Below are 54,949 nucleotides of genomic sequence, written 5' to 3' on the forward strand. Positions count from 1 at the left end.
CGGGCTGGGGACGAAGACGGTGCAGCTGACGGATGCGCAGAAGCAGGATGGGAACAACGCGTACAACACGTACGTGCATCAGGGGCTGCCGCCGGGTCCGATCGGCTCGCCGGGGGCGAAGGCCGTGGCGGCCGCGGCGCACCCGACGGCGAACGACTACCTGTTCTGGGTCACGGTGAACCTGGACACGGGGGAGACGAAGTTCGCCAAGACCTACGCCGAGCACCAGACGTACGTGGCCCAGTACCAGCAGTGGTGCAACGCCCACGCCGGGAAGTGCCAGTAGCGAGGGCGGCAGGCACCACTGAGTCCGCGCGCTCAGGCCTCCCTCAGCACGTCCGGCAACTCCTCGACATAGACCGTCTGCGGCGGCTCGTAGTAGATGACCAGCACCTTGTCACCCACCTCGAACACGCTGGTTTTGTCGAAGGGGTGGGCATGGAAAGCGCTCGTGCCGCCCTGGAACGGCAGCATGACCTCCCCGACGGTGCCGGGCCCGATCCGTCCTGTCACCCGTCCGATCTTGCCAGTGAGGCTTCGGTCAACGTCCTTGTGCATCGGCTTCGCTAGGCGTCTTTGTTAGGACGGGACGCTTTGCCGTTCTTGAGCGCCCCGGTAATCGACGGCAGGAAATTGCCCACTTGGGCCAGAATTCCGCCGACCATGCTGTTGAGGCCCTCGCCACCATTCAGGACGGTCAATTGATCAACGTGGGCAAAGGGCTCGGCGGCCGCAGAAACGATCGCAGGCATGTTCTCCGCGAGCTGCTGTGAGATCACTGCTTCCTGGTTGGTCCCGAGCGCTTCGGCCCGGGCCTTGATGCCGTCCGCCTCGGCCAGAGACTTTGCCTTGATGGCCGAGGCTGCCGCGTCCCCGCGCGCCCGCGTGGCGGCTGCTTCGGCTTCGCCGGTGATCTTCGTGGCCCCCGCTATGGCAGCCGCTGCAGTCGCATTGGCTTGGGCCTCGACCTCCACCTTGCGGGCATTCGCCTGGGCCTCGAGCTCGGTGCGGCGGGCCCTTGCCTCGGAGGCGCTGATGTCGGCCGCCTTCTGGGCTTCCGCCTCGGTGCGGAGGGCATAGGCCTTGGCATCGGCCGGCTTGCGAATCGAGGTCTGCAGCTTCTGCTCCTCGCGGTCAGCCTCGAGCTTCGCCACCTCGGTTTCCTGGACCACCACCTTCTGACGCGCCGTGGCCTCGGCCAACGGGCCTGCCTGAGCGGCGTTCGCCCTCGCCGTCTCCGCATTGGCCTGGGCCGCGGACTGCCTGATGGCGGAAAGGCTCTGGGCATCGGCAATCTGCGCCGCGGCCTCTGCTTCCTTTTCCGCAGCTTCACGGTTCCTCGTGGCCTCGGCGATCCGAGCTTCCATCATCACCTGGGCGATGTGCGGCTTCGCGAGGTTTTGGATGTACCCCGTGGGATCCTGCAGATCCTTGATCTGAAGGGAATCAACCACGAGGCCGAGCTTTTCCATTTCCGTGCCGCTCGCACTGCGAACCAAGGAGGCGAGTTTGTCCCGCTCGCGGATGATCTCTTCCATCGTCATGCTGCCGATGATCGATCGGAGGTGGCCTTCAAAGACGTTGTAGACCTGACTCTGCATTTTGGGCTGCTGGCCGAGGAACCTACGCGCGGCATTCGCGATGAAGGGAGCAGCGTCGCCGATCTTGTAGATCACGACGCCCTCCACGATCACCTGAATGCCCTGCGAGGTCACGCAATTGACCTGGAGCTCTGTTTCATTCAGCGTCAGGGAGAGCGTCCTGACCGTCTGGAGCCCGGGAACCACCAAGGCGCCCTTCCCCGTGACGATTTTGAAGTCCATGCCGTCCCTGGTGTCTGCGCTTCCCCGGGTCAGGCCAGAAATGATCAGCGCCTCGTTCGGTTCTGCCACCTTCCACATCAATTTGATGAGCAGCCTGATGACGGCGATGGCGACCACTACGCCCAAGATCGTCAGCAGAATCGGAAGGTAGGCCAAGAGGTCGAACATCGACTGTCCTTTCAACGACAAGCGCTCAGGTGCCTCGTGGTGTCAGTCTGCTGTGTGCGTCACTCGATGGGAAGTCCAGCCCAATTGTGCGGAGTCCAGTCCACCGCGTAGCCGCACTCCTCCAGGAAAGGAGGAGCGCTTCGGGCCGCCGGGGCGACCAGAACGTCCACCACAGGCTCGGATCCGTAGTGACGATCTCGACGTCCCAGAAGAGCGGCGGGAAGTTGAGCGTTCGCCTCTTAGCGAAGACCTGCTTGACCTGCTCGCGCGGAATCACCCAGGGGCCCCGCGCGAAGAGACGTGCCGGCCCGCGGGCCTCGAACTCGAGTTGTTCCGGAGTGATCACCAGACGGATCCACGGTGGGCTCGCACTGACCTTGTAGCTGCAGTACGCGCCGCCGATGACTTCCTGTCTCGGCACCTCAGCCCTGACCCGGTCCGGGTCGGTGTTCCCCATGCGCGAGAGTTTAGAGCCCAACGGATACGGCCTCCGTAGACGGATCTCCGAGCCCGCAGAAAGTCGAGTACCGGCAAGTGTGGTGAGTGAGTACGGCGACTTGGGACAGTTTTTTGTGTAAGGACACCGCGAATTTGCTCGACAAGCGGGTGAGGAACATGAATGTGAACGACATCATCTGGGCGGCCAGCGCCAGCACGATGGGACTCCTGAGTCTGGCCGCACTCGTGCCGGGCAAAAGGAAGCTGGAGGGGCCGCCGTCGTCCGTAACTCCGGTGGTTGAGCTGGCCGGCGAGGTGCCGACTCGCGAGACGACGACGGAAGAGCAGCCGGCGAGCCAGCTCGACCAAGGCGAGCGGTTCCGGCTCATCGAGGCGAGGAACGCTGCCGAGGACGCGTACGCCCGGCGGGTCGCCGTCGCCGAACACGAGTTCACGGCGACAAAGAACCGTGCCGAGGTCCACGTCCGGGCTGCGGAGATGTTCCTCGAGCATGAGGAGCGACGGCGGAGCCAGCGGATCGGCACCGCGCGAGAGTATCTGGCCGACGCCCTGCTCGAACACCGCTTGATCCTTGCGGAGGCGGAGAAGGTTGTGGCCGATGCGAAGGCCCACGACAACGACGTCGCCTCGGCCGCTGCCGCGCTCGAGGCCTTCGGGCAGCGACAAGCCGGATGACTTGGTGAACAAGGGTCGAGGCGGGACGCAGATTGCTGCGTCCCGCCTCGGGTGCACCGGTTCAGTCCTGCGCCCGGCCTTCGGGCTACCTGTTGCGATGGGGTGTGCAGGAGGCTGGATGACTCGGCGCGGTCTCGATGAGCTGTGGGCTAGTGAACCAGAGCCGGTTCAGGCAGCTGGACCTTCTCGACCTCGACGGGGGTGAAGCCCGCCTTCAGTTCGGCGTGGAGCTTCTCTGTGTCGAGCGCCCGCTGCCACTTGGCAATGGCAACGCAGGAGACGATGTTGCAGACCGTGCTGGTCAGGGCGCGGGCTTCGCTCATGAACCGGTCGATGCCGACGATCAGGGCCACACCGGCCACCGGAAGCGTGGGCATCACGGTGAGCGTGGCCACCAGGGCGACGAAGCCGCTGCCCGTGACACCCGCGGCCCCCTTGGAGGTCAGGAGCATCATGCCGAGCATGAGGAGGATCTGGTCCCAGCTGAGGTGGATGTCGCACGCCTGGGCGATGAACATCGAGGCGAGCGTGAGGTAGACCGCCGTGCCGGTGAGGTTGAACGAGTAGCCGGTGGGGACGACGAGTCCGACGACACCGCGCTCGCAGCCGATCCGCTCGAGCTTGGAGAGCAGGCGAGGCAGGACGGGTTCGCTCGAGGAGGTGGCGAGGACGATCAGGAATTCGTCCTTGAAGTAGCGCAGGAGCTGCCACAGGCTGAAGCCGGTGATCTTGGCGAGGATGCCCAGGCCGATGACGACGAACGCGATGCAGGCTGCGTAGAAGGCGAGGATCAGCATCCCGAGGTTGCCGATCGAATGGGCCCCGTACTTGCCCACGGTGTAGGCCATGGCACCGAACGCCCCGATGGGCGCGACCTTCATGATGTAGCCGAAGACCACGAACAGCAGCCGGTTGAAGCTGTTGACCACATCCAGCGCGAGCCTCCCGGGTGCGCCGAGCTTGGTGAACGCGAAGCCGCACAGCAGGGCGATCAGGAGTACGGGGAGGACCTCGCCGTTCGAGAACGCGCCGACGAAGGTGCTCGGGACGATGCTCAGCAGGAAGTCCGAAGGATTGCTGCTCGGCAGCTGGCTCGTGTACTTCGAAGCCACTGACGCATTGAGGTGGGCGGGATCGATGTGCATCCCGGCTCCGGGCTGGAAGAGCAGGACGGCGCCGAGGCCCAGCGCGAGGGCCAAGGCGGTCAGCGTGTAGAAGAGGCCGAGGGAGCGGACCAGGGTCGGCCCGACCTTCTTGGTGTCAGTGAGCGAGGTGATGCCGCTGACGATCGTGCAGAAGACGATCGGCGCGATCAGGAACTTCACGAGTTTGACGAAGCCGTCGCCGAGGGGCTGGAGCGAGGAGCCGAGGTCGGGCCAGAAGGCGCCGACCAGAATGCCGAGCCCTACGCCGATGAGGACCTGAACGTACAGGTGTCCCAGGATTGATTTGATCTTCATTGAAAAAACTTCCTTGACGGGCCCCGATCCATGATCGCAGGGGCCGGGCGGTTTGGGCTATGCCGTCTGGGCCACAGGTTGTGCGACGTCGATGTCGGCGACGGCGAGCTGGCGCGCCGCCCGGTGCAGGGCGACTTCGCTGACTTTGCCGGAGGCATCTGTGGTGACTTCGGCGGTGATGACACCGGCGGGGGTGCCGATGCGCAGCAGCCCTGATGCGCTGCTGCCGAGGGGGGCCAAGCGTGCGGCTTCCGCGACGACCGTTCCCGGAAGGGCGGAAGCGAGAGAGACCGCGACGGCGGAGGTGAGTCCAATTGCCGGGTGCGGAGCGAGCATCGAGAGCATCCGCACCCGCACGTCGTGGCTCTCCGCCGTGATCTTCGCGCCGTCGCTGGCGATGTAGTCGCCAGCAGGGGCGACGACGCCGACCTTCGGCACCGCGTTCTGCGGCGGATCCTCAGGCCGCCGGATTCCCATCTGGACGGCGGCGGCAGACCGCGCCCTGATCAGCTGAGGCAGGTGCGTGGTGAGAGGGTCGGTCATCGAGGACAGGTCGATGCCCACCTGATCCGCGGGGAGGAACACCGCCGGCGCGCCGGCGTCGACCATGCTCCCCTTGAGTCCGGCCCCGATCTCGTCAACGGGCCTGCCCGTCGGCAGGACCGAGCCGGTCGTCTGGCCCCAGGGGGCGTGGAACGAGAGGCTCACGGGGACCCCGGGCGCGCTGCTGCCCGGAACCGTGGCGCGTCCCGACGTCGGGACGCGGCCGCCCGGCGTCGAGATCGTTCCGCTCAGAACGGCCCCCGTGTTCACATTGCGCATGCGGACCCGCGTTGTCCCGGCGCTCGGGGCGACGATGCCCGACTGAACCGCGTACAGGGCAATCGCCGTGGCGCAGTTGCCGCAGTTGGAGCCCAGCTCGACGGTCGGGTCGCCGATCCCGACCTGCGCGAAGAGGTAGTCGAGGTCGGCCGGTCCGTCGGGAGTCGGGGTGATGATCGCGGCCTTCGACGTCGTCGAGGTCCCGCCGCCAACGCCGTCGAGCTGGCGTGCGTCCGCCGCCCCGAAAGCATCGGCGAGCAGCATCAGCACCTCCTCCTGGCTGGTGGCGTGGAGCGTCACGTCGTCGGCGTCGAAGAGCCAGCACTTGCTCGTGCCGCCCCGGTACCAGTGACCGCGAAGTCGCACGGTCGTCTCCTTCATGCTTTGGAGTGTTGCGCCTCACAGCGCCTGTTACTTCTACGATCCGCGCCACGAGGCTTCAGCACAATCACAGGAATCTTCAGATGCGTCTAGTTTTGCTAAACTCTGGGGGTGGCTGATCTCGACCTGCACCGTCTCCATCTGCTCCGCGAGGTGGCTCGCTCGGGGTCCTTGACGTCCGCTGCTGCGGCCCTGACCTTCACCACTTCGGCGGTCTCCCAGCAGATCACAAAGCTGGAACACGAGGTGGGCGTTGCCCTGATCGAGCGGCATCCCCGCGGCGTCGTGCTCACTGAAGCGGGCCAAGCTTTGCTGCGCTACGCGGACGACATCGACAGGACGATCGAGGCCGCCCGCGCGGAGATGGGCGAGTTCGCAGGCCTCCGCCGCGGGCAGCTGCGGATGGGCACATTCCCCACGGTCGGTGCATCCCTGATGCCCGACGTCGTGCTCGCGTTCCGCGCGCGCCACCCCGAAGTCGCGGTCACGGTTGTCAGCGCACGGCGCGCGGGACTGCTCGAGCGTCTCAGGCGGCGCGACATCGAGCTCACCCTGCTGTGGGACTACCCGTGGGAGCGCATCGAGGACGAGGACCTGACCCTCATCCCGCTCATGGATGACCCGACCCTGCTCCTGGTGCCCAACGACCACCCGGTCGCGTCCCGGCGCTCTGTGCGGATCGAGGCGTTGCAGGACCAGGAGTGGATTGTCCGCGACGAACATCCGGTGGCTGATGTTCTGCGCCGCGTCTGCCGCGACGCAGGCTTCGATCCCCGCATTGCGTTCGCCGCCAATGACTACCAGGAGACCCAGGGCATGGTGGCAGCGGGCATCGGCATTGCCTTGGCCCCCCGCCTCGCGCTCAGCGCGCTCCGCCCAGACGTCGTCGCCGTTCCGCTCGCCGGGTCCCCGGCCCGCAGAATCCTCCTCGCCCACCTCGCCAACCGCAGGCTCAGCCCGGCGGGCGAGCAGGCCGCTTCCGTCTTCCGTTCCACCGCGCGGCGCGCGCACGCCGCGGGTTTACGATCCTCTCGTGTCCCTCACTCCGGATGATCTCTCCGCGTTCCGCGGCCGCCTGCTGGCATTCTGCTATCAGCTTCTCGGGTCGCCTTTCGAGGCTGAGGACGCGGTACAGGACACGATGGAGCGTGCGTGGCGGGCCCGGGACTCCTTCGACCCGGCGGTGGCGTCGCTGACGACGTGGGTCTTCCGCATCGCCCGGAACGTCTGCTTCGATCGGCTCCGCGAGTCCCCACGGCGGCCCTTGCCGCGCGACCTCAGCGCCGCCGGTCTCGACGTAGGCGCCCCGCTCGTCCCTGCCATGGACGTTCCCTGGTTGATGCCGGCACCCACGAGCTGGTGGGAGGACTCCGAACCGGAACGCTCAGCCGTGGCCTCTGACAACGTGCGGCTCGCCGTCACGGCCGTGCTCCAGGCGCTCCCGCCACGGCAGCGCGGCGTCTTCATCCTGCGCGACGTCCTCGGTCACTCCGCCGCCGAAACGGCGGCGATTCTCGAGTTGAGCGTGGCCGCGGTCAACTCCGCACTGCAGCGCGCGCGAGCTGCAGTGCACGACGGCGCTGCTCGCCGAACGCCGTTGCGCCGCCAGGCGGTGGAGGACTACGCGCGGGCGATCGAGCGGGCGGATGCCGACGCTCTGGCCGCCCTCGTGGCCGCAGACGTGGTGTTCGAGATGCCGCCAGTGCCGCAATGGTCCATCGGGCGGGAGAATTACGCCGCGTTCATGGCGAATCTGTTCGCTTGGCGGGGCGCACGGTGGGAGACTCAGCTGATCTCCGCCAATGGGCAGCTCGGGCTGCTCCTCTTCCTGGTCACGGATGAAGGACCGCAGCCGCACACCGTTCAGCTCTTCGCCGCAGATGCCGGCGGGACGGCAATCGGGGAGGTGCTCGTCTACCAGAACCCGCAGCTGTTCGGGCTTTTCGAGAAGGATCTTGCCTCAGACCGATGAATTCGGCGCTCCCCATTCGTATGCCTAGGTGACCGCCCACCACAACGTAAGGGAGCGCCATGGCACGCATCATCGTCGCGCAGTTCATCACCCTCGATGGTGTCGTCGAAGATCCCGACGGATCCGACGGCACCGCTTTCGGCGGCTGGGCCTTCCGCCACGGCCGAGAGGCAATTGCCGGCGACAAATTCGCCTACGGTCCGATTCTGCAGACCGGGGTCTTCCTGTTCGGAAGGAAGACCTGGGAACACTTCTCGACGCTGTGGCCGGGGCGCGAGGATCCCTTTGCGCGGGCCCTCAACGCCGCGGACAAGGCAGTCGCCACGCGATCGGGAGTTGATCTCGGCCGGTGGCAGAATTCTCGAGCCGTCAGCGGCGATGTCGTTGAGTGGGCTCGCCAAGAATCTGACCATCGCGACGTCGTCATTATCGGCAGCGGGACTCTCGTCGATCAGTTTGTCAGCTCAGGGGTGGTCGACGAATACCGCCTGCGGGTCTTCCCGACTGCGACCGGCGCCGGCCGCCGCCTTTTCCCCGGCGGGTGTCACCTCGACCTGGCCAGCAGCGAACGCATGGGACCGACAACACTCGCCATCTGCACCCCGGCCCTCGACAGGGCGAGGATTCAGCCGTGGCCGGATCCTCGCCCGTGAGTGCCTTAGCAGCATTCGCAGCTGTCGTCGCAGCAGCAATCGTCGTCTCCGCCCGCCATCCTGGCCACCTCCTTTCCCGCTGTTCCGTGGTTTAGGTGCCTGAGGGAAGCAGCTCGGCGATGAGGTTCTCGACGCGCCCCTTGATCTCGTCTCGGATCGGGCGCACGGAATCGACCCCCTTCCCAGCGGGGTCGTCGAGCTCCCAGTCCTCGTAGCGCTTTCCGGGGAAGATCGGGCAGGTGTCGCCGCAGCCCATGGTGATGACGATGTCGGAATCCTTGACCGCCTGCGTCGTGAGAATCTTGGGGCTTTCGGTGCGGATGTCGATGCCCTCCTCGAGCATCGCTTCGACCGCGGCGGGGTTGACTCTCTCCGCGGGCTCAGAGCCAGCGGACCTGACCTCGATGCGACCCCCCGAGAGACGGTTGAGATACGCGGCGGCCATCTGGGAGCGGCCCGCATTGTGGACGCAGACGAAAAGAACGGAGGGCCGGCTGGCTGCAGCATCTGAGCTCATGAGATGACTTTCTGTTCGGCCTCGACGGAGGCGGTACCCGTTGCGGACGGATACAGGAGACGGACCAGGAGGAACCCGAGCGCGCCGCCGACGAGCTGGGCGAGGACGAACGCCGGGGCGGAGACCGGAGCGATCCCCGCGAAGGTGTCGGTAATGGTCCGAGCGAAGGTGACGGCAGGGTTGGCGAAGCTGGTCGAACTCGTGAACCAATAGGCCGCGGCGATGTACCCGCCGACGGCGAAGGCAACCCGGTCCGCGCGGCCCGAGCGAATGACGCCGAACACCACGAGCAACAGGCCGACCGTCGCCACGACCTCGCCCAGCCACAGCCCGGGCCCCGAACGGACGTGCGACGAGAGCGCCACCGCGTCGAGCCCGAACATCAGGTTCGCCACCACCGTGCCGGCGAGGCCGCCGAGACACTGGGCCAGGATGAGCGCGGCAGCGGTGGGCCAGTCGAGGATCCCCAAAGCCTTCTCCACGAGGGTCACGACAGGATTGAACGAGGCCGACACCGGCTGAAGCGCGACGATGAGCGCCACGAGCGCAGCACCCGTGGCGATGCTGTTCTCCAGCAGCGCGAGGCCGGTGTCGGGGGAAAGCCGGGAGGCCATGATTCCAGAGCCGACGACGGCGATCACCAGGAACGCCGTGCCTGTCGCCTCGGCGGCGGCACGCCGAGCGAGGAGGTTCACCTGGCCGTCCCGCCGATCACGGACGCCAGGTTCTCCAGCGACTCGGTCCGAGCTCGGTAGTACGCCCAGACGCCCCGCTTCTCCCGCTCGAGGAGCCCTGCTTCATGCAGGATCTTCAGGTGATGGCTGATCGTGGGCTGCGAGAGGTCGAAGGCGTCGTTCAGATCGCACACGCACGCCTCCCCGCCCTCGTGCGAGGCGACCAAGGACATCAAGCGCAACCGCACCGGATCCCCCAAGGCCTTGAGCACGATCGAAACCTGCTCGGCCACCTCCTCGGAGATCGGCTCGCGCGCAAGCGGCGAACAGCACGCGACCGCCTGGATCGGGGTCAGCTCGAGATTCATAGACACTCGTCAATATTTACGCCTGTCTATGTCTTGTGGCAAGAGCGCGCGCCTCTCCCATGAATCGGTTACGGGCTAACCGCCACTTTGCCCCTAACAGTCTCAGAGGCATGTAGGCAACGCGCCCGGTGGAGTCCGGGCCCGTAGGCGGCAGTGGTTCCATCGGGCAGGGCGACCGCGGCACCGCTTCCGGGCGGGACGGTGAGGTCGAGATGGAACTCGTCGTCCACGAACGACCACGAGACCTCGATCTCCCCGCGAGGCGAGACGAAACGGAAGCTGGCGGAGGTCACGTCTCCGCCGGGGAAGGGCTTCACCTCGAAGCGCTCCCATCCGACCGAACCGGGCGCTTGGCGCAGCCCTACGAGGTATTCGTGGAGGAAACGGATCACGGCGCCCTTGCTGTAGTGGTTGAGCGAGGCGTGGGCTGTCCCGTCCTCTTCGACGCCTTCCCAGTCCTCCCAGATGGTCGTCGCGCCGCGATCCAGCATGCCCAGCCACGAGGGCGTCCCCCGACGGAAGAGCAGCCGGAAGGCGAGGTCGGCACGCCCGTTCTCTGCGAGGATCGGAAGCAGCGCCCCGCTAGAGAGGAAGCCCGTTCCAACGCGGTCGTCGGCCTCGTGGATCAGCTCGACCAGTCGGTCCAAGGCCGCCTCACGAAGCGACTCGGGGACGAGACCGAAGGCCAAGGCGCGGACGTAGGCGCCTTGCGTGTCCTCGCCCGTGCGGCCCTCGCGCGTGAGGAACTCCTCCTGCCAGGCGTCCTTCACGGCGGCCGCGATCCGGCCATACTTCCGCGAGGCTTCCTCGCGGCCGAGGATGCCCGCGATGCGGCTGAGGGTCAAGGAGGAACGGTAGAGGTAGGCCGTCCCCACTTCGCCGCGGTCGACACTCATGTAGGCGTACGGGTTCTCGGCCAAAGGGTCGATGAGGGAGCCGTCCGCACGCCGGCGCTTGGGCTCGCACCACTCCCCGTAGTGGAACGGGCCGTCCCAGATGTACCGCTCGTGGGGGAGCGGCACCTCGGACCGCGAGACCCGCGCAGGGTGGCGGAGCGTCGCGGCGAGGTGGAGCGCATAGTCGACCCACCGGACCATCGACTCCCAGTTCTCGGCCAAGATCTGCGGATTCCCGTACGACTCGTAGATCGCCCAGGGCACGAGGACCGTAGCGTCGCCCCAGCCCGCCGACCCTCCCATCGCCCGGGTCGGATTGTCGGGATGCGCCTTCAAGCGGGCCGAATCGGGGGAGAAGGCGGCGGGGAGGCCGTCGTCGCACTGGTCGTCGCGGACGGACTGCAGCCATTTCCTTGAGAACCCCTCGACGTCGTACAGCATGGCCGCGACCGGCGCGAAGATCTGATAATCCCCGGTCCACCCCGAGCGTTCCCGGGTGGGGCAGTCAGTGGGGACATCGACGACGTTGCCCCGGAAGCTCCACACTGCCGCCTCGTGCAGGCGCTCGAGGTCGCGTGAGCTGCAGCGGAACCATCCGCGCCGGTCGAGATCCGAATGAACGACCACGACGGTCAAGCTGCTGGGAACGAGCTCGCGACCTGGGTGCGTGATCCGCACGTACCGGAAGCCGTGGACGGTGTGCCGTGGTTCGAAGACGTCCGGCCCGTCGCCCGCGATGACGACGTCCGTCTGGTGGAACTGGCGGATTCCGTTCTGGGGCGTCGCCATGTCGAGATGAGTCGTGGTGAGGTCGCCGTCGCGGTCCAGATGCTCCCCGAATTCGAGCACCGTCTCCGACCCGCACGGCCCAACGTCGCTCAGCCTCACCCAGCCGGAGAGGTTCTGGCCCGCATCGAGGATCGAAACCCCGGCCCGAAGCCGCCGCAGCGAAACCGGACGCCGCTCCTCGACCCGGCGCACGGGCGGGCTAGGCGACCACGACGGGGCAGGTGGGGCGACAACCCCCACACGGACCGGCGCCGGGTCCGACGGATCGGGATCGACGCGGAAGTCGGTGGTCTGGCCGCCCATGAGGTCGGCCCTCACAATCTGGCTCGGAAAGGTGAGCCAGTCACCCCCGGTGCCCACGGTCATCCCGGCCCCCGACCCGAGGTCGATCTCCAGCTGAGCCAGGGCCGCCGTCGTCGTTCCCCAGACGTTGCGACGCTGCGCGCCGCTGTTCCGGCCGCGGAACCAGCCATCGGAGAGGACGATGTCGATCCGGTTCGGGCCAGGCGTAAGGTGCGCTGCGACGTCGTACTGCTGGGCGTACAGCGTCTCGTCGTAGCTCGTCGAGCCCGGGGCGAGCTCGATGTCGCCCACGCGGATGCCGTTGATGAATACCTCGTAGACGCCCAAGGCGGTGGCGGTGAGCGTGGCCGCGCGGGGCGCTGCCGGAAGGTTGAAGGACTTGCGGAGGATGTAGGCGCCCCGGTCCTCCCGGTTCGCATCGTCGTCGGACTCGGCGGGCGAGATCCATTTGGCGGCGATCATCGGACGGACTTGACCTTCAAGACGATGCACAGGCTTCCGATCAGTGCGAGGGCGGCGCCCGCGAGGTAGAGAGCGGTGTAGTTCTTCTCGGCCCCATTCGCTCCGAGGACGATGATGAGCGGCGCGATGAGCGGGGCGATGGCGCTGGGGATCCGCTGCGAGAACCCAACGACGGCGAGGTAGCGGCCCGCCTGAGCACGGTCGGGCAGGACGGCGAACACGATGGCCCCGTCGACCGCGCCGAAGAGGGCGATGGCAGCCTGCATGAGGAGCGCGCCGATCACGAGGGTGACGAAGGAGTGCGCGAAGGCCTCGGTGATGCCGCCGCCCACGAACAGCAGGGCGCCGATGAACGTGAACAGCTTGCGGCGACGCAGCCGGTCGGACAGGAATCCGCCGATGAGCGCGCCGGCGCTCGCAGAGAGGACGCCGAGCATTCCGATGATCGCGACGGTGCCGGCCACCTCCTTGACCGGAAGCCCGAGGCGTTGGGCGTAGAAGAAGGTGCCGAACGTGGTGTTGAAGTACAGGCCCATGAAGAAGATGAACCGTCCGAGCCAGTTCCACGCGAAGTCCGGGTGCTTCCGTGGGCTGAAGACGTAGCTCTCCAGAAGCGCCTTGACGCTCACCGCGCTGTTGTGGACAAGCCCGACCGAGCTGCCCTCTCGCTTGAACAGCGGGAACAGCACGAGGAACACGAGCCCCACGAGCGCCGGGACCATGAACACCAGCAGGGTGCTCGAGGACACCGCGTAGGCGATGCCGATGCCCAAGACGGGCGCGATCTGGGCCGAAAGCCCGCTGAGGGCTGAGATCTTGCCGCGCTGCTCCTCCGGGATCCGATCGGCCTGGAGGTTCAGGATGGCCTGGCCGGCGGCGGACCAGCCGGAGAGGCCGAGGACCCAGCCGGCGCCGACCACGACGACCGTCGGTGCGAGGGCGATGACCAGGAGGCCGATGAGCCCAAGGAGCGCGCCGCCGAACATGAAGGGGGTGCGGCGTCCGAGGCGCGAGCGGAAGCGGTCGCTCCAGACGCCGATGAGGGGGCTCGCGGCGATGGAAACGAACTGCGCGGTTCCGGCGACGTAGCCGAGGACCTCCTCGTGGCCCGGAGCGAGCTGGGAAATGCGCACGGACAGCGAATAGGCAAGGGGGACGATGAAGGCCATCGAGACGCCGAAATTCGCGAGCGACATGAGGGTCAGATAGCTCGCACTCGCCTTCTGGAGCGGGGGTGCCTCGATGGCAGGGGCGACGGCGGTGGCCGACCCAGCGCCGGATGCCGGCTCCGCCTGCAGTTCGGCTTCAGTGTTGGGCTGCGACATCATGACTCCTTTGTCGGCTGATCTCTTGTCTGCTGATTTCTTGGGTTACGGGTTTGCGTCCGCGGAGGTCTTTCCAGCGCTCGCGGAGAGCGAAGGCGGCTGCTTTGGGCTTGCGGTCCCGGGTGAAGACGCCCTTCTTGTTGCCGTCCACACGGTGGATTGCGGCGCCGGTGCCGAAATCGGCGAAATTCCACACCTGTTCGCCGACGAACGACGGAATGCGGTCGAAGACGCGGTGGTTCATCGCGAGGAAATCAGCTTGGAATTCTTCGGTCCACGGGGTGCTCGTCACCGAATGCAGCCCGGCGATGGTGTCGGCGCCATATTCGCTCATCATGATCGGCTTGCCGTATTTCGCGGCCCACCCGCGGAGGTCCGCCTCGAGGAGCTTCTCCGCCGTCTCGAGGTCGCCCGTGGCCACGTACCAGCCGTAGTAGCGGTTGAGCGAGATGACGTCGATGAGGTCGGCGGTGCGGTCGGTCTCGCAGGTGGCGAAGATGACGGTTGTCATCGTGACGGGACGCGTGGGATCGAGTTCCCGGGTGAGGCTGATGAGCGGTTCGAAGTACTCCCTGGCTCCGTCTTCGTTGGTCGAGGGCTCGTTTGCGACGCACCACATCACCACGCTGGGATGGTTCTTGTCCCTCTCGATGAGCTCGCGCAGGTGCTGGGCGTGCGCGGCCTGGGTCTGGTCGTTGATGGTCTCGGAGGAGAAGGTGGGCCTTGGCGGTTGGCCGGTGAGCCCGGCTTCGACGGCGAGGTTGAGTCCGACGGCGGCCGTCTCGTCGATCACGACGATGCCGTGGCGATCGGCGAACTCGAGCACTTCCTCGGCGTAGGGGTAATGCGAGGTGCGGAAGGAATTCGCGCCGGTCCAGTCCAAGAGGCGGAAATCGTGGACGAGGTACGCGTTGTCGTGGCCCTTGCCCCGGATGGCGGAGTCCTCGTGCTTGCCGAACCCGGTGAAATAGAACGGCTCGCCGTTGATGAGGAACTGGTCTCCTTCGACCGCAACCGTTCGGATTCCCACCGGAAGCTCGTAGACGTCCACGGGACGAGCCCCGTCATGGATCTCGATCTCCAGCCGGTACAAGTAGGCCGCGCCCGGCCGCCACAGCACGGGGTCCTCGACGCGGAGTGTGCCCGCGTGCCCTTCGCCGGACGCGACGGTGATTCCCGATTCGTCGACGAGCTGCACGCTCGCCGGAGCCGGCTCGCTCGTTGCCAGCCGGTAGCTCACCAGCGCGGTCCCGCCGTCGAGCTCCGTGGTCACCGTCACGTCCGTCAGGTGAGTGACGGGGGTGCTGTAGAGCCACACTGAGCGGGCCAGGCCGGCGTAGTTGTAGAAGTCGTGGAAGTAGCTCTGGCGCTCCTTCCCGTCGGGTCCGACGGTCAACTTCCCGGGCGGGATCGTGACGTTCGTGAGCCGGTTGTCGACCGCGACAGTGAGCCGGAACGCCTCCCCGGCGACCACGACGTCGGTGAGGTCCGCCTCGAATGGCGTGTAGCCGCCGTCGTGCTTGATGACCAAGGTGTCGTCGACGTAGACCGCGGCCGCGTGCGTGGCGGCGTCGAAGCGGAGGACGACCCGCTCGCCGGCCCAGCCGCGCGGCACCCGGACGGTGCGCTGATACCAGACCAGGCCCACGTGGTCGTGGATCTCCTGGTCCGCGAACAGGTCGTTGTAGCTGGCCGGGACGGCGGCCTCGAGGTGGGTGTCGAGCCGAGACTTCCACGGCTCCGGCCCGACCTTGGTGTCGAGGGCGAAGGCCCACAGCCCGTCCAGGCTGAGCAGGTCGCGGGTGGGGGTGGTGAGAGGCTTCAGCATTGAGGTCTCCTGCTAATGCCCGACGGCGGTCAGATCGCCGGCGCGGGCGACGGAACCGAGCCAGGCGAGGCTCGGCTTGGGGGTGCGGGCGAACGTGTCGCGGTCCACGCTGATGAGCCCGAAGGTCGGCTCCCAGTGGCCCCACTCGTAGTTGTCCAGAAGGCTCCAGTGCAGGTAGCCGCGGACGTCGATGCCGTCGTCGACCGCCTCCGAGACGTGCCGGAGGGCCTCGTCCGTGTAGGTGATCCGGCGGGCATCATCGCTGGTGGCGATGCCGTTCTCGGTGATGAGGATCGGGAGGCCGCCGGTGACCTCGGCCGTGTGCCGGAGGGCGATGCCGATCGCGTCCGGGCGATAGGCGGTGCCGACGAGCGTGTTGTCCGGGCTCTGCGGATGGGGCTCGATGCCCGCCTCGCTCACCCACTGGCTCGAGTACGACTGGACGCCCACGAAGTCGTCGCGGATCGAGCCTTGGAGGTAAAGGTCCTCCCAGACGTATTCGAGTTCGCGCTTCTTCGCCTCCGCTCCGGGGCGGGCCACGAAGGCGCGGTTCGCCACGGTCCAGCCGACCTTCGCATCCGTCCGCGCTCGGACGATCTCGCGGGCGGCGTGGTGCGCGTCGACGAGCCGCGCGCCGATCTCGGGGTCCGGGGGCGGGAGCTGCGGCCTGGGGTCCTGGTCCACGGTCGGGCTCTGCCACTGTTCCTGCGCCTGCTCTTCCGTCGCCTGGGGCGCGGCGGTCATCATGCGACGCATCGTGGTCATCATGGCGAGCATGTTCGGCTCGTTCATCGTCGCGACCCATTCCACGCCGCCCAGGATGGAGGTGGCCTCGGCGGCGTAGGCGGCGAAGCGCTCGACGGCCCGCTCGCCGAGCCAGCCGCCCTCCTCCGCGAACCAGCGGGGAGTCGTGAAGTGATGGAGCGTCACGACCGGGGTGAGGCCGAGTTCGAAGGCCGTCTCGATCATCCGGCGGTAGTGGGCCAGCTCGGCGCGGGAGAACCGACCGGGGAGCGGCTCGATGCGGGCCCACTCGATGCCGAAGCGGTACGAGTTCAGGCCCGCGTCGGCGAGGAGCGTCATGTCCTCCCGGTAGCGGTGGTAGCTGTCGATCGCGTCGCCGCTGGGCTCCATCCCGGGGACGGTCTGCTCCTGGACCCACCAGTCGCTGTTGAGGTTGTTGCCCTCGATCTGATGCGGGGCGGTGGAGGCTCCCCAGAGGAAGCCGGGCGGGAAGCTGTTCATGCGACGGACCAGCCTCCGTCGCTGGGCAGGATGGCGCCGTTGACGTTGAGGGAGTCGTCGCTCAGCAGCCAGGCGATGGCTGCGGCGAGCCGCTCGGCCTCCGCCACGGGGGAGCCGATGGCCTGCATGAGGGGGAAGACACGGCCGGCCGCGAAGTCGCTGCGGACCGTGGCCTCGATGTTGGTGGCCACCGCGCCCGGCGCCACGGCGTTGGCCCTGACGCCTTGGGGCCCGTACATGAAGGCCGTGTTCTTTGTGAGCCCGATGACTGCGTGCTTCGAGGCGGTGTAGGCGGCGCCCGCGGCCGACCCGCGCAGCCCGGCCTCCGAGGCGACATTGACGATCGAGCCGCCCCCGCCCGCGACGAGGAGCGGGAGCGCAGCGCGGGTCAGCCGCATGGGGGCCGTGACGTTGACGCGCAGCACGCGGTCCCAGGTGTCGTCGTCGACCTCGCCCAGAGGCAGGAAGCCGTCCATGATTCCGGCGACGTTGGCCGCTCCGTGGAGCTCGCCGTCGCACGCGGCAATGACGGCGTCGATCGTGCGGCTCTCGGCGACGTCGCCGGCCACGGTCCTCACGTCCGACTCCGGGAGCGACGCCTTCACCTCGTCGAGCCGCTCGGCCACGATGTCCGTGGCCACGACCCTCGCGCCTTCGTCGGCGAGTCTCACGGCGGTGGCGCGGCCAATTCCGGAGCCGGCGCCGGTGACAATGACGGTCTTTCCTTGAAAACGGTTCATTGTTGAATTCCTTCTTTATTCGACGAGGTCTTCGATATTGAGCTGGACTCCGCCGTAGCGTGCGAAGCCGTGGCTCTTCGGCTGGCCGTCCGTATCGCGGTCGAAGAGCAGGCGGGTTCCGTCCTGCCTGCCGGACCACGTGGCGCGAAGGCGCATTTCGCCCGGGTGTTCGCCCGTGAGTTCGAGGTCGGCCTGATAGACGGTGTCGCTGATGAAGGAGCTGCGCGTTTGTTCAAAGCCCGCGTAGAACGTTCGACCGTCGTCGCTGTAATCGACGTACGTGATTTTCGAGGAGGCTGCACGGCCGACGGAAAGGTCACCCGATTGACGTTCGAATTCGATGTGCCCCGAGTGCTGTCCGGCGATCCGTCCTCTGAAAAGCGGTTCGGAGGCCTTCCTCAGAGCTTGCTCCGCGGACGCTCCGCTGATGCTGTAGGGAGCGGACGACGGCGTTGGCCGGGTGGACACCGGTGCGGACGGTTCGTGGTCGAGCAGGTGGGCGACGCGGACCCGCATCTCTCGGTAAGTCCCGGGCTGCTCGCTGCCGCGCAGCACCTCGAGCCACATGGTCTTCCGGCCGGAGGGGTGCCACGACATCGGCGAGCAGTAGACCCAGGACTCATCCGGGTTGTTGAGCGGGATGCCCTCGTACCCTGGCTCGCTCATGGACTTCTCGATGTCGATGAGCACGGGGCCCACGTTGCCTTCGCGGAAGCTGCGGACGCCGCTGACGGTGTACGTGTAGACGGCCCACGCCAAGTCCATCCCCGCAAGAATCGCGTGGGGTCGCGGGACGAGCCCCAGGATCGCCGGGTTGGTGCGCTTTGAGGCGCGCGAGGTCATGACGAGCCCGAGGCGCTCGTCAGGGGAGAAGATCGTCGTCTCGTCGTAGCCGGGCGTCCTGGTAATGCGGACCAGCTCTTCCGACGCCAGATCCTGGACGACGGAATCCGGCAGGAAGCCGTCGGTGCCGCCGACCGCTGAGATTGCCGTGCCGCCGCGGACGAACTGCTTGACCTCGCCGCCCCTGACCGGCTGCGGGAGGAAATATCCGTCTCGTTCAGGGTCTGGGATGAGCGCATCGACGGTGCTGATGATGCTGGGGTCTTCGATCGTGTAGCGGTCCTCGGCGCGGCTCAGCCTGCCGAGGCCCACGATGGCGCCGAAGTCGTTCCGCAGAGTCGTCCACGAGATGTGCTCGTTGTCGGGCGAGATGATGATCTCGGACCAGTGGTGCGAGGTCAGAGGGTCTTCCTCGAGCCCCCACGGGTACTCGACGGGGACGAGCCCGGCTTCGGTGCAGCTATCCAGATCCGGGGTGCATTCCAGCACGTAGTCGCCCAGGAGCAGGCGCCGGTTGTCGGCAAACGGCATGTGCCGGATGCCGTTGGCCTTCGCATGCTGGGGGATGCGGCCGGAGAAGATCGTGCGGAAGTTGGCGCCGTCGTCATCGACCACCGCCACGTGATACCAATCCTCTCCGAAAGGGTCCTCGTCTTTGCGGTAGAGGACGCACACCTTTCCGGAGTACGTATAGGTGGCGCTGGGGTCCCTCACATCATCGGGGAGCGGGACGTCGGTGATGTCGATCCGGCCAAAGTCGTCGGTGGTGATCTGCATGACGACAAGAGTCCCGCGTCCGTTTCAAGCGCACATCCGGCCAGCAGAGTGACTCGTGATCCGCGGATGCAGTAGGCCGAATACTGCAGTTGCAGTAGATTCACGGTCTTGGCAGACAGCACGTGAATTCGTGGAATAACCTCGAAGAGGGCTGGCAGCTCGGGGAATTTCCGGTGGCCCGCAGCACCGATCAGGAGGAGGCGATGACGCCTATGTCACATCACCTTCGACTGGTGCGCCCTGCCCCGAGAGCCCATCCTGACCTGCCCGGAGCCTTGGCCACGAGGACGTGGGAGCTGGCACTCGATGGGGTCGCCGCCCTGATGGTGATCATTGAGCTGTATCGCGAGCTGACCCTGGGCTTTTCGGCCTTCGGACTTGCAAGGTTGGCGGTTGCCGCGGTGTGCGTGGGGTTGCGGCGCAAGTTCCCCATGACTGCGACCACCGTCGCCGCCGTCGCGGGCTCGGCGATCGCCCTCGACAGGGGCTACAACCTCACTGTGTGGACCCTCGTCCAAATCTGCCTTTTCTCCGTGCCGCTGCGGCGGTCGAGGAGGGCATCGCTCGTCCTCGGCGTCGTTGTCTGCCTCCCGCAGTACATCTTCACGATGGCCGTCCTCAATGTGGGTCCCCTCGAGCCCACAGCCTTGATCTCGCCGCTGTGGACGGCCGCCGTCCTCGGAATTGGCCTATCCCTACGCAGCCACCAGAATTACATTTCCGCCCTCAACAAGAGTGCTCAAGCCGCCCTTGACGCCCGCGAAAGCGACATCATGCATCGAGTGGCAGAAGAAAGGCTGCGCATCGCGCGGGACCTTCATGACGCCGTCGCCCATAATGTGGCCGTCATTAATGTGCACGCCGGCGCATTGGAACGGATTCTTCCCGCGCCCACCTCCGCCGTTCAAACCTCCCTCACCGAAATCCGGAATGCCTGCGGCAATGTCCTGACAGAGATGCAGGACATTCTTACGGTCCTCCGTTGCACGGACGACGAGCCCGCGCGCACCCCCACCAACGCAGTCTCAGTTCCTGCGCTCATCGATTCGTTCCGGGGGCTGGGAATGGAACTCGACGCGGATATCGACCTCCAGCAGCCGCTCGGCGCGGCGTCTGACGCGGCGCTCTATCGGATTGTCCAAGAAGGCCTGACAAATGCTCATCGCTATGGAACCGGTGCGGCGACTCTGCACGTGTATAGGAGCGGCGACCAGCTCAGAATCGACATCGACAATGCTGTGGCCGATGGCGGCAGCGGCCGCGACAGCGGCGGATTCGGACTGATCGGCATGCGGGAGCGCACTGCCGCGGCCGGGGGCTCCTTCGAAGCCGAGAAGCATGGGCAGACCTTTGTGCTGCGCGCGGCCCTGCCCTTGGCGGTGGCCGCGCCGACGGAACAGGCGGGGAGATGATCACCGTCCTCCTGGTCGACGACCAGCCCGCCATCCGCGTGGGCCTTCGCGCCATTCTGGAATCCGCGGGGTTTCGCGTCGGTCCCGAAGCCGGCAACGGCAGGGAAGCCCTGGTGGTGGCTCAGCAGGTTCGGCCCGATGTCATCCTCATGGACCTCCGGATGCCCGGGACCGACGGCCCCACGGGGGTGCGGCTCATTCGCGCCCAGCCAGAGCTGGAGAGCACGAGGATCATTGTCCTGACGACGTTCGACGAGGATCCGGACGTGCTCGAAGCCCTCCACGCGGGGGCGGACGGCTTCCTGAGCAAGAGTGCTGGGCCAGATGAGATCATCGACGCGGTGCGCAAGGCTTCGCTCGGCGAGGTGGCCTTGTCCCAGACCGCACAGAAGGCGGTGCTCCGTCACCTGCTCACGAAGTCGAGGGCCGTTCCGACCGCCCAAGACTCGGCCTTGGCGGCAGCCCTCACGGCTCGGGAACGGGACATCGTCATTGCCGCCGCGGAGGGGATGGACAATGAGGCGATTGCCGCCGCTTTCTTCATTTCGCCGCTCACCGTGAAGACGCATATCAATCGGGCGATGATCAAGCTGAATTCGAGGGACCGAGGCCAGCTGGTCGCCGCCGCCTATCGCATTGGGCTGATGACTAAGAACTGAACGCGCCCGGGTGGTTCGAGAGACGGCAAGCGGGTAACCGCGTAATACCGGTCGCCCCGCACCAGCGACCCGGGCGAAAGGACCTTCCGCCATGGCCAATTTGAGGAGCGTGGGAGTCGAAGAAGAACTCCTGCTTTTCGATTCCGCGTCCGGAACTCCCGCAGCGGCGGGCGAGCAGGTACTGATGGCGTGGAATTCCGCGACGGCCTCGCGCACCGGCTTTCGGTCGGGCGAGCCGCGCCTCGTGGCAGAGGTGAAGCAGGAGCAGATCGAACTCGTGGGGCCACCCTTGGTCCGCCACGAGGACGTCGAAGCCGCGATCCGCCTGGGCCGCCGACGGCTGGACGAAGCCGCCCTCGCGGTGGGGGTCCGCGCTGTGCCGCTGGCAACGTCGCCGGTGCCGGTCCGCCCCCACCTGACGGAGAGCGTCCGCTACGGACGCATGGCCGAGCGCTTCGCCGTGACGCTCGAGCAGCAGCTCACCTGCGGGTTCCACATTCACGTTGCCGTCGCCGGGCCCGACGAAGGCGTCGCCGTGCTCGACAGGATCCGGGCTTGGCTTCCCATGCTCCTGGCGCTGAGCGCCAATTCGCCGTTCTGGGGCGGGCGGGACACGGGCTTCAGCAGCTACCGCTATCAGGCTTGGAGCCGCTGGCCGACCTCGGGGCCAAGCCCCGTCTTCGGCCACGCTGAGGTCTACCGCGAGAGGGTCGCGGCGATGCTCACGTCAGGTGTTCTGCTCGACGCCGGCATGATCTACTTCGACGCGCGCCTCTCCGACGCCCATCCAACGGTCGAGGTACGCATCGCCGACGTCTGCCAGGACCCCGCACACGCCGCCATGCTCGCGGTGCTCACCAGGGCACTGGTCGAGACTGCGGCCCGCCAATGGCAGGCCGGTCTAGCGCCCGACGACGTCCCCGCCGAGCTGCTGCGGCTGTGGACGTGGCAGGCGAGCAGGTTTGGGGTGGAAGGCGAACTCGTCGACCCGACCACCCGCACCCCGCGTCCAGCGGGCGACGCGTTGGCGGGCCTTCTTTCCTTCGTGGGTCCCGTACTCGAGGAAGCGGGCGAACTCACATCGGTGGAGGACACCGTCGCCTCGATCCTGCGGGACGGCACGGGCGCGCGCCGGCAGCGCCTGGCCCGCGCCCTCCATGGGAGTCCGGAAGGTGCCGTGCGAGACGCAATGCGACAGCCGCCGTCGACCGCTCGCTTGGGGGCGTGAGCGGTCGACGGCGGTGGTCTGCGGTCTGGCGGTCGTGGGGGTGTGCTGGGCTAGCCGCTCCAGACGTCACCGGCCAGGAGGCGGGCCGCCTCGGCGCGGGCCTCCCGGTCGCTGAGTCCTGCCTCTCTGAGGTCCCCCAGGAGGCGCTGACGCATCCGCAAGGACGTGGGCTCCTGCTGGTCAGCGGGAGGCGGGTACGACTCATGGTCATCTGAGAGGCGCAACGGCGAGAGTGTCGAATGGCCTCGGACTGTTACTCGGGTGGGAAGCTTGGCGCGGGGGCGCATGGATTGCCGCCTGTTCTGTCCCTAGCCGGACTATTGGGACCTTTTGCTCTGGTGCGCAGAGATCCTCGCTGCTCGAGATCTGGTGCTGCCCCTCATTGTCCGCCAGAATGGCGAGATTGGGGAGGGGTTCTGTGAGTTTGCTTGGGGATTGAAGGAAATTTCTTCGAGCCTTACGGTCCTTGATAACCCACGTCCAAGAGCCGGAAGATCTGGCCTCCCGGCGCCGAGAAATACGCGTGCGGGCTGCCAGGGTGAGTGAATTCGGGGACGCGCGCCTCGCGCAGCCGCTGCTGGAGCCCGGACACGTCGGCCGTGCGGAACTCGATCCAGGCTCCGCGGAAAGCCGTAGCATCAGTGAGCCCGCCGCTCGGCCCGGTAGGGGCCAGATCCGAGAATTCCACGCTGAAGGCACTCCCGTCGGGGAACTTCACCAGCAGAATTGGAAACTGCAGCCCGAAGTCGCGCTCGACCGTCTCGCACCCAAGGACGTCCTGGAAGAGCTCGGTGAAGGCAGCGCGATGCTCGGGCGCCACGAAAAGGTGCACCCGCGCACCGAGCCCAATGAGCCCGCCGTGTGGATCTGCGGCCATGACCGGCTACTTGTGTTCCGGTCCCCAGTGGGCTGTTCTGCGCTCGCCGTTCTCCGCGGAGCGAAGTTCGGCCCATTCGAATGCCGGATTCGCGTGCCTGCGCTCGCTGACCCACTGCGCGGTCCGCTGCTCGGCGGCTTCCCAGTCGGCGGCCTCGAAGATTTCCTCGCAGGTCTCGTCCGGTTCGCCGTGCTCTTTCACGAAGATGTTGAAAGTCCCCATGCGTCCATCGTGCGGCATGCCCCGCGAAAGCGGCAGGGGCGGAGGCCGAAGTTCCTCCGCGGCGGGTGGCTATGCTCCAGAAGTCCTCTCGCCGAGCCGCCATGCGGCGAACACCGATCCGTTCGAGGGCCCCCGGAGTTCGGCCCAGTCCAGGGCGACTTCAGGATTGTCTTCGCTGTAGCTGTTGATGACTTCGCTGGCCATTTCGATGCCCTCCCTTGCAGTCTCTGCACTCACCTGGGCCAGGCACAGTGGCTGTGCCACGCCTGACGCCTTCACGAAAACATCGAACCCCGCCATGAGAAGAGCATCCTTCCTGCAGTTGTGGGGTGGCAACTCTCAGTTATGCGGGGAACCAGACGAGCCGTGCCATTTCAGCCTGCGCCTGTGGAGCTCGGAGACAATCGCCCGCTCATGTCGAGCCAACGCCGCTCCGCCGCTCCCAGACTCACCTCTGACCTGCCGCATGCGGTCCTCGACCTCGGCCAGCCGCATGATCAGCTCGGGCACGGTCGCGCTGCCTAGATCGTCGGTCTCTCTGCTGACGTCGCCTGCGTTCCAGCCCATGGCGCCTCGCTCTTCTGGTCTCGCCGGCCCGTCTGCTGGCCGAATCCGCCAAGTACGATCCGAGCCGACACCATGGACCCTAATCGCCGGCAAGGCGTCCGTATTCACCCCTATGGGTGTATCCCGTGTCCCGGCGTGATGGGAGTATCGAGCTATGCGGATTGCTCTCGTGAACGACTATGAGGTCGTCGTGCGGGGGATTGCCGCCATGCTCCGCTCTTATCAGGACCAAGTGGAGATCGTGGAACTCGACCTGAATTCTTCTGTCGGAGACCCGGTCGACATCACCCTTTACGACACCTTCGCTGCAACTCAGGGTGACCGGGAGGCCGTGCACAGGCTGTCGCTGAATCCGCTGGCCGGGAAGGTGGTGGTCTACTCCTGGAATCTCGATCCTCAGCTGCAAGCGGCAGCCATCGCGAACGGCGCCAGTGCTTGCCTCTCGAAATCGCTGCCCGCCCACGAGTTGGTCGAGGCGCTGCAGGCAGTGCACAGCGGCCGAGAGTGGCGAGATCCTGAGCGGAGGGGGTCGGCGACGGTCGTCGGAGGCGACTGGCCGGGCAGGGAAGAGGGCCTTACTCAGCGGGAGGCCGAAATCCTGGCCTTGATCACTCAAGGCCTGAACAACATGGAGATCGCGGAACGCACACGGCTCTCCCCGAATTCGGTGAAGACGTACATTCGCAGCTGCTACCGGCGTATCGGGACGGCGAACCGGTCAAAAGCCATCCTCTGGGGCGTTGAGCATGGGTTCCGCCCCGATCGGGAACGGGTCCCGCCCCACACCGCCAGCGGCTTCTAGCAGCCGGGCCTTCGCGAGGTCTTTCCCGTGTCGGTGTGTGCTGCCATCCTCCTCGTGTGAGCGGACTGAACCAGCAGGGCGAAGCGGAGCCGGATCCGATTGTGGTGCCACCGGAGGAGATTGATCGCGAGCCGATCACTCAGGCGCACAAGGCGTTGCCCGTATGGGTGCGGCTGACCTTCGACGACGGCCGCCCCGAGCGCACCGAGAAGGGCTTCGCGAAGGCCTGGACCGAGCATTTCGTCTTGGTGCAGGTGCTGTGGACCATCGCCTACTACAGAGGAGCCCGTGAATTCTGGGTTGAAGCATCCAGCGTGAAGCGCCGAGTCATCGAGCCGGCGTGGCTGGGGCGTTCGGCCTGAGTGCCTCCCGGAGGACAGGGCGTTCTGTCTACTCAAAAGTAGTAAGGATTCTCGCGGCTGCCTACGATCTGTTTGCGCGGCGCGGTATCCGAAACGTCGGAGTCGATGAGCTGATCCAGACGTCCGGAGTGGCGAAGGCCACCTTCTACAAGCACTTCCCCAGCAAGGATGATGTGGTGCTGGCCTACCTCCAGCTCTGGTTCGAGGAACGGAGCGCTGCCATCGACCGGGCAGTGGGCCGATACGGCAACCACGATGGGGGAGCGGTCCTCACCATCTTCGATGTCTTCGACGACTGGTTCCGCCAAGGAGCCGTCCAAGTCAGCTCCTTCCTTCACGTCATGATGGAGATGGGCCCCGGACACCCGCTGGGCAAGGCGAGCATCGGCTATCTGGAACAGACACGACGTCAGGTGGCTGACCTCGCAGAGTCTGCGGGACTCGCAGAGCCAGACGAGTTCGCATGGTCTATCCACATTCTCGTCAAGGGCGCGATCGTCGCGGATGCCGAAGGCGATACGCGGGCCGCCCAGAGGGCCCGGCGCATGGCCCGAATTCTGATGGACCACCACCGGCAGTAACGGGAGGTCCCGGAAGGGGCAGAGGCCAGCTGACGCCCCGTGAGTGCCAGAGCCGGTTATCTGGGTAAAGTCTCCGCAGGAATGCGGCACGGCGACGAACAGGGGCTCCACTTGGCAGGGAACGCGACCTTCCGGCACACCAACACCGCGCTGCTATCGGTGAGCAGTGTCGAGGCTCCGAGGATCGTGAGTTCCAGGGACTTCGATCAGAGGTTGGCCTCCACGCTCAAACGGCTCAAGTTCCCGCCCCGTCTGCTTGAGCGAGTCGCCGGCATCACGCACCGCCGCTGGTGGGACGTGGGGACCTCGTTCGATGATGCCGCAGTCGAGGCTGGCGCGAAGGCGATGGCCGAGGCCGGCGTCGAAGCGGCCGACATCGGCCTGCTGATCAACACCTCGGTCACGCGGCGCAACCTCGAACCGTCCGTAGCGGTGAAGATCCACCACAGGCTGGGGCTTACGTCGTCGGCCATGAACTTCGATCTCGCCAACGCCTGCCTCGGCTTCGTCAACGGCTTGATCATGGCTGCGACCATGATCGACTCCGGGCAGATCAAGTACGCCGTGATCGTCAACGGCGAGGACGCTCAGGCCACGCAGGAAGCCACGCTGGCCCGACTCCAGCGGCCCGAGACCACGCGTGAAGACTTTGCCCGCGAATTCGCGACGCTCACCCTCGGATCCGGTGCCGCGGCCGCAGTTCTGGGACCCGCGGACGCACACCCTGGAGGGCACCGGCTTATCGGGGGCGTGATGCGTGCCGGCACGGAGCACCACGAATTGTGTGTGGGAGGCATCGACGGCATGGCCACCGATGCGAAGGGCCTGCTCGACGGCGGCCTTCAACTCGTGGTCGCTGCCTGGCACGAAGCCCAGCCGGAGTGGGATTGGGCCACCATGGACCGGTACGTGACGCATCAGGTCAGCAACGCCCACACCCAGGCGATCATCAAGGCCATTGATCTCGATCCGACCAGGGTGCCCATCACGTTCCCCTATTGGGGCAACGTGGGGCCCGCCTCGCTCCCCATGACGCTGGCGGCCGAGGCGCAGTCGCTCACCTCTGGGGACCGGGTCCTCTGCATGGGCGTTGGCTCCGGTCTGAACACGGGCATGGTGGAAATCGTTTGGTAGCCACCACCTGGCCGGGGCTCGATGCTGAATGGTCTCGGACAATCCTCGTCAAATCCACATCGGCGGTCGACGCCCCCGGAAGGGCGCGCCGCTGGCATGTGCTGGACAACGCCGCCCAACTCTCCCGCCGTGGCCTGACTCCGCGCGGGACCCTCCTGTGCGTCCACGGCAACCCCACCTGGTCCTATCTGTGGCGCTCGCTGGTGGCTGCCGGATCCGACCCTGCGCATCCGTGGCGCGTCGTCGCGATGGACCAACTGGACATGGGCTACTCCGAGCGGACCGGCACGTTTCGGCGTCTAGCGGACCGGATCAATGACCTCGGCGACTTGACCGACGCCCTGGGCCTCGAGGGTCCGGTCTTCACCGTGGGGCACGACTGGGGCGGGGCGATCAGCCTCGGCTGGGCCCTGGCGCACCCGCAGCTCCTCGCCGGGGTGGTGCTGACCAACACCGCCGTCCACCAGCCTTCCGGTTCGAAGATCCCGCCTGCACTGCAGCTCGCGCTGCATCCCGCCGTGCATGGCTGGGGTACGACGACGTCGGACGCCTTCGTGCGGGTAACCCTCGCCTTGGCGAGGCCTCCACTGCCTGCCGACATCCGACGCGCCTACATGGCCCCGTACCGCGGGGCACGCCGTCGGGACGGCGTGGGGAATTTTGTTGCCGATATTCCGGTGGACGCGTCCGATCCGAGCTTCCCGGCACTCGAGGGCGTCGCCGAAGGATTGCGCGGATTGGCGGTGCCGGCGCTGATGCTGTGGGGTCCCCGCGACCCCATCTTTTCGGATCGGTATCTCAAGGACCTCATCGGCCGGCTTCCGCAGGCGGACGTACACCGCTTCGAAGGCGCAGGACATCTCCTGGCAGAGGACCGAGACATCGCAGAGCCGATCTTCCAGTGGCTCGCCGCGCACACCGGTCCTGACGGGCCCCGGGCGGGCAATCCGACCGATTCCGGGGAATTCCGGCCGCTTTGGTCCCTGCTCGCCGAGCAGGCGGCAGGGCCTTCCGGCGGAGAAACGGCCGTCACGGAAATGGCGCCTGACGGCGCCCCCGCCCGCTCGCTCAGCTGGCGGCAGCTGGAACGGAGCATTCTGGACCTGGCCGCGGGACTGCGGGACCTTGGGGTTGGCAAAGGCACGCGCGTGAGTCTCATGGTTCCGCCCGGAGTGGACCTGACCGTCGCCCTCTATGCCTGCCTCCGGCTCGGCGCGGTGGTCGTCGTGGCGGACGCCGGGCTAGGAACCCGAGGCTTGAGCCGCGCCGTCAAGGGGGCAACGGCTGATTTCATCATAGGAATCGAGAAGGCGCTGGCTGCGGCCCGGGTGTTCGGCTGGCCGGGGCGGCGGATCAGCGTCGGGGACCTCCCGCAAGCTTCTCGCCGGGTCCTTGGCGTTGAAACCTCCCTCGCAGCTCTGGCGAAGTCCGGGACTGGACGCGATTCAGGGCGGATGCCGGACGTCGAGCCGACTGCCGCCGCCGCCGTCCTGTTCACCTCCGGTTCCACCGGTCCCGCAAAAGGCGTGCTGTATACCCATGAGCGACTGGCCGCGATGCGCGAAACCGTGGCCAAGACCTTCGGGATCCGTCCCGGCGCCCGTCTGGTCGCTGGCTTCGCCCCGTTCGCCCTGCTGGGACCCGCGCTCGGGGCGGTCTCGGTGACGCCGGCCATGGACGTCACCGCGCCCCGGACCTTGACGGCCCGCGCGCTCGCGGACGCCGCGGCGGCGATCGACGCGACCGTGGTCTTCGCCTCGCCTGCGGCGCTGCGCAACGTCGTCGCCACTCTGGGCGGCATCGAGGAGGCAGGGCATCAAGCCTTAGAACGGGTACAGCTACTGCTCTCTGCAGGGGCGCCCGTCCCAGAACCCCTTCTGGTGGAGGTGCAGCGCCTGCTGCCGCGGGCCTCCCTGCACACCCCTTACGGGATGACCGAGGCGCTGCCCGTTACTGACATCAGCCTCGAGCAGATCCAGGCGGCCGAGGCAGCAGCCGCTGCGGGCACCGTGGAAGGAGCCGGCAACGGCGTGTGCGTGGGGTGGCCGGTGCACGGGGCTCACGTCGCCGTCATCCCCTTGGCGCCGGACGGCACCGCACCCGGGTCCGATCCCGTCACGGAGGCCGGCATGACCGGGGAGATCCTGGTCAGCGCCCCGCACGTCAAGGAAGCCTACGACAGGCTCTGGCTGACGCAGCGGGAGAGCGCCGATCTGCCCGGATGGCATCGCACCGGGGACGTCGGGCACTTCGACGCGGCCGGCCGGCTTTGGGTAGAGGGGCGCCTTGCCCATGTGGTCACGGCGCCCGGTGGAGTCGTGACGCCCGTGGGCGCTGAACAAGCCATCGAACGTGTGGACGACGTCCGGCTCGCCGCGATAGTGGGCGTGGGGCCAGCGGGGACGCAAGCCGTTGTCGCCGTCGTCGAGACTGTGCCCCCGGCGCGGACGCCGGGCCCGGCTGCTCCCGAGCTCGCGGCGCGCGTCCGCAAGGCGGCTCAAGAAGCCGGGGTGAAGGTCTCAGCCGTGCTCGTCGTCCCTGCCCAGCCCACGGACATCCGCCACAACGCCAAGATCGACAGGACGCGTCTGGCATGTTGGGCCGAACGGGTCCTTGCTGGCGGCCGTCGGGGAAAGCCATGAAAGTGCTCGTCACGGGCGCGAGCGGGCTGCTGGGCCGGGCGGTCGCCAGGCTTCTGGTCCGCCAGGGTCACGAGGTGACCACTTTCCAGCGCCGCCCGTCAGGAGTTGACGGCGCTACGGACGTCCGCGGGTCGGTTACCGACGAGGATGCCCTCCGGGCGGCAGTGCAGGGAGCAGAAGGCGTCATCCACTTGGCTGCGAAGGTCTCCTTCACAGGCCGTGCCGCCGAGTTCTACGAGGTGAATGTCGAAGGGACACGCCGTCTGCTCCGCGTCGCCCGGGACGCCGGGGTGCGGGACTTCGTGTTTGTCTCCTCCCCGTCCGCCGCCAACTCGGGGGCCGCCATCGCAGGGCTGGGCGCGGAGCCGGCAGCCCCCCAGCGCGCGCACGGCGACTACTCCCGCACCAAAGCGGAGGCTGAGTTGCTCGCTCTGGCCGAGGACGATCCCGGATTCCGGGTCGCGGCGGTACGTCCCCATATTGTCTGGGGTCCCGGCGACACCCAACTGGTGGAACGGGTCCTGCAGCGCGCCAAGCGGAGGCGCCTGCCCCTGCTCGACACGGGTGCAGCCCTGATCGATACCACCTACGTGGACAACGCCGCCTCCGCCATCGTCGCCGCCCTGCACCGTATGGAACACATCCATGGCAAGGCTCTGGTCGTGACCAACGGCGAGCCCCGCCCGATTGGCGAGCTGCTCGCGGGCATCTGCGCTGCCGGGGGCGTCCCCGCGCCGTCCTGGGCTGTTCCGGGCGGAGTGGCGCGCGCGGCGGGCACGGTGGTGGAGAAGCTCTGGACCTGGGCCGGGCGGAAGGAGGAACCGCCGATGACGAGGTTCCTCGCCGAGCAGCTCTCCACCGCCCATTGGTTCGACCAGCGCGAGACCCGCAAACTCCTGGACTGGACTCCGGAGGTGTCGCTCGATGAGGGACTCGCGAGGCTCGCCGAGCATTACCGGTCCTGACCCACCGGGCGCTTCATGGGACGACGAAGGCCCCGAGATCCGTGGGATCTCGGGGCCTTCATGCTGGGCGGTGGTGGAGGGATTTGAACCCCCGTTGGCTTTTACACCAAACATCATTTCGAGTGATGCACCTTCGGCCGCTCGGACACACCACCAGCAGGCATCTACTTTACCGGGCGGGCGCCTCGTGTCCAAACCGGGCGCTGGGCAGCCCGCTTGGAAGCCGCGGGCGACGGGTATGACAACCTTGGGGCCCAGCGCACAGAGGACTCGGAGGAGGAACGATGGAGCTGGATCTACGCGTCTCAGAGCCCGAAATGTCAGAGTCGGACATCGTCGTCTTCGCCCCCAATCCCACCCTCACCGTGACGATTGAGGAGATGGCGGGAGTGCCGGACATCCACATCCATGCCGGCGGCCAGGGTGCGTGGCAGGCGCGCATGGCCCATCTGCTGGGCAGGGACGTGGCGTTGTGCGCCGTCCTCTCGGGCGAGAGCGGCCGAGTCATCCGGCACCTGCTCGAGGACGAAGGCATTCAGGTCAGGTCCGTTGCGGGCCATGGAGCGAGCAGTGCCTATGTCCACGATCGGCGGGCGGGGCGCCGCGACGAGATCGCCGCGGCGCCGGGCGAGAAGCTGTCCCGCCACGAGCTCGATGAGCTCCACGGGCTCGTGCTGAGGGAGGGCCTCGCCGCCGGTGTCGCCGTGCTCAGCGGGGCAGTGCGCGACGACGCCGTCCCCGTTGACATGTACCGTCGCCTTGCCGCTGACCTCAGGTCCGGCGGCTGCCGAGTCATCGCGGACCTCTCGGGAGAGCGGCTGACGGCGGCCATCTCGGGCGGTCTTTCCGTAGTCAAGGTTGCGCACAACGAACTCATCGAGAGCGGGCGTGCCGACGACGACAGCCCGGACGAGCTGATCCGCGCCATGCGCGAGATGGCGGCGGAAGGTGCTGACGCCGTCGTCCTCACCCGCGGTGCGAAGCCCGCGCTCTTCCTCGAGGACGGCGAAATAGCCGAAATCCGGGTCCCCGAACTCCAAGTGGTCGACGAGCACGGCGCCGGCGACTCCCTCACAGGCGCCGTCGCAGCCGCCCTGTCGGAAGGCGCAAGCCTCGGCGACGCCGTGGTCCTCGGTGTTGCGGCAGGCGCGAACAACGTGACCAGGCACGGACTCGGAAGCGGCAACGTCGAGAGCATCCGTCGGCTGGCGTCCCTCGTCGAGGTCATGCCCTTCGACGAGGAGGAGGAAGGGGCTGCCGCCGACGAGCAGGCGAGCCCGCAGGATCTGGCACGAAAGGCGAGGATCGAATGACCGAGGCAGCGAAGGCCCCGAGGGTCCTGATCACGAACGACGACGGCATCAGCTCGCCGGGGCTCCATACCTTGGCGGGGAGGGCCAGAGACCACGGGTTCGATGTGGTCGTCGCCGCGCCCGCGCGGGAGTCGAGCGGCAGCAGCGCGTCGATCACAGCCGTTGAGGATGAGGGGCGCATCCGGATCGAGCGTCGGGAGCTGCCCGGGCTCGACGGCGTCGAGGCGTACGCGGTCCACGGCGCACCCGGATTCATCTCGATGATCGCCTCACGCGAGGCATTCGGTCCGGCACCCGACATCGTCCTGTCTGGGGTCAACCGCGGTGCGAACGTCGGGACCGTGATCCTTCACTCCGGAACCGTCGGTGCCGCCCTGACCGCTGGCGCAAATGGCGCCCGAGCGCTCGCGGTCTCGCTGGACACGGGGATCAACACCGACCGGTTCGAATGGGGTATCGCGGCAGACGCCGCCATGGGGCTCATGGACTTCCTCCTCGAGCACCCCGTAGGGACGGTGCTCAACCTCAACGTGCCGAACCGGCCCTCCGTCCCCGAGTATCGGGAGGCGACCCTGGCCTCGTTCGGTATCGTCCAGACGATCCTTGCCGAGCGCGGCCACCAGCATGTGCGACTCTCGATCTCCGATACGGACGAGGTCGCGGAGGAGGGCAGCGACTTCGCTCTCCTCGCCGCGGGCTTCGCGCCTGTCACGCTGGTCCACCCGCTCAACGTCTCGCCGCTTCAGGGCGAGCTGCCCGCTCGCATGGAGGCTCGCGCCGAGGGCTAGGCAGCAGCGTCAAGGCTCCCGTCGAGCCGAACCGCGCCGGAACCAGTATCGCGGTGGCATAAAGAACCAGAAGAGGAACACGAGGCCAAGCATCAGCAGGCCAAAGGCAGTGGGCTCCGAGGTCGAGTGGCCCGAGAAGAACAATAGGAGCCACTGAGCGACCCACGTTGCCCCGACTGACACGGCGTAGGTGTCGAGACGGCCAACGATCGCCTTGGAGTCCTGGCATCGCGGAAGCGCATCTTTTGATCATCCTTCAGCGACACTTTCAGTCACACCACATCTGATCGAGCGACCAAAATGCGCCATATGAGGTGCAAAAGTTTGCTCAGGACCCAAGCTTCCACGGAGGCTCGGGACGAGGGGAGGCAGCTGCTACGCCGGGGCTCCTTGTGTTCCCTGACGCAAGCCGTAGTGCTTGATGAGGGTCTCCGCCATCGCGCGGGCGTCCTCGATCGACCGGGAATTCCCGGCTGCTTCGGACAGAATGGCGCCGTCGATGAGCAGGCGGCAGTCTCTGGCGAATCCTGCTGCCTCGCCGAGGCCGGCCGCTTCAGCCAGCATTCCGATGCGTGCAGTCAGGCGTTCGGAGTAGTGGACACTGGCCTTGCCTATCGGCTCCTCGGTGCCGAACTCCGCGAGGACACGAACCATCGAAGCGCACGGCTTTCCACCAGTCTCGCCGCACAACTGCTCGACGGCGTCGAAAATGCCCAGGAGCGATTCGGGCCCTTCACCGCGGGCGGCGACTCCCGCCTCGAGCGCTTCCACCCAGATGAGGTAGAGGTGGTCGAGGTACGCCAAGGCCACTTCTTCCTTGGAATGCACGCAGCTGTAGAAGGTAGCCTTGGCAATGCCAGCGGCCTCCACGAGATCATCGACAACCGAGGCGCGAACCCCTCGCCTTTCGAAGAGCTCGAAGCACGCCTGCAGGATCGCCTCCCTGGCGGACGGTGCGGTGGTCATGGCGGAACCAAGCCTTCCAAACGTTCCCTCAGCTGCACATGAGGGTGCTCTGGCGAGCAGGCTCCTTCCGCTCAGTCAAGAGGATAAGACGCCTCAAGGGGAGGGTCCACCGGTCGCAGGAAATTGGCCCGAAAGAGTCGGAGTACCCGGGTGCGGACAGGTGTAGCGTGCTATCAAGGGAGAAATCAAAGGATCTTTTCGCGCGGGGGAGGCTTCAGGGGCATGCACTCGGAATGGACGAGTACCGAGGTTGCCGAGTTGCAGGGCCTTCTGCTCGATAGCCCCGACCTGAGGTCGTTCCTTGCGCGACTCACCCAGGTGGCCGCGCAGGAGATGTCCCATCGAGGAACCGTGCACTGCAGCGTCACCGTGCTCCGGGAACGCCGAGGTGCAACGGTCGCGTTCAGTGATGACTTCACCACCGGTCTGGATGAAATGCAGTACCAGAGCGGGGAGGGCCCCTGCGTCACAGCCTTGAGGACCGGCAGGGTCGTTGAAGTCGAAGATCTCCTCCATGAGGGCCGTTGGCCCATGTATCGCCGTGCAGCGATGGACGCGGGAGTGCGCTCCATCCTTGCGGTGCCCATTGCCTTGGAGGCGGGCGCCCAGGCGGCCCTCAACTGCTACGCCGAGGAGGTCGGCGCGTTCGCCGGTGAGGTGAGGGCCAGCGCCGAGGCGTTCGCTGATCTGGCCTCATCCTCCATGCGGATTGCGGTGAGGATGGAAACAGAGACGGAGAGATCCGCTGACCTCGCCGCGGCTCTTGAATCCCGGACGGCGATCAACCTCGCGACGGGTGTCATCATGGCGCAGTCAGGATGCAATCAGGAGGAGGCGGTGGATATTCTTCGCCGAGCCTCGATAAGCCGGAACGTCAAACTTCGCGATCTCGCAACACAGATTCTGGCCCGGTTCGGGGAGTCGGATCCGACAACCCACTTCGACTGAGGAAACGATGACGACGTACAAGAGCATGAGTGAGAGCCGGTGATGACGGTGGATCTGCCACTCGCCCAGGAATTGGCGGTGCTGACAGCCCGTCTTGCCGACCTTCTGCTGACCCGCGAGACCGCCGCGGACGCCGTCCAGTCCCTCGCACAGGCCGCCATGGAGGCGGTCCCCCACGCGACGGGAGCGGGGGCAACCTTGATCGACGAACGCGGGCGCGAAACCAGCACCGGCGCGACCGATGAGGCCGTGCTGGAGGCCGACCGGCTTCAATACGACATGGGCCAAGGTCCTTGCCTCAGCGCGTGGGCCGAGGAAAGAACCCAGGTCATTACCGATATCGCAACCGAAAACCGTTGGCCCCTCTGGACTCAGCCCGCCGCCCTTTTGGGGCTGCGCTCTGCGATGAGCACGCCGCTGACGGCTGGGGTCACGACCATCGGTGCGATGAAGGTCTATTCGAACACACCGGGGACATTCACGGAGCGCGACGCTCGTCTTCTCGAGATGCTCGCGCGCCCCGCGGCCGTGATGCTCGCCAACGTGCAGGCAAGAGACGCTGCCGAACGGGCGAGTCAGCGGATGTCCCAAGCAATTGCGGACCGCGACGCGATTCGCATGGCAACAGGGATCATGATGGAACGGGAACACCTCGACCCCGACGAGGCACTTTCCAGGATCATGTCCCTTTCACGGCTCGAGCAGAGGGCCCTTCGCGACATCGCCCAGGAGATCGTTGCTGGGCGACCTGTTCTCTGAGGACCAGGATGGATACGGGCAGCAACGGGGCAGAGAGGCAATGGAAACTTACCCGAGAGGCCGTCGAGGCCGCGGGGCTCACCATCGGGCAGGTGTGGTTACGGTACTTCAGCCTGACCGGTAGCGCGGGTGAGTACGAAGTCGATGCCTACCTCAACGGACTGCTCGTCCTTCCCACAGTGCAGCGCGACCTCGTTTCCCACGCCGTCAACGAGCTCATCAGCGAGAAGGCACAGCCGCTGAAAGCGCCGTACAGCTACAACCTTGACGGGAGGGGACCGTCCAAGGCGCCGGACGAATCGGGGGACGCTCCTTGATCGTTAGCGCGGGTCAGCCGAGCGAATAGGCAGCCTCTGTCCAGAGGTGAACGAGCGCGTAAGCGCGGAACGGTCGCCAAGCCTGCGAGCGAGCCTCGGCCTCTCGAGCGGTAATTCCACCGAGGGCCCGTCTGAGCACGAGGTCCCCAGGTGCGAAGGCGTCGCGATCCCCGAAGCGCACGGAGAGATAGTCGACCGTCCACGGCCCGATGCCCGGGATCGCGAGAAGTTGTTCCCGCGTCAGCGCGGTGCCTGCTCCCCACCACTTCTTGGCGAGGGCGACTACGGTGCGCGCCCGGGCCGAAGTGAGGCCAACGGCGGCGCGCAACTCCTCGAGGTCCGCCGCAGCGAGAGCGTCGGGGCGCGGGAACGTCCGGAGGCCCGAGGGCGTTGGCTCGCCGAACGCTGCGACGAGGCGTCCGGAGAACGTGCGACCCGCCGCGAGGGAGACCTGCTGCCCGAGGACGGTCGTCACCGCAGTCTGGAATCGATTCGTGGTGCCGATGACGCGAAGTGCTGGTCGTGCTGCGACGAGCGGTGCTAGGCGGGCGTCGGGGCTCAGCGCGGACCGGATGGGATCGAGGTCAGTGTCGAGGTCCAGCCAACGCCGGACGGATTCGACGAGCGCGTTTGCCGCGGAAGCCTCAAGCACCGGCTCGAACTCCACGTCCACGCCCTCTCTCCCGAAGCGAACTCTGACCGTGCGCGGACCTTCCGGCCCTGAAAGCACCCGGGAATGTGTCATCGCGTCGACATCGGTGACCTCGGCTCCGGGCACGTTGTGAGCCGCAAGGCTGCCGAGCACAGCTGCCGGGTCCATGCCGCCGGGAGCGTCGAGATGGACCGCGACATTGCGTCCCATCGTTACGCCCACACACCCGACGATCCGCGCCTGTGGCTGTTGACGAGGTGGGTGTCGATGATTCCGACGGCCTCCATGAGGGCGAACATCGTGGTGGGCCCTACGAAGGAGAAGCCCTTCTTCCTGAGCGCCTTTGAGAGGGCCACCGATTCGGGCGAGGAGCTCGGAATTTCTGAGAGCGTCGAAGGTGCCGGCGTGGCCATGGGCTGGAACGACCAGACAAAGTCCACCAGGCCGCCTTCTTCACGGAGCGCGATGGTCGCTTGCGCGTTGCGGATGGTCGCCTGGATCTTCGCCCGGTTCCGAATGATGCCCTCGTTCTGCATGAGCCGTTCGACGTCGTCCTCGGTGAAGGTGGCCACCCGGTCCGGATCGAAGCTCAGGAAGGCCTCGCGGAACGCGGGACGCTTGCGAAGGATCGTCGCCCAAGAAAGGCCGGCCTGGAAGCCCTCAAGGCTGATCCGTTCGAAGAGACCCTGCTCGTCGCGGACCGGCATGCCCCATTCGGTGTCGTAGTACTCGCGCATGAGGGCGTCGGTGCTGGCCCAGGTGGGCCTCGCCAATCCGTCCTCGCCCACAACAACCCCGCCCGCGACAACCGCCGTGTCAGTCGTCAGCTCGCTCATTCTGTCCCCTTATCTTCTGATCCGCCCAGCCCTGTCTCACGCAGCGTGATGTTGATACGTCCTGATTCGATTCCGCAGCCCTCAGGAGCTGTTTCCGCGAAGATCTTGGTGACGCCGTGGAAGGCCAGCCGCGACGGCCCGCCGAAGACGAAGAGGTCGCCCGACTCGAGGATCACGTCCTCGTACGGACGGCCGCGTCCCTCGCTGTTGCCGAAGCGGAACTGGCAGGCATCGCCGATGGAGAGGGAGACGACCGATTCCAGGGAAACCTCGTCCTTGTCCTGGTGCATCCCCATCCGCGCGCCGGCATCGTAGTAGTTCACGAGCGCGGTGTCCGGGGTGTACGTTGCCTGGTCCAGCCCGTAGGCCTCGGAGACGGCGAGGCGCCCGAGGCGGACCATCCATTCGGGAAACGGCAACACCTGCTGGCCGTTCACGTCGGTGGCCTCGCGCGTGTACTTGTAAGGCTGCCAATGCCACCCGAGGCACACCGTCTTGACCGACATCTCGTGGCCCCGGATCTTGGCGCCGCGCAACGGCACGGGTCCTCGCACCCATTCGCGATAGCGCGCGGAGATCCACCCCTGTTGCTCGAGCGAAAGCCAGCCCGGCACGTGCACCGCGCCGGGGGCAATCTCCCGGCGCGGTCGGGCCATGAGGTCGTCGCCGAAGAGAGCGCTCACGCCGCAACTGCCTCAAGCCGCAGCAGCGACGACTTGGCGTCCAAGCCGCCGATATAGCCTCCGAGGCTTCCGTCCGTTCGCAGCACCCGGTGGCAGGGAACCACCACAGGCAGGGGATTGGTGGCGCACGCGGTACCCACGGCCCTGACGGCACGCGGGTTCCCAACGGCCCGCGCGACTTCGGCGTAGCTCTCCGTGTGCCCGTAGGCAATCTCCGAGAGATGCTGCAGCACAGTGCGGCGGAACCCCGCCGAGAGGCTCAGGTCGATCGGAAGGTCGAAGGCCCTCCGGCGGCCGGAGAAGTACTCCTCCACCTGACGGGCTGCCTCGGCCAGCCTGGAGGGCGCCTCGAGGATCCTCGGGCTCAGACGCTCGGCAAGAACCGCGAGCACAGCCTCATGGCCCTCGCGTTCGTAGGCCACGCGGACGAGCCCGCGCTCGGTGGCGGCGAGCAGGAGCTTTCCGACAGGAGTCTCTACGACGCGGTACGCCACGTCCAGGACGCCCTCCCTAGACGCCCGTTCCGCCAAGCCGGCATGAAGCCTGCTGAGAACGCCCGGCTCGATCTTCACGAGTTCGGGCGAGATGACCAGGTCGACCGGCCCAAGACCGGTCGAGCTGCCAAGCGGCTGTGGGCTCGTGTTCATGCTGATTCCCCTTCTGCCGCCGCGACTGCGGTGGCCCGAAGCGATTTGATCCCGTCTGAAGCGGCCCTCCGCGCTGCTGCGGGGGAGCCACCAACGATCGCGGCAATGTCGTTGAACGGCAGATCGGCGAGGTACCGATAGGCAAGGACCTGCCGCTGTTTGTCTGGAAGCCGGGCAACCCTGAGCCAGATCGGGTCCACCTCTCCGTCTGCCTCCGGAAGACCATGGTCAGAAGGGCGCTCCGGCAGCTCGGACACCGGGACTGCCCGGCGGCGGACTGCTCTCACCGTATCCAGACTCTTCCTGTGGGCGATGGTCACGAGCCAAGCCTCGATGTTCGCATCGGCGGGAAGTTCCGGGTACGCCCGCAGTGCCGCCACGAACGTCTCCTGCCACACGTCCTCGGCCTCCGCCGGTCCCACGACCGCGCGGCACACCCGCAGCACGGTGGCGCCGTAGAGGACCACGAGTTTTTCGAAGGGCTGTTTCATGTCCATCACTGGGTAGACGCTGGGGCGGACCGAAATGTGAGGTGGGCGGAAGTGGAAGGTCAGAAGAGGCGCCCCGCCTTCACCTCGGGGGGCTCCTCGAGTTCGAGCAGGAATCGCTTCCGGTCTAGTCCTCCCGCAAACCCGGTCAGACTTCCGTCGCTGCCGATCACCCGGTGGCACGGCACGATGATCCCCAGCGGATTGTGCCCCACGGCCTGGCCGACCGTCTGCGCGAGCCCGCGCCCGCCGAGCTGCTCGGCCAACGCCCCGTAGGTCGTCGTCGCACCGTACGGGATCTCGCGGAGCAGCCCCCACACGGCCAGCTGGAACGGGTTGCCGCGGGGCGCCGTCGTCAATTCGAACTCACGGCGCTCGCCGGCGAGGTATTCGCGCAGCTGGCGGGCAGCGTCGTCGAGCAATTCATCTCCGCCGACTCTCTCCCCGAACGACGCCTTCTGTGGAAGTGTCCAATGCCCGGGGAAGTACACGGCCGTAAGCGCTTCCCCGTCGGCGACGATGGTGAGGGACCCCAGAACGGTCTCGGCCCGGGTATGACGCATGGTTCCATTCTCAGCGATGAGCGGCGAAGAACTCCCGCAGGACGTCCCCGCACTCTTCGCCGAGCACTCCTCCGTAGACCTCCGCCCGGTGGTTGAGCCGCCGTTCTCGCAGGACGTCGAACACGCTCCCGGCCGCCCCGGCCTTCTCGTCCCACGCCCCGAAGACGACACGAGGGATCCGGGCCAGGACAATGGCCCCCGCGCACATCGCACAGGGCTCGAGCGTCACCACGAGCGTGCAGTCCTCAAGCCGCCAGCCGTCGCCCGCCGCCCGCTCACGGAGGAAGGCAGCAGCAGCGCGGATCGCGACCATCTCCGCGTGCGCTGTCGGGTCGCCGAGCGCCTCGCGCTCGTTGCGCCCCGCAGCGATCACCTCGCCGTCCGGCCCCGCGATGACGGCGCCGATCGGCACATCACCCGTGTCCAACGCGGCCTTGGCCTCCTCAAGGGCACGCCGCATCCACGCCTCGTGCGGAGAGGGCGGAAGTCCGGGGAAGGCCACGGTGTCAATGATAGGTTCGCGGCAAAGAGCGAAGGGAGTTGCGGTGAGGGAGGCCCTTGCGGCACTCGGCCGACGGCTCGGCCCCTACGCGTCATTGTGGAGCCTGCTCGTCGCAGGTCTTGCGGTGATCCTCCTGCTCAGCTGGGCGGCGGGGGAGGTCTACGAGTCAGTCAAGGAGCACGATGCGCTGGCCGCCCTCGATGTTCCCGCGCTGCAGTACGCCATGTCCCTTCGGACTCCCGGCCTCGACACGGCTGTGACCCTTTTCACGGACATCGGGGGCAATCTTGGCGCACCTATTGTCGCCGCCGGGGCGACAGCCGTCCTCGCGGCCGCCTACCATCAGCGCCTTCCCGTGATCTTCATCCCGGCGGCCACTGTCGGCGCCTTTCTCATCACCTTCAGCGGCAAGACGATCACGGGCCGCAGTCGGCCGCCCCTCGCCGACGCGGTCCCGCCCTACGAATACTCGCCGTCGTTCCCCAGCGGTCACACACTCAACGGAACCGTGATCGCGGGTGTGACCGTATACCTGCTGTGCCTCTACCTCCGGCGCGTCTCGGCGCGCGTGCTCGCGGTTATCGTCGGCGTGACGTACGCAGGCGCGATGGGTCTCAGCCGCGTCTTCCTCGGCCATCATTGGCTCACCGACGTCGTTGCGGGCTGGGTCATCGGGCTGGCCTGGCTCTCCGCCGTCGTCCTCGCGCACCGCGCCTTCCGACTCGTCCGGGCGCAGCGCGCGCAGGGCGTGGGCCGGTCGCCCAGCTGACAGGGAGCCCGTCCTGACGTGGAACGGCGGCGCCGGGCTGCTGCCCGACGCCGCCGCGCTCGCTGACAGCGCCGCGCGTCAAAGAACCGTCGCCCAGACAGCGACGACGGCCAAGATCACGCCCCAGGACACGAACAGCTGACTCCACCGCGGGCTCGGCCATTTAGCGGCCAACCACATCCCGAACAGCGCCCCCGTCGCTGCAGTGGAGTACGCGAGCAAGGAGACCATGAGCGCTTTCATGCGTCTCACCTCCTCCTCGAGGATGCCGATCAGTGTACTCCCGCAGGCCGTTCCAGCCAGAGGCCCGAATGATAGTTTTGCAGCCATGCGCACACTCGTCGTGGACCACCCGCTCGTTGCCCACAAGCTGACGGTCCTGCGGGACAAGAACACGCCCAGCCCGGTCTTCCGGAGGCTCGCGGAGGAGCTCGTGACCCTCCTCGCCTACGAGGCGACGCGGGAGGTGCGCACCGAGCCGGTCACGATCGAAACCCCGATCACGACGACGGTCGGCACCGCGTTCACCAAGCCCACCCCGCTCGTGGTGCCCATCCTGCGCGCTGGACTCGGGATGCTCGAGGGGATGACGACCCTAGTGCCGACTGCGGAGGTCGGCTTCCTCGGGATGGCGCGCGATGAGGAGACCTTGGACATCGTCACCTACGCCGAACGGCTGCCTGAGGACCTGACCGGGCGGCAGGTGTTCGTCCTCGACCCGATGCTCGCCACAGGCGGCACGCTCAGCGAGGCGATCAAATTCCTGTTCCGCCGCGGTGCGAGCGACGTCACGTGCATCTGCATTCTGGCTGCGCCCGAGGGCCTGGCTCGCCTCGAGAAGAGTGTGGGCGACGCCAACGTCCACGTGGTGCTCGCCTCGATCGACGAACGACTCAACGAGAAGGCCTACATTGTCCCCGGCCTCGGCGACGCCGGCGATCGGCTGTACGGCCTCGCGAAGTAGTTGCGCCGTCACGTCCGCAGGGCGCGCGCCCTGCGGACGTGATGGCGCAAGCAGCTAGCGCAGGCTTTCCGGGAGCTGGCCCGCCGGCGCCGACGGGGCAGGGAGCCCACCGGGAAGCGTGGGAAGCGTCGGCACAGGCACACCCAGATCGGGGCTCGGCAGCTGCGGCAGGGCACCGGGGCTTGGGGTCGGGGCGGACGTCGCCCTCGGCGCCTCGGGCCGGATGCTCTGTGGCGCCGTCGGTCGGGCCGCGGACCCACCGGGACTCGGGCTCTCGGCAGGGGCCGGTGAGGTGGGCGCCGTCGTCGTGATGCCGCTGGTCGGCGAGCCATGCTGCCCGGGCTTCGACTCGCTGTGTCCGCCGAGCACTCCCACGATCGTGCTGATTCCCTCATTCACCGACGAGCGGAAGCCTTCGTCCGCGGCCGCCGCTGCCGCTCCCGCCCCGACCGCGGCGGCGGCGATGATCGCCGCAGCGGCGAGCGGACGACGACGGCGGCCGCGTCGTGCGGGTCCGCCCGCCCCGGTACCGGGGACGGCGCGCAGGACGGCGGTAGCCGCGGGAGTGGTGGGCAGCTCGCTCGCGGAGGCGGCGCCGTCGTCCTCGGAAAAGTCGTCCTCGGAAACGTCCTCGGGAAGAAGGAGCGCTGCCAGCGGCCCCGGGGCGACCGGCTCACCGTGCGCGAGGGAGCGCAGTTCGGCGAGCAGCGGCCGGACGTCGTCAGCGCGCTCGGCGTCGACGTCCGTCAGGATCTCGTCGATGACCCTCTGGTCATCCGCGCTAGGCGTGGCGTTCATGACGTGCTCAGTTCTGTGGTGAGGGCGTGGGTTCTCAGGGCTTCGAGGGCGCGTCGCTGGAGCTGCTTGATGGCTCCCGGGGTGCGTCCCATGATCTCGGCGGTCTGCTCGATCGAGAGATCGGCGACGACGCGGAGAAGGAGGACTTCGCGATGGTCCTCGGTCAGGCCATTCAGAAGGCCGAGGGCGCCGCTTCCGGCAAGGGCCAGATCTTCGGGCGTGGCCGGCGCGGTGCGGAGATCGGACTCGGGTTCGTGGGGGACCATCGCCGGCGTTCGTTCGCGCCGGCGATAGTGGTCCACCGTGCGCGAGTGGGCGATCGTGAAGACGAGGGCCTTCGCTCCTTCGAGCCCGCCTCGGAGGCTGTCCATCCGCGAGTACAGCGCAAGGAAGACGTCCTGGGTCACCGCTTCGCAGTCCTCGACGCCGCGTGCGCGCAGGTAGCCGCGCACGGATGGCGAGAGGGTGCGGAAGGCTGCGGTGAAGAGTTCCGCATGGTCGCTGCGATCCGTCGAGCGGGTCGCACGGTCCGGGTCCTCGTGGGGCTCCAACCGGTCTCCCTCGTATTGTCTTGGGTCTCGGGCAAGGCTGCGGGGATGCGGCATTTGTGACCGCACCCCCGCGAAACGACTTGCCAGACTACCTCAGGTCAGCGCGCAGGTTAGCGCTGGACCGGAAGCGACGGGAGGCTCGAGGCGCCGAGGTCGCCGGTCGAGGGCACAGCCGGTGCGCTCGGGACGGCCTGGGTGGGCGCCGCCGGGACGGCGGGAACCGCGGGAGCGGCCGCGTTGGCGCCGGCGTTGGCGCTGGCGTTCGCGTCGACGGACGCCGAACCGTTCGACGTCACGGCCGAGCAGTAGGCCGTGATGTTGCCCTCACCCTTCGCAGCGGCCGCGAGGCTCTGGAAGGCGGCCGACGTCGAAGTCAGCCCGCCCTGGGCGTAGGCCGTGCACAGGCCGAGGGCCGTCTGCACGTTCGCGCTCTGAGTGGCCGACGACGGGATGTCCGACGCCTTGCTCGTCGCCGATCCGACGGCCGACTTCGCAGCATCCGCGGCCTGGGTGGCGGCGGACGTCGGAACCGCGGGAGCGGTCGGCGCGGCAGGAAGCGCGGTCGCCGGGAGGGTCGGGGCCGGGGCACCGATGAGCTCGTGCGCGGCCTGCTGCGCAGGGGCCGGGAGGGCCTCAGCGTAGGCGGCGGTGCCCACGCCGCCCAGGGCGACGGCTCCGAGGGCGACGGCGCTCAGGGCAGCCTTGCTCGAGACGATGACGGAAAGGAAGGACATGAAGACTCCTCAGATCGAGACCAATGGGGAGGGCCGCCGGGCGACCCTACGCTCCCTCAACCGAGGCGCCCCTCCAAAAGGTCACGCGGTCACCAAAAAAATCTGAGGACCCCTCCTGTCCGCAGCCTGTCCGCGGAAGCTACCGTCCGTCGTCGTACGTCTTTAAGGTGGGCGCATGGACTGGAAGCTTGAGCTGGTGTTCGTGCCCGTGTCCGACGTCGACCGGGCCAAGGATTTCTACGTCAACAAGGTGGGCTTCAACGCCGACTACGACGAGCGGCCCAACGAGAACCTGCGGTTCGTCCAGCTCACGCCTCCCGGCTCGGGCTGCTCGATCGCGATCGGGGAGGGGATCAACGACGCTCCTCCCGGCACCGCGCCCAGCCTCCAGCTCGTGGTGAGCGACCTCCAGAAGGCCTACGACCAGCTCAAGGGCAACGGCGTGGACTGCAGCGAGATCGACGTCCAGGAATGGGGGCACTTCGTGTACTTCCAGGACCCCGACGGGAACAAGTGGGCCGTGCAGTACATCCCGTGGCGGAACGCGTAGGGGAGTTCCGACGGTCCGCTGGCCGCGAGGAGAAGTTACCTTCTCGCACACAAGTCACCCTCAGGGGAACTTGTGTGCGAGAGAGTGACTTGGCGGCGAAGGCCGAGTTCCCTTCTCGCAGGGAAGTTCCCATTACGTGAACTTCCCTGCGAGATAGGGCGCTCGTCTTCACGTTGCGCGCCAACGACCCTGCGAACGTGATGGCGCAACGGGAGGGCCGGGCGCTACCCGAGGGCGTAGACCGTGGCCCCGCCGATCGTCTGCCCCTCGTAGTTCGATTCGACCCACTGCGTGATCTGCCGGGCCGTTTCGGAACCCGAGTTGCCCTGCATGAGGCTCGCTCCGATGAAGTAGTGGATCCTCCCTTCCTTCACGAGCTCCTGGAATTGCGCGAGGGTGGGCGACGGGTCGGTCCCGTTGAAGCCGCCGAGGGCCATGACGGGCAGCTGGGTCGCGAGCTGGTAGCCGGCTGCGTTGTTCGAGCCGACGACGGCGGCCGCCCACGTGTACTTCGACGCGTCGGTCTCGAGGGCCGCAATCAGGGCTGCCGAGGGGGTCGAAGCGCCCAGAAGGCCGCCAAAGCCCCCACGTCCGCCGCCGAAGCCACCCGTTGCAGCGCCTTGAGGAGGGGTGCCTTGCTGCAGGCCCAGGAAGTTGTTCGGCCCGCCGAACTGGGCCCCGGCCCGGAAGCCCCCGGGGCCACCGAAGCCGGTGGACGGCCCCGCGGTCACAATCGCGCCCGAATGGGGGGTCGCGACGGTTTGGAGAGTGAAGGCGAGCGGGCCAGCGAGGGTGGCGACGAGGGCGACGCAGGCCGTCGCCGGTGCGGCGGGGCGCGGCAGGGGCATGCCGAAGCCATGGGCAAGGACGACGACGGCAATCGCGAGCGCTGCAACCACAACGACCCACGGGAGCCACGGAACGAAGCCTGTCGCCCGGCCGAGGAGGACGGCACCCATCACCCCAGCGGCCGCGATGGCTGCGGAGAGGACGCAGGCCTCAAATGCGAGTCGCCGCCGCTGCCAGAGCACGCCGCCGCCGAGGCCTGCGAGGGCCGCGATCCCGGGCGCGAGCGCCACGGAGTAGTACTCGTGGATGATGCCCTGCATGAGGCTGAACGTCAGCCCCGTCACCAGGACCCAGCCGCCCCACGCGATCACCGACCCGCGGACCACGTCGGTGCGCGGTGCCCGACGGCCCACCCAGAGCAGCGCGGCGCCGAGGATGAGCGCCGCCGGTAGGAGCCACGCGATCTGGCCCCCGAACGAGTTCGAGAACAGCCGGAGCAGCCCCGGTTGGCCCCAGCCGTTGCCGCCGCCGACGGAACCGACCTCGTCGCCGTTGAGCCGACCGAAGCCGTTGTAGCCGAACGTCAGCTCGAGGATCGAGTTGGTCTGGGAGCCCCCGATGAAGGGCCGCGCGCTCGCGGGCGTGAGCATGACGGCGGCGATCCACCATCCTGCCCCCGCGACCATCGCGACGAGGGCGCCAAGCAGGTGCGCGATGCGCCGGCCGAGCGAGTGCGGGGCAGCCCACAGATACGCGAGCCCGAACCCGGGTACCACGAGTAGGACCTGGAGCTGCTTGGTGAGGAAGCCGAAGCCGAGGAGCACGCCGGCCGCGAGCAGCCAGCGTGACTTGGCGTCCTGGATCGAGCGAACAGTCGCGTAGCCCGCCGCGGTCATGAGCAGGACGAGGAGCGCGTCCGGGTTGTTGAACCGGAACATGAGCGCGGCGATCGGCGTGAGCGCCAGCACGACGGCGGCCAGGAGGCCCGCGCCGTGGGCGGCCCGATCACTCCCGGTCGCCGGGAAAGCGGCTCGCCGGACCGCGAGATACAGGACCCACGCCGACGCGACGCCCATGAGGGCCTCGGGCACCAGGATCGACCACGAGCTGAGGCCGAAGATCCGCACCGAGAGGTCCATGACCCAGAGGGCGGCGGGCGGCTTGTCCACCGTGATGGAATTCCCGGCGTCCGACGACCCGAAGAAGAACGCCTCCCAGTTCTGGCTCCCGGCCTGGGCCGCCGCACTGTAGAAGGCGTTGGCCCAGCCGCTCGCGCCGAGATTCCAGACGTACAGGACGCCGATCGCCACCAGCGTGACGGCCAGTTCGAGGCGGTTTCGTACGGCGGGTGCCGAACCTCTGAGGCGGCGGAGCAGGGGACGGCGGAGAGCCGCGTTGTCGCGCGACGAAGGAGCGCAGCGGCCGGAGTCGTTCGCTGTGGAGCCGCCGGGGCCGCCTTCGGGAACCACAAGGCGCTGCGGCTGGGTCTGGGTCATCACTTCACCAGTTTGTAGACGGTGGTGTTGCCTACGGTAATGGCCTTGAAGTTGGACTCGACCCACTGCGTGATCGCCGACGTGTCGCTGCCCCCGCGGCCGCCGAAGCCACCACCACCCATGCCGCCGCCGGCGACGTAGTACGAGACTTCGCCGTTGGCGACGAGGGCCTTGAACTCGTCCAGACTCGGGTACGGATCCGACCCGCTGAAGCCGCCCATCGCGATGACATTCGTGTTCGAGGCGAGCTCGAGCGCTGCGGCCGAGTTGGAGCCGTTGGTCGCTGCGGACCACTTGGTGGTGGTCAGCTGGAGGAGCGCCACGAGGTCGCTCGAGGTGGCCGTCTCGCCGCCGGGACCGCCGGCGCCGCCGAACCCTCCGAAGCCTGCCCGGTTCCCGAAACCGCTGCCGAACCCGCCTTCGGCTGAGGGGCCCGACGTCGGGATCGAGCCGGTGTGGCCGACCGCCGCCGTGGCGACGGTGAACGCCGTCGACCCCAATCCGCCGGCGAGCAGCGCGGCGACGGCCACCGCGACGGCGCCGATGCGCAGCCGGTCGAACCGTGCGAGCAGGCCGACGACGGTGAGCACCCCCAATACCACGATGACGACCCGGAGCCACGGGAGCCAGGACGCGTCGCGCCCGAGGAGGACCGCGGTCCACACGCTCGTCGCGAGGACGGTCACGGCGAGGACGATCCGCGAGGGCCAATACCCGCGGCCCCGCCAGAGCTCGGCCGCGCCGATGCCCACCACGCCCGCGATGCCCGGAGCGAGGGCGATGGCGTAGTACGGGTGGACGGTGCCAGTCATGAAGCTGAAGACCGCGGCGGTGACGAGCGTCCAGCCGCCCCACACGATGAGCGAGGCGCGGACGCGATCGGTGCGGACGGCCCGGCGCGTGAACCACAGGCCCGCGACTAGCAGGATCAGCGCGGCGGGCAGGAGCCACGAGATCTCGGTGCCGAAGCTCGAGCCGAACATGCGCAGGAGTCCGGCGGAGCCGCCGAAGCTCGCGCCGCCCGGGCCGCCGCCGCTGCCGCCGGGGAAGCCCCCGGCCGCACCGCCGAACACCCCGCTGAAGGCACTCTGGCCGGCGGCAGCACCGACGTCGCCCGCTCCGCCGGGACCGCCCGCGAAACGTCCGCCGCCGCGGTTGCCGAAGATCCGCGCGAAGCCGTTGTAGCCGAACGTGAGCTCGAGGAAGCTGTTCGTCTGGGAGCCGGCCATGTAGGGACGGATGCTCGTCGGAGTCAGGGTGAACGCGAGGATGTACGCGCCGGCCACCACCACAATGCCGCCGAGCGCCCCGAGCAGGTGCACGATCCGGCGACGAAGCGTGGTCGGAGCGGCCCAGAGGTATGCGAGGCCGAGGGCCGGGACGATCACCATGCCCTGCAGCATCTTCGTCAGGAAGGCGAGTCCGATCACGGCGCCCGCACCTGCGAGCCACTTCCAGCCGGCCTTCTCGATCGCGCGGACGGTCATATAAGCCGCGAGAACGAGGCAGAAGGTGAGCATCGCATCCGGGTTGTTGAACCGGAACATGAGCGCCGCCACGGGGGTCGCAGCCAGTGCACCGCCCGCGATGAGGCCCGCCGCCGGCCCGCTCACGCGCTTCACCGCGGCATACATGAGTGCCACCGACGCGACGCCCACGAGGGCCTCGGGAAGCAGCATCGTGAACGAGTTGAAGCCGAAGAGGCGTCCCAGCAGGCCGGGGATCCAGAACGCGGCCGGGGGTTTGTCCACGGTGATCGCGTTGCCGGCGTCCAATGAACCGAAGAACCAGGCCGTCCAGTCCTTGGTTCCCGCTTGGACGGCGGCCGCGTAGAAGGAGTTGGCGTACCCGGAATTGGTGAGGTTCCAGAGGTAGAGGAAGGCGCTCGCGATCACGAGGCCGAACGCCGAGGGGCGCACCCAGCGCGGCTGGTCCTTGCCGAAGGCGAGGCGCTCGAGCCGAGGTGGGGGAGAGCCGGGGTGGGACGGACGACGGCGGGTGGCGCCGTCGTCGTTCGCCGCGCCTGAGGGCGTGGTCGCCTGGGGGTCGGGGGCGATGGAAGTGGTCACGGTCTGGCCTTTCGGTCGGAAGTCTAGGGGTGTTGGGCGGGGCGCGTCACGGGCGCCGGCGGAACACCCAGAGTCGGAAGAGCAGGAACTTGACCGCCGTCGCGGCGAGGTTGGCGAGGGTGAGGACCGTGAGCTCGATCCACTGGCCTGGGTTCGGGATCGAGTTCATCCAGAGGAGCGCGCCGGCCGTGAGGGCCCAGCCGATCGCGAAGACGATGAGGCCCTCCGCGTGGTGGCGGGCCAGCCGAGCCCCGCCGAGGACGCCGAACGTGAAGCGCCGGTTCGCTGCCGTGTTCGCGACCGCAGTGATGAGGAGCGCCGCGAAGTTCGCCGCCTGGGCGCCCAGAAAGACCCGGCCGAGGAGATACAGCGCCGCATACGCGAGGGTCGAAGCCACCCCGATCGCTCCGAAGCGGACCAGCTGGCCGAACAGGCTCTGCCGCCGTCCCGCCTCCTCCGCGCGCTCGCCGGCCGGGAGCGGGCCGCGGGCCATTGCGGCCTGGAGCTGTGCGAGGGGGATACGGCCGCGTGCCATGTCCGTGGTCAGGCGGGACATGCCGCGCAGGTCCTCGAGGGCGGTGCGCACGATGTCGACCTTCGAGTTGGGGTCGTCGGTCCAGTCCACCGGAACCTCGGCGCAACGCAGCCCGCACCGCTCAGCGAGCACCAGGAGCTCCGTGTCGAAGAACCACGCCTTGTCCAGGGTATGGGGGAGGAGCTGCTGGGCCACGTCTGCGCGGATCGCCTTGAATCCGCACTGCGCGTCGCTGAAGCGGGTGCCCATGAGCGAGTGGAGGAGGAAGTTGTACGAGCGCGAGACGAATTCGCGCTTCGGGCCTCGGACGACGCGCGACGAGCGTGACAGGCGCGTCCCGATCGCCAGATCCGAGTGCCCTGAGACCAGCGGCGCCACGAGCGGGGCGAGTGCGTTGAGGTCGGTCGAGAGGTCCACGTCCATGTACGCGAGGATCGGCGAGTCGGAGGCAAGCCACACCCGCCGCAGCGCGTTCCCGCGGCCCTTCTCGTCGAGGTGCACCGCCTGCACGTTCTCCAGCTCCCGGGCCAGCCGCTCCGCAATCCGCAGCGTCGAATCCGTGGACGCGTTGTCCGCGATCGTGATGCGGTACGTGTGCTGGAACTGGGTGGCGAGGTACTCGTCGAGCCTGCGGACGCACGCCTCGAGGTCCTGCTCCTCGTTGTAGACCGGGACGGTCACGTCGAGGAGCGGGATACCAGCCCGGCGGAAGGTCTGGAGGTCGAGTGCCGTGCCCGGCTGCAGGAAGGGACCTACGACGGCGGAGCCCGCCTGAGCGGCAGGCTCGCCGAGGTCCTCGGGGGCCGCGAGGGCCTGGGAGGCGGGATCCGTGAGCGTCATGCTTCGACTTTCCCGTCCCGGCTTGTGCTCGGATTAGAGCGAAGCTGTGCCGCCGCTGTGACCCTCCCCCACCACCGTCTCGGGTACACCAACTCCCCGTCTTGGGCGTTTCGGGAGCGCCAACTCCCCGCCTTCTGCGTCTCGGGTACAGATACTCCCAGGGGCCCAGAGTCACGGGCGGAAGGAGGTGAGTTGGCGTACCCGAGACGGTGGGGGAGGTGAGTTGGCGTACCCGAAACGGCGGTGGAGGATTCGGATGGCGCCGAATCCTCGCAGCCTGTCGGTGGGCAGTCCTAGAGTTGGTCCGTGACTCGCCGAACCTGGACATTGTTTGCAGCAATGAGCCTCATCTGGGGCGTCCCCTATCTTCTGATCAGCGAGGCGGTCGCGGAGGTGAGTCCCGCCGTCGTCGTCTTCGCGCGGACGGCGATTGGCGCCGTCGTCCTCCTGCCGTTCGCCTGGCGGCAGCTGCGGGCGGTATGGCAGCATCGCTGGCCCGTGCTGGCGTTCGCGCTGCTCGAGATGGTGGGGCCCTGGTTCCTGCTCAGCGATGCGGAGCGGCATCTGTCGAGCTCGCTTGCGGGGCTGCTCATCGCGTTCGCGCCGGTGCTGGCGCTCGTGATCGCACGGCTGATCGGGCTCGAGCGGAGGATCGGCGGCCTCCGGATCCTCGGCCTCGTGCTTGCGGTGGCCGGGGTGGCGGCTCTGGGCGGAGGCGGGATGGAGACCTCTGGCGCTTGGCCCGTCGTCGAGATGCTGTTCGTCGCGGTCGGGTATGCGATCGCGCCGCAGGTCGCCGCGCTCAAACTCGGCGCGGTGCCCGCACTGCCCATGACTGCCGTCTGCCTCACAGTCGCCGCGCTCATCTCCGCGCCGTTCGCGGCTGCGACGTGGCCTGCGTCGCTGCCGTCGTCCACTGCCACGGGGTCGCTCGTGCTGCTTGGTCTCCTCTGCACGGCGCTCGCGTTCCTGCTGTTCTTCCGCCTCATCGCCGATGCAGGTCCCGCCCGCGCGACGGCGATCGCGTATGTGAACCCCGTCGTCGCCCTCGCGCTCGGCGTCAGCCTGCGCGGCGAGCCGATCACGCTCCTCATCGCGGCGGGTGCCGTGCTCGTGCTGGCCGGGACGTTCCTCGCGACCCGGCGCTCGGTCCACGACGCCGAGCCTGCGCTGGAATCATCGACTGCTCCATAACTGTCGTTTTCAGGCCTCAAAACGACCGTTATGGAGCAGTCGTTCTGGGGTTAGGCGGGGAGGTACACCGCGAACTCCGTGCGCCCCGGCCGCGAGCTCAGCTCCACCGACCCGCCATGGGCATCCACGATCGCCTGGACGATCGAAAGCCCGAGCCCCGTTGACCCCTCGGTCCCGGTCCGCGCCTTGTCGGCACGCGTGAAGCGCGCGAACGCCTTCTTCTGCAGCTCGGGCGGAACGCCGGGCCCGGTGTCGGTCACGGTGATGACGGCCTCGCCGGTCGCGGAGCGCGAGACTCCGGTGGTGATGGTGGTGCCGGGGTCGGTGTGCTTCCGGGCGTTCGAGAGCAGATTGACCATGACCTGGTGCAGGCGGGCGCCGTCGGCCTTGACCTCCACCGGTTCCTCGGGCAGGTCGAGGCGCCATTGGTGGTCGGGCGCGATGACCTTCTGATCCGACACCGTCTCCACGACAAGCTGCGTCAGGTCGACGGGCGCGAGCTTGAGGGGCTGACCCTCGTCGAGCCGCGCGAGGGTCAGGAGGTCTTCGACGAGCCGGCTCATCCGCAGCGACTGCGTCTCGACGCGCCCGAGCGACTCGGTGCCCTGCGGCGAGAGCTTCTCGGTCATCTTGAGCATGTCGGTGTAGCCGCGGATGGCGGTGAGCGGGGTGCGCAGCTCGTGCGACGCGTCGGCCACGAACTGGCGCACCTTCATCTCCGATTCCTGCCGTGCGTGGAGCGCCCCGGACACGTTGTCCAGCATGCGGTTGAGCGCATGCCCCACATTTCCCACCTCGGTGCCGGGGTGAGCGGCCGACGGCGGTACCCGCATGGCGAGGGCGACCTCACCGGCGTCGAGCGGCAGCTGAGCAACCTTCGCCGCGACCGAGGAGACCTGATCCAGCGGCTGAAGCGTGCGGCGGATGACATACGTCCCGATCAGGCCGATGAGCACGAGTCCGCCGAGGGAGACGATGACGGTGGTCAGGATGAGCTGCTCGAGCGCGCTGTCCTTCGCGGCGAGGGGCAGGCCGGTGAAGATCACGTCTCCCGTGGCGGTCTTGGCGGCCACGATGCGGTAATGGCCCACGGTGAGACGGCGGTCCACGGGCACCGTGCCGGCCTGCCCTGACTGGACAGCCTGGGACTGCGCGATCGAGACCAGCGCGGCGATGTCCGACTGCTGCAGTTCGACCCGCTGGCCCTCCGGGCTCCGCAGCGCGGCGAGCACGATCGTGTTGCCCTGGAGCCGCGCGCTGAGCGTTCCTGCGCCCTGCCCGGGAGCATCGAGGGGGTCCGGACGAGGCTGGCTGCCGCTCGGGTTCTGGCCGATGCCGCCGTACTGCGCGGCGCGGTGGCTTGCCTGGAAGAGCTGCGTGTCGAGCTGCTGCGTGAGGAAGTTGTCCATCGACGCGTAAAGGAGCGAACCCACCACGGAGCAGATGGCCACGAGCAGCGCCATCGTGGCGAGGACGAGCTTGGTGCGCAGATGCCACGCGTTCGGGTCGGTCCAACGGCGCCGCGGGCGCGGAGCGGCGCCGGCCAGGGTGCTCATCCGTCAGCGGGCTTGATCACGTAGCCCGCGCCGCGGACGGTGTGGATCATGGGGGCTCGATTCGCGTCGATCTTCTTGCGCAGGTAGGAAATGTAGAGCTCGACGATGTTGGCCTGGCCGCCGAAGTCGTACTGCCACACGCGATCGAGGATCTGCGCCTTGCTGATGACGCGTTTCGGGTTCTCCATGAGGTAGCGGAGCAGCTCGAACTGGGTGGCAGTGAGCTGGATCTCCTCGCCGCTGCGGGTCACCTCACGCGTGTCGGTGTTGAGCACGAGGTCGCCCACCACGAGCTCGGCGTCGTCCTGGGCTGCGACGCCCGAGCGCTGGACGAGGCGGTGCAGCCTGAGCATGACCTCTTCCATGCTGAACGGCTTGGTCACGTAGTCGTCGCCGCCTGCGGCAAGTCCCGTGATCCGGTCCTCGACGGCGTCCTTGGCGGTCAGGAAGAGGGCAGGCACCTCGGGCAGGAACTGACGGACGCGCTTGAGCACCTCGACCCCGTCGAAGCCGGGGATCATGACGTCCAGCACCAGAACATCAGGCCGGAAATCGCGGGCGGACTTGACGGCGGCGGGCCCATCGGCGGCGACCTGCACGCTCCATCCGGTCATCCGCAGGCCCATGCTCATGAGTTCGGAGAGGCTCGGCTCATCATCGACGACGAGAGCGCGGATCGGGGAGCCATCCGGGTGGGTCAGGGCCGGGAGGTTGTTGGTCGTGTAGGGACTTGCCATGATTCCAGCCTCCTGTGGATGGGTAGTCCGAGCCTGAGTTCTTCCTGTGGAGACCCTGTGGAGGCCAGCCTAGTGCCGACGTGCCGCTCCCGCGCCGTCCCGCCGCACGTAAGCACAGCCAGTCCAGCCGGTCGGCACAGCGGGAGCACAGGATCTCTGAGGACGCTGGACCTAACGTCACCAGCAGACCTCACAGGAGAACACCAATGTCCTTCGGATCAGAGAACCAGAAATCGAATCCCCAGCAGCCGGCTCCCCAAGCTCCGACCTACCAGGCGCAGCCTCAGCCCACTGAGACGCTGTACCCCGCTCAGGGCTGGGGCGCACCCCAGCAGGGCGCACCCCAGCAGCCGGGACAGCAGCCCCAGGGTTGGGGAGCTGTTCCCCCAGAAAGCCCCCGCGCGCGCAAGGGCGCGCTCGAACGCATGACGCCCGTGCAGAAGGGACTCGCTGCGGCGGGCGTCGCCGTCGTCATTGCCGGCGGTGCGGGAGCCGCCGTCTATGCGGCCACCAATGCGAGCAACGCTGCCAACGCCGCGAATCAGGGCTTCGCGGGCGGGCGCGGCGGGGCAGCGGGCCAAGGCCAAGGCGGTTCCGGCGCGAACGGCGGGTTCCAGGGCAGCTTCGGTGGTCCCGGCAACCTCGGCCTCGGCGCCGCGGGGCAGGCGGTTCACGGCGAGTATGTGGTGCAGCGCAACGGCCAGTATGTGACGGAGCTCGAGCAGTCCGGGACCATCACGTCCGTCTCGTCGGGCAAGATCACGGTCAAGAGCGGTGACGGCTATGAGCAGTCCTACGCGATCACCTCGGACACCGCCATCGCGAGCGTCGGCGCCCGGGGGAACCGCGGGCAGGGCCAATCCCAGGGCCAGTCCCAGAGCCAGCAGGGGTCGCTGAGCGCTTCAAGCCTGGCGAGCGGACAGACCGTGCGGATCACCGCCCTCAAGGACGGCAATTCCGCCCTCAGCATCCTCGTCTCCTCGGCGACGGGCACGTCGTCCGGCACAGGCGGATCCGGCAGTTCGGGCCAGAGCAACTGAGCTCTGGCTGAGCCAAAGCGCTGAATAACAACGACGGCGCCTCTTCCCACCCAGAGGAGCGGCGGTGTCGTGCGTGTGGATACCTGAGATCAACTCAATCATGTACAGGTACAACGCGCGGGGGTATGGTCGGGCTGCATGGGGAGGGAATTGGCGGGGCCGCTGTATCAGGTGATGCTCAAGATGGTCAGGGAGACTTCGGTCGATCGATCGTCGCGGAACGCCATTGCTGCT

59 protein-coding genes and 1 tRNA gene are annotated in these 54,949 nt (G+C 67.6%); 24 read left to right on the top strand and 36 right to left on the bottom strand.

From position 1 onward, the window contains the following. Window positions 1-286: endolytic transglycosylase MltG (locus tag E5679_RS09680; protein WP_138415250.1), on the top strand; the 286-nt coding region annotated here is incomplete at its 5' end. Window positions 287-318: 32 nt separating this feature from the next. Here the strand turns inward: E5679_RS09680 and E5679_RS09685 are convergent. Genes E5679_RS09685 through E5679_RS09695 form a run of 3 tightly spaced genes read right to left on the bottom strand, consistent with a single transcriptional unit; the run spans window position 319 to window position 2,448 of the window. After that, on the bottom strand, window positions 319-558 hold the full coding sequence (locus E5679_RS09685) for a hypothetical protein (RefSeq protein WP_138415252.1): 240 nt from the start codon (window positions 556-558) through the stop codon (window positions 319-321). An 8-nt stretch (window positions 559-566) separates the two neighbouring features. Next, the gene (locus E5679_RS09690; protein WP_138415254.1) at window positions 567-1,991 is read right to left on the bottom strand and encodes a flotillin family protein; all 1,425 of its coding nucleotides are present in this window, start codon (window positions 1,989-1,991) and stop codon (window positions 567-569) included. 25 nt (window positions 1,992-2,016) lie between these two features. Continuing rightward, window positions 2,017-2,448, bottom strand: a complete 432-nt coding sequence (locus E5679_RS09695) for a hypothetical protein (RefSeq protein ID WP_138415256.1) — start codon at window positions 2,446-2,448, stop codon at window positions 2,017-2,019. Window positions 2,449-2,612: 164 nt separating this feature from the next. Here E5679_RS09695 and E5679_RS09700 point away from each other — a divergent pair, with 164 nt between their 5' ends. After that, window positions 2,613-3,125, top strand: coding sequence for a hypothetical protein (locus E5679_RS09700; protein WP_138415258.1), 513 nt, complete (start codon window positions 2,613-2,615; stop codon window positions 3,123-3,125). 149 nt (window positions 3,126-3,274) lie between these two features. On the opposite strand, the gene dctA is transcribed toward E5679_RS09700, so the two are convergent. Continuing rightward, the gene (gene dctA / locus E5679_RS09705; protein WP_138415260.1) at window positions 3,275-4,585 is read right to left on the bottom strand and encodes a C4-dicarboxylate transporter DctA; all 1,311 of its coding nucleotides are present in this window, start codon (window positions 4,583-4,585) and stop codon (window positions 3,275-3,277) included. Between the two features lie 57 nt (window positions 4,586-4,642). Then, window positions 4,643-5,773 carry a PrpF domain-containing protein gene (locus tag E5679_RS09710; RefSeq protein WP_138415604.1) on the bottom strand — a complete coding sequence of 377 codons (1,131 nt, stop codon included), beginning with the start codon at window positions 5,771-5,773 and terminating at the stop codon, window positions 4,643-4,645. 126 nt (window positions 5,774-5,899) lie between these two features. Here E5679_RS09710 and E5679_RS09715 point away from each other — a divergent pair, with 126 nt between their 5' ends. From E5679_RS09715 to E5679_RS09725, 3 genes are read left to right on the top strand one after another with little or no spacing between them, the layout of a single operon-like run. Further along, complete coding sequence (locus E5679_RS09715) at window positions 5,900-6,841, top strand: LysR family transcriptional regulator (RefSeq protein ID WP_138415262.1); 942 nt, start codon at window positions 5,900-5,902, stop codon at window positions 6,839-6,841. Then, entirely contained in the window at window positions 6,822-7,760 is a 939-nt protein-coding gene (locus E5679_RS09720; RefSeq protein ID WP_138415264.1) for an RNA polymerase subunit sigma-70, read from the top strand. Before E5679_RS09715 ends, E5679_RS09720 begins: the two co-directional genes overlap by 20 nt. A 59-nt stretch (window positions 7,761-7,819) precedes the next feature. Next, the gene (locus tag E5679_RS09725; protein ID WP_138415265.1) at window positions 7,820-8,413 is read left to right on the top strand and encodes a dihydrofolate reductase family protein; all 594 of its coding nucleotides are present in this window, start codon (window positions 7,820-7,822) and stop codon (window positions 8,411-8,413) included. 91 nt (window positions 8,414-8,504) lie between these two features. On the opposite strand, the gene E5679_RS09730 is transcribed toward E5679_RS09725, so the two are convergent. From E5679_RS09730 to E5679_RS09770, 9 genes are all read right to left on the bottom strand, one after another. Beyond that, a complete protein-coding gene (locus tag E5679_RS09730; protein ID WP_138415267.1) occupies window positions 8,505-8,930 on the bottom strand; it encodes an arsenate reductase ArsC in 426 nt (141 codons plus the stop codon). Further along, on the bottom strand, window positions 8,927-9,625 hold the full coding sequence (locus E5679_RS09735; RefSeq protein WP_138415269.1) for an aquaporin: 699 nt from the start codon (window positions 9,623-9,625) through the stop codon (window positions 8,927-8,929). The genes E5679_RS09730 and E5679_RS09735 overlap by 4 nt, the downstream gene beginning before the upstream one ends. Further along, the gene (locus E5679_RS09740) at window positions 9,622-9,972 is read right to left on the bottom strand and encodes an ArsR/SmtB family transcription factor (protein ID WP_138415606.1); all 351 of its coding nucleotides are present in this window, start codon (window positions 9,970-9,972) and stop codon (window positions 9,622-9,624) included. Before E5679_RS09740 ends, E5679_RS09735 begins: the two co-directional genes overlap by 4 nt. Before the next feature lie 68 nt (window positions 9,973-10,040). Next, window positions 10,041-12,422, bottom strand: coding sequence for an alpha-L-rhamnosidase (locus tag E5679_RS09745; protein ID WP_138415271.1), 2,382 nt, complete (start codon window positions 12,420-12,422; stop codon window positions 10,041-10,043). After that, entirely contained in the window at window positions 12,419-13,747 is a 1,329-nt protein-coding gene (locus E5679_RS09750; protein WP_249336051.1) for an MFS transporter, read from the bottom strand. Before E5679_RS09750 ends, E5679_RS09745 begins: the two co-directional genes overlap by 4 nt. Beyond that, on the bottom strand, window positions 13,728-15,575 hold the full coding sequence (gene uidA, locus E5679_RS09755; RefSeq protein WP_138415276.1) for a beta-glucuronidase: 1,848 nt from the start codon (window positions 15,573-15,575) through the stop codon (window positions 13,728-13,730). The genes E5679_RS09750 and uidA overlap by 20 nt, the downstream gene beginning before the upstream one ends. A gap of 12 nt (window positions 15,576-15,587) precedes the next feature. Continuing rightward, complete coding sequence (locus tag E5679_RS09760; RefSeq protein ID WP_138415278.1) at window positions 15,588-16,820, bottom strand: glycoside hydrolase family 1 protein; 1,233 nt, start codon at window positions 16,818-16,820, stop codon at window positions 15,588-15,590. Further along, window positions 16,817-17,560, bottom strand: a complete 744-nt coding sequence (locus E5679_RS09765; protein ID WP_138415280.1) for an SDR family NAD(P)-dependent oxidoreductase — start codon at window positions 17,558-17,560, stop codon at window positions 16,817-16,819. The genes E5679_RS09760 and E5679_RS09765 overlap by 4 nt, the downstream gene beginning before the upstream one ends. A gap of 15 nt (window positions 17,561-17,575) precedes the next feature. Further along, entirely contained in the window at window positions 17,576-19,180 is a 1,605-nt protein-coding gene (locus tag E5679_RS09770) for a hypothetical protein (protein ID WP_138415282.1), read from the bottom strand. Between the two features lie 122 nt (window positions 19,181-19,302). Here E5679_RS09770 and E5679_RS09775 point away from each other — a divergent pair, with 122 nt between their 5' ends. The 3 genes from E5679_RS09775 (at window position 19,303) to E5679_RS09785 (ending at window position 22,479) form a co-directional block, all read left to right on the top strand. Next, a complete protein-coding gene (locus tag E5679_RS09775) occupies window positions 19,303-20,592 on the top strand; it encodes a sensor histidine kinase (RefSeq protein ID WP_138415284.1) in 1,290 nt (429 codons plus the stop codon). Next, the gene (locus tag E5679_RS09780; RefSeq protein WP_138415286.1) at window positions 20,589-21,251 is read left to right on the top strand and encodes a response regulator; all 663 of its coding nucleotides are present in this window, start codon (window positions 20,589-20,591) and stop codon (window positions 21,249-21,251) included. The genes E5679_RS09775 and E5679_RS09780 overlap by 4 nt, the downstream gene beginning before the upstream one ends. 91 nt (window positions 21,252-21,342) lie before the next feature. Further along, window positions 21,343-22,479, top strand: a complete 1,137-nt coding sequence (locus tag E5679_RS09785) for a carboxylate-amine ligase (protein WP_212746921.1) — start codon at window positions 21,343-21,345, stop codon at window positions 22,477-22,479. A 50-nt stretch (window positions 22,480-22,529) separates the two neighbouring features. Here the strand turns inward: E5679_RS09785 and E5679_RS20815 are convergent, their stop codons facing one another. The 4 genes from E5679_RS20815 to E5679_RS09800 form a co-directional block, all read right to left on the bottom strand. Then, window positions 22,530-22,766: a hypothetical protein gene (locus E5679_RS20815; protein ID WP_171042321.1), complete on the bottom strand. Its 237-nt coding sequence runs from the start codon at window positions 22,764-22,766 to the stop codon at window positions 22,530-22,532. A gap of 170 nt (window positions 22,767-22,936) precedes the next feature. After that, window positions 22,937-23,356 carry a hypothetical protein gene (locus E5679_RS09790; RefSeq protein WP_138415288.1) on the bottom strand — a complete coding sequence of 140 codons (420 nt, stop codon included), beginning with the start codon at window positions 23,354-23,356 and terminating at the stop codon, window positions 22,937-22,939. Window positions 23,357-23,362: 6 nt separating this feature from the next. After that, complete coding sequence (locus tag E5679_RS09795; RefSeq protein WP_138415290.1) at window positions 23,363-23,578, bottom strand: hypothetical protein; 216 nt, start codon at window positions 23,576-23,578, stop codon at window positions 23,363-23,365. Between the two features lie 69 nt (window positions 23,579-23,647). After that, the gene (locus E5679_RS09800; protein ID WP_138415293.1) at window positions 23,648-23,842 is read right to left on the bottom strand and encodes a hypothetical protein; all 195 of its coding nucleotides are present in this window, start codon (window positions 23,840-23,842) and stop codon (window positions 23,648-23,650) included. Between the two features lie 535 nt (window positions 23,843-24,377). Here E5679_RS09800 and E5679_RS09805 point away from each other — a divergent pair. The 6 genes from E5679_RS09805 to E5679_RS09830 all read left to right on the top strand — a co-directional run bounded on the left by E5679_RS09805 (window position 24,378) and on the right by E5679_RS09830 (window position 30,631). After that, window positions 24,378-24,947, top strand: a complete 570-nt coding sequence (locus E5679_RS09805) for a response regulator transcription factor (protein WP_249336052.1) — start codon at window positions 24,378-24,380, stop codon at window positions 24,945-24,947. A gap of 56 nt (window positions 24,948-25,003) precedes the next feature. Continuing rightward, window positions 25,004-25,309: a hypothetical protein gene (locus tag E5679_RS09810; protein ID WP_138415299.1), complete on the top strand. Its 306-nt coding sequence runs from the start codon at window positions 25,004-25,006 to the stop codon at window positions 25,307-25,309. 86 nt (window positions 25,310-25,395) lie between these two features. Continuing rightward, complete coding sequence (locus tag E5679_RS09815) at window positions 25,396-25,890, top strand: TetR/AcrR family transcriptional regulator (protein ID WP_249336075.1); 495 nt, start codon at window positions 25,396-25,398, stop codon at window positions 25,888-25,890. A gap of 81 nt (window positions 25,891-25,971) precedes the next feature. Beyond that, window positions 25,972-27,024, top strand: coding sequence for a 3-oxoacyl-ACP synthase III (locus E5679_RS09820; RefSeq protein WP_138415301.1), 1,053 nt, complete (start codon window positions 25,972-25,974; stop codon window positions 27,022-27,024). Beyond that, entirely contained in the window at window positions 27,018-29,666 is a 2,649-nt protein-coding gene (locus tag E5679_RS09825; RefSeq protein ID WP_138415302.1) for an alpha/beta fold hydrolase, read from the top strand. The genes E5679_RS09820 and E5679_RS09825 overlap by 7 nt, the downstream gene beginning before the upstream one ends. Further along, a complete protein-coding gene (locus tag E5679_RS09830) occupies window positions 29,663-30,631 on the top strand; it encodes an NAD-dependent epimerase/dehydratase family protein (RefSeq protein WP_138415303.1) in 969 nt (322 codons plus the stop codon). Before E5679_RS09825 ends, E5679_RS09830 begins: the two co-directional genes overlap by 4 nt. Window positions 30,632-30,699: 68 nt before the next feature. On the opposite strand, the gene E5679_RS09835 is transcribed toward E5679_RS09830, so the two are convergent. Beyond that, window positions 30,700-30,786, bottom strand: a tRNA-Ser gene (locus E5679_RS09835). Window positions 30,787-30,948: 162 nt separating this feature from the next. On the opposite strand from E5679_RS09835, the gene E5679_RS09840 reads away from it, so the two are divergent. Further along, the gene (locus E5679_RS09840) at window positions 30,949-31,944 is read left to right on the top strand and encodes a 1-phosphofructokinase family hexose kinase (protein WP_138415613.1); all 996 of its coding nucleotides are present in this window, start codon (window positions 30,949-30,951) and stop codon (window positions 31,942-31,944) included. Further along, the gene (gene surE, locus E5679_RS09845) at window positions 31,941-32,732 is read left to right on the top strand and encodes a 5'/3'-nucleotidase SurE (protein ID WP_138415304.1); all 792 of its coding nucleotides are present in this window, start codon (window positions 31,941-31,943) and stop codon (window positions 32,730-32,732) included. The genes E5679_RS09840 and surE overlap by 4 nt, the downstream gene beginning before the upstream one ends. A 375-nt stretch (window positions 32,733-33,107) precedes the next feature. Here the strand turns inward: surE and E5679_RS09850 are convergent, their stop codons facing one another. Further along, window positions 33,108-33,698 (bottom strand): TetR/AcrR family transcriptional regulator, encoded by a 591-nt coding sequence (locus E5679_RS09850; protein ID WP_138415305.1) that lies wholly within the window; start codon window positions 33,696-33,698, stop codon window positions 33,108-33,110. A 222-nt stretch (window positions 33,699-33,920) separates the two neighbouring features. Between E5679_RS09850 and E5679_RS09855 the strand changes: the two genes are divergently transcribed. Genes E5679_RS09855 through E5679_RS09865 form a run of 3 tightly spaced genes read left to right on the top strand, consistent with a single transcriptional unit; the run spans window position 33,921 to window position 35,722 of the window. Beyond that, the gene (locus E5679_RS09855) at window positions 33,921-34,646 is read left to right on the top strand and encodes a GAF and ANTAR domain-containing protein (RefSeq protein ID WP_138415306.1); all 726 of its coding nucleotides are present in this window, start codon (window positions 33,921-33,923) and stop codon (window positions 34,644-34,646) included. A 42-nt stretch (window positions 34,647-34,688) separates the two neighbouring features. Further along, the gene (locus tag E5679_RS09860) at window positions 34,689-35,405 is read left to right on the top strand and encodes a GAF and ANTAR domain-containing protein (RefSeq protein WP_138415307.1); all 717 of its coding nucleotides are present in this window, start codon (window positions 34,689-34,691) and stop codon (window positions 35,403-35,405) included. A gap of 8 nt (window positions 35,406-35,413) precedes the next feature. Next, window positions 35,414-35,722 carry a hypothetical protein gene (locus tag E5679_RS09865; RefSeq protein ID WP_138415309.1) on the top strand — a complete coding sequence of 103 codons (309 nt, stop codon included), beginning with the start codon at window positions 35,414-35,416 and terminating at the stop codon, window positions 35,720-35,722. Between the two features lie 13 nt (window positions 35,723-35,735). Here the strand turns inward: E5679_RS09865 and E5679_RS09870 are convergent, their stop codons facing one another. Genes E5679_RS09870 through tadA form a run of 7 tightly spaced genes read right to left on the bottom strand, consistent with a single transcriptional unit; the run spans window position 35,736 to window position 40,093 of the window. Continuing rightward, entirely contained in the window at window positions 35,736-36,584 is an 849-nt protein-coding gene (locus E5679_RS09870) for a DNA-3-methyladenine glycosylase family protein (protein ID WP_138415311.1), read from the bottom strand. A gap of 2 nt (window positions 36,585-36,586) precedes the next feature. Then, entirely contained in the window at window positions 36,587-37,210 is a 624-nt protein-coding gene (locus tag E5679_RS09875) for a DNA-3-methyladenine glycosylase I (protein WP_138415313.1), read from the bottom strand. After that, complete coding sequence (locus tag E5679_RS09880) at window positions 37,207-37,893, bottom strand: alpha-ketoglutarate-dependent dioxygenase AlkB family protein (protein ID WP_249336053.1); 687 nt, start codon at window positions 37,891-37,893, stop codon at window positions 37,207-37,209. The genes E5679_RS09875 and E5679_RS09880 overlap by 4 nt, the downstream gene beginning before the upstream one ends. Continuing rightward, entirely contained in the window at window positions 37,890-38,546 is a 657-nt protein-coding gene (locus E5679_RS09885) for a methylated-DNA--[protein]-cysteine S-methyltransferase (protein ID WP_420821069.1), read from the bottom strand. Before E5679_RS09885 ends, E5679_RS09880 begins: the two co-directional genes overlap by 4 nt. Next, window positions 38,537-39,031: an RNA polymerase sigma factor gene (locus tag E5679_RS09890; protein ID WP_138415316.1), complete on the bottom strand. Its 495-nt coding sequence runs from the start codon at window positions 39,029-39,031 to the stop codon at window positions 38,537-38,539. Before E5679_RS09890 ends, E5679_RS09885 begins: the two co-directional genes overlap by 10 nt. 59 nt (window positions 39,032-39,090) lie before the next feature. Continuing rightward, entirely contained in the window at window positions 39,091-39,591 is a 501-nt protein-coding gene (locus tag E5679_RS09895; RefSeq protein ID WP_138415317.1) for a methylated-DNA--[protein]-cysteine S-methyltransferase, read from the bottom strand. Window positions 39,592-39,601: 10 nt separating this feature from the next. After that, window positions 39,602-40,093: a tRNA adenosine(34) deaminase TadA gene (gene tadA / locus E5679_RS09900; RefSeq protein ID WP_275092550.1), complete on the bottom strand. Its 492-nt coding sequence runs from the start codon at window positions 40,091-40,093 to the stop codon at window positions 39,602-39,604. Between the two features lie 43 nt (window positions 40,094-40,136). Between tadA and E5679_RS09905 the strand changes: the two genes are divergently transcribed. Continuing rightward, the gene (locus E5679_RS09905) at window positions 40,137-40,862 is read left to right on the top strand and encodes a phosphatase PAP2 family protein (protein ID WP_171042322.1); all 726 of its coding nucleotides are present in this window, start codon (window positions 40,137-40,139) and stop codon (window positions 40,860-40,862) included. Window positions 40,863-40,940: 78 nt separating this feature from the next. Here the strand turns inward: E5679_RS09905 and E5679_RS20820 are convergent, their stop codons facing one another. Then, window positions 40,941-41,105, bottom strand: a complete 165-nt coding sequence (locus E5679_RS20820; RefSeq protein WP_171042323.1) for a hypothetical protein — start codon at window positions 41,103-41,105, stop codon at window positions 40,941-40,943. An 85-nt stretch (window positions 41,106-41,190) separates the two neighbouring features. Between E5679_RS20820 and upp the strand changes: the two genes are divergently transcribed. After that, window positions 41,191-41,826, top strand: a complete 636-nt coding sequence (gene upp, locus E5679_RS09910; protein WP_138415323.1) for a uracil phosphoribosyltransferase — start codon at window positions 41,191-41,193, stop codon at window positions 41,824-41,826. 54 nt (window positions 41,827-41,880) lie between these two features. Here the strand turns inward: upp and E5679_RS09915 are convergent, their stop codons facing one another. The 3 genes from E5679_RS09915 to E5679_RS09925 form a co-directional block, all read right to left on the bottom strand. Further along, a complete protein-coding gene (locus E5679_RS09915) occupies window positions 41,881-42,624 on the bottom strand; it encodes a hypothetical protein (protein ID WP_138415324.1) in 744 nt (247 codons plus the stop codon). Next, window positions 42,621-43,175, bottom strand: coding sequence for an RNA polymerase sigma factor (locus E5679_RS09920; RefSeq protein WP_249336054.1), 555 nt, complete (start codon window positions 43,173-43,175; stop codon window positions 42,621-42,623). The genes E5679_RS09915 and E5679_RS09920 overlap by 4 nt, the downstream gene beginning before the upstream one ends. A 110-nt stretch (window positions 43,176-43,285) precedes the next feature. After that, window positions 43,286-43,909, bottom strand: coding sequence for a protein tyrosine phosphatase (locus E5679_RS09925; protein WP_138415328.1), 624 nt, complete (start codon window positions 43,907-43,909; stop codon window positions 43,286-43,288). A 175-nt stretch (window positions 43,910-44,084) separates the two neighbouring features. On the opposite strand from E5679_RS09925, the gene E5679_RS09930 reads away from it, so the two are divergent. Further along, entirely contained in the window at window positions 44,085-44,459 is a 375-nt protein-coding gene (locus E5679_RS09930; protein ID WP_138415330.1) for a glyoxalase superfamily protein, read from the top strand. Between the two features lie 224 nt (window positions 44,460-44,683). Here E5679_RS09930 and E5679_RS09935 read toward each other — a convergent pair whose 3' ends face one another. The 3 genes from E5679_RS09935 to E5679_RS09945 are packed head-to-tail and all read right to left on the bottom strand — an operon-like array spanning window position 44,684 to window position 50,188. Next, window positions 44,684-46,744: an ArnT family glycosyltransferase gene (locus E5679_RS09935; RefSeq protein ID WP_138415332.1), complete on the bottom strand. Its 2,061-nt coding sequence runs from the start codon at window positions 46,742-46,744 to the stop codon at window positions 44,684-44,686. Continuing rightward, on the bottom strand, window positions 46,744-48,813 hold the full coding sequence (locus E5679_RS09940) for an ArnT family glycosyltransferase (RefSeq protein WP_212746922.1): 2,070 nt from the start codon (window positions 48,811-48,813) through the stop codon (window positions 46,744-46,746). The genes E5679_RS09935 and E5679_RS09940 overlap by 1 nt, the downstream gene beginning before the upstream one ends. 46 nt (window positions 48,814-48,859) lie before the next feature. Further along, window positions 48,860-50,188: a bifunctional glycosyltransferase family 2/GtrA family protein gene (locus E5679_RS09945; RefSeq protein WP_138415334.1), complete on the bottom strand. Its 1,329-nt coding sequence runs from the start codon at window positions 50,186-50,188 to the stop codon at window positions 48,860-48,862. A gap of 306 nt (window positions 50,189-50,494) precedes the next feature. Between E5679_RS09945 and E5679_RS09950 the strand changes: the two genes are divergently transcribed. Then, the gene (locus E5679_RS09950; protein WP_138415336.1) at window positions 50,495-51,382 is read left to right on the top strand and encodes a DMT family transporter; all 888 of its coding nucleotides are present in this window, start codon (window positions 50,495-50,497) and stop codon (window positions 51,380-51,382) included. Between the two features lie 50 nt (window positions 51,383-51,432). On the opposite strand, the gene E5679_RS09955 is transcribed toward E5679_RS09950, so the two are convergent. Both E5679_RS09955 and E5679_RS09960 read right to left on the bottom strand, forming a co-directional pair. Then, window positions 51,433-52,938, bottom strand: a complete 1,506-nt coding sequence (locus tag E5679_RS09955; protein ID WP_138415338.1) for a sensor histidine kinase — start codon at window positions 52,936-52,938, stop codon at window positions 51,433-51,435. Then, window positions 52,935-53,675: a response regulator transcription factor gene (locus tag E5679_RS09960; RefSeq protein ID WP_138415340.1), complete on the bottom strand. Its 741-nt coding sequence runs from the start codon at window positions 53,673-53,675 to the stop codon at window positions 52,935-52,937. The genes E5679_RS09955 and E5679_RS09960 overlap by 4 nt, the downstream gene beginning before the upstream one ends. Window positions 53,676-53,881: 206 nt before the next feature. On the opposite strand from E5679_RS09960, the gene E5679_RS09965 reads away from it, so the two are divergent. Continuing rightward, the gene (locus E5679_RS09965) at window positions 53,882-54,715 is read left to right on the top strand and encodes a hypothetical protein (protein WP_138415342.1); all 834 of its coding nucleotides are present in this window, start codon (window positions 53,882-53,884) and stop codon (window positions 54,713-54,715) included. Window positions 54,716-54,949: the final 234 nt, after the last annotated feature.

Source organism: Sinomonas gamaensis (assembly GCF_005876955.1).
Classification (GTDB): Bacteria; Actinomycetota; Actinomycetes; order Actinomycetales; family Micrococcaceae; genus Sinomonas; species Sinomonas gamaensis.

Excerpts from the sequence above, each read along its gene's own strand:
- E5679_RS09695 (WP_138415256.1), bottom strand. The coding sequence starts at position 2,448 with ATGGGGAACACCGACCCGGACCGGGTCAGGGCTGAGGTGCCGAGACAG.
- E5679_RS09690 (WP_138415254.1), bottom strand. The coding sequence starts at position 1,991 with ATGTTCGACCTCTTGGCCTACCTTCCGATTCTGCTGACGATCTTGGGC.
- E5679_RS09685 (WP_138415252.1), bottom strand. The coding sequence starts at position 558 with ATGCACAAGGACGTTGACCGAAGCCTCACTGGCAAGATCGGACGGGTG.
- E5679_RS09730 (WP_138415267.1), bottom strand. The coding sequence starts at position 8,930 with ATGAGCTCAGATGCTGCAGCCAGCCGGCCCTCCGTTCTTTTCGTCTGC.
- E5679_RS09945 (WP_138415334.1), bottom strand. The coding sequence starts at position 50,188 with ATGACGCTCACGGATCCCGCCTCCCAGGCCCTCGCGGCCCCCGAGGAC.
- E5679_RS09895 (WP_138415317.1), bottom strand. The coding sequence starts at position 39,591 with ATGCGTCATACCCGGGCCGAGACCGTTCTGGGGTCCCTCACCATCGTC.
- E5679_RS09830 (WP_138415303.1), top strand. The coding sequence starts at position 29,663 with ATGAAAGTGCTCGTCACGGGCGCGAGCGGGCTGCTGGGCCGGGCGGTC.
- dctA (WP_138415260.1), bottom strand. The coding sequence starts at position 4,585 with ATGAAGATCAAATCAATCCTGGGACACCTGTACGTTCAGGTCCTCATC.
- E5679_RS09925 (WP_138415328.1), bottom strand. The coding sequence starts at position 43,909 with ATGTCCTTCCTTTCCGTCATCGTCTCGAGCAAGGCTGCCCTGAGCGCC.
- E5679_RS09740 (WP_138415606.1), bottom strand. The coding sequence starts at position 9,972 with ATGAATCTCGAGCTGACCCCGATCCAGGCGGTCGCGTGCTGTTCGCCG.
- E5679_RS09860 (WP_138415307.1), top strand. The coding sequence starts at position 34,689 with ATGACGGTGGATCTGCCACTCGCCCAGGAATTGGCGGTGCTGACAGCC.
- E5679_RS09750 (WP_249336051.1), bottom strand. The coding sequence starts at position 13,747 with ATGTCGCAGCCCAACACTGAAGCCGAACTGCAGGCGGAGCCGGCATCC.
- E5679_RS09785 (WP_212746921.1), top strand. The coding sequence starts at position 21,343 with ATGGCCAATTTGAGGAGCGTGGGAGTCGAAGAAGAACTCCTGCTTTTC.
- E5679_RS09855 (WP_138415306.1), top strand. The coding sequence starts at position 33,921 with ATGCACTCGGAATGGACGAGTACCGAGGTTGCCGAGTTGCAGGGCCTT.
- E5679_RS09965 (WP_138415342.1), top strand. The coding sequence starts at position 53,882 with ATGTCCTTCGGATCAGAGAACCAGAAATCGAATCCCCAGCAGCCGGCT.
- surE (WP_138415304.1), top strand. The coding sequence starts at position 31,941 with ATGACCGAGGCAGCGAAGGCCCCGAGGGTCCTGATCACGAACGACGAC.
- E5679_RS09760 (WP_138415278.1), bottom strand. The coding sequence starts at position 16,820 with ATGAACAGCTTCCCGCCCGGCTTCCTCTGGGGAGCCTCCACCGCCCCG.
- E5679_RS09955 (WP_138415338.1), bottom strand. The coding sequence starts at position 52,938 with ATGAGCACCCTGGCCGGCGCCGCTCCGCGCCCGCGGCGCCGTTGGACC.
- E5679_RS09780 (WP_138415286.1), top strand. The coding sequence starts at position 20,589 with ATGATCACCGTCCTCCTGGTCGACGACCAGCCCGCCATCCGCGTGGGC.
- E5679_RS09770 (WP_138415282.1), bottom strand. The coding sequence starts at position 19,180 with ATGCAGATCACCACCGACGACTTTGGCCGGATCGACATCACCGACGTC.
- E5679_RS09795 (WP_138415290.1), bottom strand. The coding sequence starts at position 23,578 with ATGGGGACTTTCAACATCTTCGTGAAAGAGCACGGCGAACCGGACGAG.
- E5679_RS09875 (WP_138415313.1), bottom strand. The coding sequence starts at position 37,210 with ATGAGCGAGCTGACGACTGACACGGCGGTTGTCGCGGGCGGGGTTGTT.
- E5679_RS09890 (WP_138415316.1), bottom strand. The coding sequence starts at position 39,031 with ATGAAACAGCCCTTCGAAAAACTCGTGGTCCTCTACGGCGCCACCGTG.
- upp (WP_138415323.1), top strand. The coding sequence starts at position 41,191 with ATGCGCACACTCGTCGTGGACCACCCGCTCGTTGCCCACAAGCTGACG.
- E5679_RS09840 (WP_138415613.1), top strand. The coding sequence starts at position 30,949 with ATGTCAGAGTCGGACATCGTCGTCTTCGCCCCCAATCCCACCCTCACC.
- E5679_RS09790 (WP_138415288.1), bottom strand. The coding sequence starts at position 23,356 with ATGGCCGCAGATCCACACGGCGGGCTCATTGGGCTCGGTGCGCGGGTG.
- E5679_RS09820 (WP_138415301.1), top strand. The coding sequence starts at position 25,972 with ATGCGGCACGGCGACGAACAGGGGCTCCACTTGGCAGGGAACGCGACC.
- E5679_RS09915 (WP_138415324.1), bottom strand. The coding sequence starts at position 42,624 with ATGAACGCCACGCCTAGCGCGGATGACCAGAGGGTCATCGACGAGATC.
- E5679_RS09930 (WP_138415330.1), top strand. The coding sequence starts at position 44,085 with ATGGACTGGAAGCTTGAGCTGGTGTTCGTGCCCGTGTCCGACGTCGAC.
- E5679_RS09765 (WP_138415280.1), bottom strand. The coding sequence starts at position 17,560 with ATGAACCGTTTTCAAGGAAAGACCGTCATTGTCACCGGCGCCGGCTCC.
- E5679_RS09745 (WP_138415271.1), bottom strand. The coding sequence starts at position 12,422 with ATGATCGCCGCCAAATGGATCTCGCCCGCCGAGTCCGACGACGATGCG.
- uidA (WP_138415276.1), bottom strand. The coding sequence starts at position 15,575 with ATGCTGAAGCCTCTCACCACCCCCACCCGCGACCTGCTCAGCCTGGAC.
- E5679_RS09850 (WP_138415305.1), bottom strand. The coding sequence starts at position 33,698 with ATGACCACCGCACCGTCCGCCAGGGAGGCGATCCTGCAGGCGTGCTTC.
- E5679_RS09870 (WP_138415311.1), bottom strand. The coding sequence starts at position 36,584 with ATGGGACGCAATGTCGCGGTCCATCTCGACGCTCCCGGCGGCATGGAC.
- E5679_RS20815 (WP_171042321.1), bottom strand. The coding sequence starts at position 22,766 with ATGCGCCCCCGCGCCAAGCTTCCCACCCGAGTAACAGTCCGAGGCCAT.
- E5679_RS09725 (WP_138415265.1), top strand. The coding sequence starts at position 7,820 with ATGGCACGCATCATCGTCGCGCAGTTCATCACCCTCGATGGTGTCGTC.
- E5679_RS09865 (WP_138415309.1), top strand. The coding sequence starts at position 35,414 with ATGGATACGGGCAGCAACGGGGCAGAGAGGCAATGGAAACTTACCCGA.
- E5679_RS09960 (WP_138415340.1), bottom strand. The coding sequence starts at position 53,675 with ATGGCAAGTCCCTACACGACCAACAACCTCCCGGCCCTGACCCACCCG.
- E5679_RS09935 (WP_138415332.1), bottom strand. The coding sequence starts at position 46,744 with ATGACCCAGACCCAGCCGCAGCGCCTTGTGGTTCCCGAAGGCGGCCCC.
- E5679_RS20820 (WP_171042323.1), bottom strand. The coding sequence starts at position 41,105 with ATGAAAGCGCTCATGGTCTCCTTGCTCGCGTACTCCACTGCAGCGACG.